Annotated in this window: 54 protein-coding genes, 1 tRNA gene, 1 pseudogene and 1 riboswitch; of the genes and pseudogenes, 27 read left to right on the forward strand and 29 right to left on the reverse strand. The window is 64.8% G+C overall.

From position 1 onward, the window contains the following. Positions 1-39: 39 nt before the first annotated feature. Positions 40-375, reverse strand: a complete 336-nt coding sequence (locus tag C8J46_RS18870; protein ID WP_132742240.1) for a hypothetical protein — start codon at positions 373-375, stop codon at positions 40-42. A 19-nt stretch (positions 376-394) separates the two neighbouring features. Next, positions 395-1,057, reverse strand: a complete 663-nt coding sequence (locus tag C8J46_RS18875) for a cation transporter (protein ID WP_132742241.1) — start codon at positions 1,055-1,057, stop codon at positions 395-397. A 36-nt stretch (positions 1,058-1,093) separates the two neighbouring features. On the opposite strand from C8J46_RS18875, the gene C8J46_RS18880 reads away from it, so the two are divergent. Next, entirely contained in the window at positions 1,094-1,531 is a 438-nt protein-coding gene (locus C8J46_RS18880; RefSeq protein ID WP_132742242.1) for a helix-turn-helix domain-containing protein, read from the forward strand. A gap of 83 nt (positions 1,532-1,614) precedes the next feature. On the opposite strand, the gene C8J46_RS18885 is transcribed toward C8J46_RS18880, so the two are convergent. The 5 genes from C8J46_RS18885 to C8J46_RS18905 all read right to left on the reverse strand — a co-directional run bounded on the left by C8J46_RS18885 (position 1,615) and on the right by C8J46_RS18905 (position 6,536). Further along, positions 1,615-1,986: a hypothetical protein gene (locus C8J46_RS18885; protein WP_132742243.1), complete on the reverse strand. Its 372-nt coding sequence runs from the start codon at positions 1,984-1,986 to the stop codon at positions 1,615-1,617. Between the two features lie 709 nt (positions 1,987-2,695). Further along, entirely contained in the window at positions 2,696-3,178 is a 483-nt protein-coding gene (locus C8J46_RS18890) for a cytochrome c (protein ID WP_055817270.1), read from the reverse strand. A 12-nt stretch (positions 3,179-3,190) separates the two neighbouring features. Continuing rightward, positions 3,191-4,426: a molybdopterin-dependent oxidoreductase gene (locus C8J46_RS18895; RefSeq protein ID WP_056637869.1), complete on the reverse strand. Its 1,236-nt coding sequence runs from the start codon at positions 4,424-4,426 to the stop codon at positions 3,191-3,193. An 89-nt stretch (positions 4,427-4,515) separates the two neighbouring features. After that, on the reverse strand, positions 4,516-5,667 hold the full coding sequence (locus tag C8J46_RS18900) for a TDT family transporter (protein ID WP_056626653.1): 1,152 nt from the start codon (positions 5,665-5,667) through the stop codon (positions 4,516-4,518). Beyond that, positions 5,664-6,536, reverse strand: coding sequence for a LysR family transcriptional regulator (locus C8J46_RS18905; protein ID WP_056626652.1), 873 nt, complete (start codon positions 6,534-6,536; stop codon positions 5,664-5,666). The genes C8J46_RS18900 and C8J46_RS18905 overlap by 4 nt, the downstream gene beginning before the upstream one ends. Before the next feature lie 146 nt (positions 6,537-6,682). Between C8J46_RS18905 and C8J46_RS18910 the strand changes: the two genes are divergently transcribed. Continuing rightward, on the forward strand, positions 6,683-7,750 hold the full coding sequence (locus tag C8J46_RS18910; protein ID WP_055817283.1) for a sulfite oxidase: 1,068 nt from the start codon (positions 6,683-6,685) through the stop codon (positions 7,748-7,750). Beyond that, positions 7,747-8,259: an MgtC/SapB family protein gene (locus C8J46_RS18915; protein ID WP_056626649.1), complete on the forward strand. Its 513-nt coding sequence runs from the start codon at positions 7,747-7,749 to the stop codon at positions 8,257-8,259. The genes C8J46_RS18910 and C8J46_RS18915 overlap by 4 nt, the downstream gene beginning before the upstream one ends. 51 nt (positions 8,260-8,310) lie before the next feature. Here C8J46_RS18915 and C8J46_RS18920 read toward each other — a convergent pair whose 3' ends face one another. The 4 genes from C8J46_RS18920 to C8J46_RS18935 are packed head-to-tail and all read right to left on the reverse strand — an operon-like array spanning position 8,311 to position 11,395. Beyond that, positions 8,311-9,081 carry an anti-sigma factor gene (locus C8J46_RS18920; RefSeq protein ID WP_055817290.1) on the reverse strand — a complete coding sequence of 257 codons (771 nt, stop codon included), beginning with the start codon at positions 9,079-9,081 and terminating at the stop codon, positions 8,311-8,313. Then, positions 9,078-9,587, reverse strand: coding sequence for an RNA polymerase sigma factor (locus C8J46_RS18925; RefSeq protein WP_055817293.1), 510 nt, complete (start codon positions 9,585-9,587; stop codon positions 9,078-9,080). The genes C8J46_RS18920 and C8J46_RS18925 overlap by 4 nt, the downstream gene beginning before the upstream one ends. Position 9,588: 1 nt before the next feature. Further along, entirely contained in the window at positions 9,589-11,028 is a 1,440-nt protein-coding gene (locus C8J46_RS18930) for a YncE family protein (protein WP_055817296.1), read from the reverse strand. Between the two features lies 1 nt (position 11,029). After that, on the reverse strand, positions 11,030-11,395 hold the full coding sequence (locus C8J46_RS18935; protein WP_235528336.1) for a DUF305 domain-containing protein: 366 nt from the start codon (positions 11,393-11,395) through the stop codon (positions 11,030-11,032). A gap of 163 nt (positions 11,396-11,558) precedes the next feature. Further along, a riboswitch (Fluoride riboswitch) is annotated at positions 11,559-11,635 on the forward strand. A gap of 23 nt (positions 11,636-11,658) precedes the next feature. On the opposite strand from C8J46_RS18935, the gene C8J46_RS18940 reads away from it, so the two are divergent. The 3 genes from C8J46_RS18940 (at position 11,659) to C8J46_RS18950 (ending at position 14,137) form a co-directional block, all read left to right on the forward strand. Further along, positions 11,659-13,014 (forward strand): voltage-gated chloride channel family protein, encoded by a 1,356-nt coding sequence (locus C8J46_RS18940; protein WP_055817299.1) that lies wholly within the window; start codon positions 11,659-11,661, stop codon positions 13,012-13,014. Between the two features lie 124 nt (positions 13,015-13,138). Beyond that, on the forward strand, positions 13,139-13,411 hold the full coding sequence (locus C8J46_RS18945; protein WP_235513449.1) for a DUF190 domain-containing protein: 273 nt from the start codon (positions 13,139-13,141) through the stop codon (positions 13,409-13,411). A 219-nt stretch (positions 13,412-13,630) separates the two neighbouring features. Further along, positions 13,631-14,137: a sulfite exporter TauE/SafE family protein gene (locus C8J46_RS18950; protein ID WP_207894234.1), complete on the forward strand. Its 507-nt coding sequence runs from the start codon at positions 13,631-13,633 to the stop codon at positions 14,135-14,137. Between the two features lie 384 nt (positions 14,138-14,521). On the opposite strand, the gene C8J46_RS18955 is transcribed toward C8J46_RS18950, so the two are convergent. The 3 genes from C8J46_RS18955 to C8J46_RS18965 form a co-directional block, all read right to left on the reverse strand. Further along, complete coding sequence (locus tag C8J46_RS18955) at positions 14,522-14,908, reverse strand: type II toxin-antitoxin system VapC family toxin (RefSeq protein ID WP_055817303.1); 387 nt, start codon at positions 14,906-14,908, stop codon at positions 14,522-14,524. Next, a complete protein-coding gene (locus C8J46_RS18960) occupies positions 14,905-15,150 on the reverse strand; it encodes an AbrB/MazE/SpoVT family DNA-binding domain-containing protein (protein ID WP_055818096.1) in 246 nt (81 codons plus the stop codon). Before C8J46_RS18960 ends, C8J46_RS18955 begins: the two co-directional genes overlap by 4 nt. Positions 15,151-15,515: 365 nt before the next feature. Beyond that, positions 15,516-17,330 carry a peptidase M61 gene (locus C8J46_RS18965; RefSeq protein WP_243643516.1) on the reverse strand — a complete coding sequence of 605 codons (1,815 nt, stop codon included), beginning with the start codon at positions 17,328-17,330 and terminating at the stop codon, positions 15,516-15,518. 217 nt (positions 17,331-17,547) lie between these two features. Here C8J46_RS18965 and C8J46_RS18970 point away from each other — a divergent pair, with 217 nt between their 5' ends. Further along, entirely contained in the window at positions 17,548-18,606 is a 1,059-nt protein-coding gene (locus tag C8J46_RS18970) for a glycoside hydrolase family 43 protein (RefSeq protein WP_243643517.1), read from the forward strand. A 50-nt stretch (positions 18,607-18,656) separates the two neighbouring features. Here the strand turns inward: C8J46_RS18970 and C8J46_RS18975 are convergent, their stop codons facing one another. Further along, positions 18,657-19,130: a PaaI family thioesterase gene (locus C8J46_RS18975; protein WP_132742245.1), complete on the reverse strand. Its 474-nt coding sequence runs from the start codon at positions 19,128-19,130 to the stop codon at positions 18,657-18,659. A gap of 9 nt (positions 19,131-19,139) precedes the next feature. Continuing rightward, on the reverse strand, positions 19,140-20,609 hold the full coding sequence (locus C8J46_RS18980) for a TolC family protein (protein ID WP_132742246.1): 1,470 nt from the start codon (positions 20,607-20,609) through the stop codon (positions 19,140-19,142). Positions 20,610-20,695: 86 nt separating this feature from the next. Between C8J46_RS18980 and C8J46_RS18985 the strand changes: the two genes are divergently transcribed. The 3 genes from C8J46_RS18985 (at position 20,696) to C8J46_RS18995 (ending at position 25,575) form a co-directional block, all read left to right on the forward strand. Continuing rightward, entirely contained in the window at positions 20,696-21,313 is a 618-nt protein-coding gene (locus C8J46_RS18985) for a TetR/AcrR family transcriptional regulator (protein WP_132742247.1), read from the forward strand. Between the two features lie 72 nt (positions 21,314-21,385). Next, positions 21,386-22,456 carry an efflux RND transporter periplasmic adaptor subunit gene (locus C8J46_RS18990; protein WP_132742248.1) on the forward strand — a complete coding sequence of 357 codons (1,071 nt, stop codon included), beginning with the start codon at positions 21,386-21,388 and terminating at the stop codon, positions 22,454-22,456. Further along, positions 22,453-25,575 carry an efflux RND transporter permease subunit gene (locus C8J46_RS18995; protein ID WP_132742249.1) on the forward strand — a complete coding sequence of 1,041 codons (3,123 nt, stop codon included), beginning with the start codon at positions 22,453-22,455 and terminating at the stop codon, positions 25,573-25,575. The genes C8J46_RS18990 and C8J46_RS18995 overlap by 4 nt, the downstream gene beginning before the upstream one ends. Positions 25,576-25,993: 418 nt before the next feature. Here the strand turns inward: C8J46_RS18995 and C8J46_RS19000 are convergent, their stop codons facing one another. From C8J46_RS19000 to C8J46_RS19015, 3 genes and pseudogenes are all read right to left on the reverse strand, one after another. Next, positions 25,994-26,755 carry a YkgJ family cysteine cluster protein gene (locus C8J46_RS19000; RefSeq protein WP_132742250.1) on the reverse strand — a complete coding sequence of 254 codons (762 nt, stop codon included), beginning with the start codon at positions 26,753-26,755 and terminating at the stop codon, positions 25,994-25,996. Between the two features lie 22 nt (positions 26,756-26,777). Next, a pseudogene (locus C8J46_RS21335) lies at positions 26,778-27,620 on the reverse strand (SDR family NAD(P)-dependent oxidoreductase). 245 nt (positions 27,621-27,865) lie between these two features. Beyond that, complete coding sequence (locus tag C8J46_RS19015; RefSeq protein ID WP_132742253.1) at positions 27,866-28,648, reverse strand: glucose 1-dehydrogenase; 783 nt, start codon at positions 28,646-28,648, stop codon at positions 27,866-27,868. A 178-nt stretch (positions 28,649-28,826) separates the two neighbouring features. Here C8J46_RS19015 and C8J46_RS19020 point away from each other — a divergent pair, with 178 nt between their 5' ends. From C8J46_RS19020 to C8J46_RS19060, 9 genes are all read left to right on the forward strand, one after another. After that, a complete protein-coding gene (locus C8J46_RS19020; protein ID WP_132742254.1) occupies positions 28,827-29,522 on the forward strand; it encodes a RibD family protein in 696 nt (231 codons plus the stop codon). A 211-nt stretch (positions 29,523-29,733) separates the two neighbouring features. Continuing rightward, a complete protein-coding gene (locus C8J46_RS19025; RefSeq protein WP_132742255.1) occupies positions 29,734-30,966 on the forward strand; it encodes an MFS transporter in 1,233 nt (410 codons plus the stop codon). After that, the gene (locus C8J46_RS19030; protein WP_132742256.1) at positions 30,963-32,081 is read left to right on the forward strand and encodes an XdhC family protein; all 1,119 of its coding nucleotides are present in this window, start codon (positions 30,963-30,965) and stop codon (positions 32,079-32,081) included. Before C8J46_RS19025 ends, C8J46_RS19030 begins: the two co-directional genes overlap by 4 nt. Continuing rightward, on the forward strand, positions 32,065-32,703 hold the full coding sequence (gene paoA / locus C8J46_RS19035) for an aldehyde dehydrogenase iron-sulfur subunit PaoA (RefSeq protein ID WP_132742257.1): 639 nt from the start codon (positions 32,065-32,067) through the stop codon (positions 32,701-32,703). Before C8J46_RS19030 ends, paoA begins: the two co-directional genes overlap by 17 nt. Continuing rightward, positions 32,700-33,650 carry a xanthine dehydrogenase family protein subunit M gene (locus C8J46_RS19040; protein WP_132742258.1) on the forward strand — a complete coding sequence of 317 codons (951 nt, stop codon included), beginning with the start codon at positions 32,700-32,702 and terminating at the stop codon, positions 33,648-33,650. Before paoA ends, C8J46_RS19040 begins: the two co-directional genes overlap by 4 nt. 4 nt (positions 33,651-33,654) lie before the next feature. Then, the gene (gene paoC, locus C8J46_RS19045; RefSeq protein WP_132742259.1) at positions 33,655-35,862 is read left to right on the forward strand and encodes an aldehyde oxidoreductase molybdenum-binding subunit PaoC; all 2,208 of its coding nucleotides are present in this window, start codon (positions 33,655-33,657) and stop codon (positions 35,860-35,862) included. A 48-nt stretch (positions 35,863-35,910) separates the two neighbouring features. Continuing rightward, positions 35,911-36,519, forward strand: a complete 609-nt coding sequence (locus tag C8J46_RS19050) for a cysteine hydrolase (RefSeq protein WP_132742260.1) — start codon at positions 35,911-35,913, stop codon at positions 36,517-36,519. Next, complete coding sequence (gene paoC / locus C8J46_RS19055) at positions 36,516-38,726, forward strand: aldehyde oxidoreductase molybdenum-binding subunit PaoC (RefSeq protein ID WP_132742261.1); 2,211 nt, start codon at positions 36,516-36,518, stop codon at positions 38,724-38,726. The genes C8J46_RS19050 and paoC (C8J46_RS19055) overlap by 4 nt, the downstream gene beginning before the upstream one ends. Then, positions 38,726-39,673 (forward strand): SMP-30/gluconolactonase/LRE family protein, encoded by a 948-nt coding sequence (locus C8J46_RS19060; RefSeq protein WP_165886662.1) that lies wholly within the window; start codon positions 38,726-38,728, stop codon positions 39,671-39,673. Before paoC (C8J46_RS19055) ends, C8J46_RS19060 begins: the two co-directional genes overlap by 1 nt. A 3-nt stretch (positions 39,674-39,676) precedes the next feature. Here the strand turns inward: C8J46_RS19060 and C8J46_RS19065 are convergent, their stop codons facing one another. Further along, entirely contained in the window at positions 39,677-40,876 is a 1,200-nt protein-coding gene (locus C8J46_RS19065; RefSeq protein ID WP_243643518.1) for an MFS transporter, read from the reverse strand. A 279-nt stretch (positions 40,877-41,155) separates the two neighbouring features. Between C8J46_RS19065 and C8J46_RS19070 the strand changes: the two genes are divergently transcribed. The 6 genes from C8J46_RS19070 (at position 41,156) to C8J46_RS19095 (ending at position 47,540) form a co-directional block, all read left to right on the forward strand. Next, a complete protein-coding gene (locus C8J46_RS19070) occupies positions 41,156-41,344 on the forward strand; it encodes a hypothetical protein (protein WP_132742264.1) in 189 nt (62 codons plus the stop codon). Positions 41,345-41,346: 2 nt separating this feature from the next. Next, positions 41,347-41,877 (forward strand): cyclophilin-like fold protein, encoded by a 531-nt coding sequence (locus C8J46_RS19075; protein WP_132742265.1) that lies wholly within the window; start codon positions 41,347-41,349, stop codon positions 41,875-41,877. Between the two features lie 102 nt (positions 41,878-41,979). Further along, positions 41,980-44,382 (forward strand): membrane-bound PQQ-dependent dehydrogenase, glucose/quinate/shikimate family, encoded by a 2,403-nt coding sequence (locus tag C8J46_RS19080; RefSeq protein WP_207894236.1) that lies wholly within the window; start codon positions 41,980-41,982, stop codon positions 44,380-44,382. 48 nt (positions 44,383-44,430) lie between these two features. Beyond that, positions 44,431-45,339 (forward strand): LysR family transcriptional regulator, encoded by a 909-nt coding sequence (locus C8J46_RS19085; RefSeq protein ID WP_132742267.1) that lies wholly within the window; start codon positions 44,431-44,433, stop codon positions 45,337-45,339. A gap of 86 nt (positions 45,340-45,425) precedes the next feature. Continuing rightward, positions 45,426-46,721 carry a multidrug effflux MFS transporter gene (locus tag C8J46_RS19090; protein WP_207894237.1) on the forward strand — a complete coding sequence of 432 codons (1,296 nt, stop codon included), beginning with the start codon at positions 45,426-45,428 and terminating at the stop codon, positions 46,719-46,721. A 51-nt stretch (positions 46,722-46,772) separates the two neighbouring features. Beyond that, positions 46,773-47,540 (forward strand): glucose 1-dehydrogenase, encoded by a 768-nt coding sequence (locus C8J46_RS19095; protein WP_132742269.1) that lies wholly within the window; start codon positions 46,773-46,775, stop codon positions 47,538-47,540. 67 nt (positions 47,541-47,607) lie between these two features. On the opposite strand, the gene C8J46_RS19100 is transcribed toward C8J46_RS19095, so the two are convergent. The 6 genes from C8J46_RS19100 to C8J46_RS19125 all read right to left on the reverse strand — a co-directional run bounded on the left by C8J46_RS19100 (position 47,608) and on the right by C8J46_RS19125 (position 50,912). Further along, positions 47,608-48,372, reverse strand: a complete 765-nt coding sequence (locus C8J46_RS19100) for a carboxymuconolactone decarboxylase family protein (RefSeq protein WP_132742270.1) — start codon at positions 48,370-48,372, stop codon at positions 47,608-47,610. Between the two features lie 12 nt (positions 48,373-48,384). Next, entirely contained in the window at positions 48,385-48,627 is a 243-nt protein-coding gene (locus C8J46_RS19105; RefSeq protein WP_132742271.1) for a tautomerase family protein, read from the reverse strand. Positions 48,628-48,630: 3 nt separating this feature from the next. Continuing rightward, positions 48,631-48,951, reverse strand: a complete 321-nt coding sequence (locus tag C8J46_RS19110; RefSeq protein WP_120301630.1) for a carboxymuconolactone decarboxylase family protein — start codon at positions 48,949-48,951, stop codon at positions 48,631-48,633. 149 nt (positions 48,952-49,100) lie between these two features. Next, complete coding sequence (locus C8J46_RS19115; protein WP_132742272.1) at positions 49,101-50,003, reverse strand: LysR family transcriptional regulator; 903 nt, start codon at positions 50,001-50,003, stop codon at positions 49,101-49,103. A gap of 35 nt (positions 50,004-50,038) precedes the next feature. Further along, positions 50,039-50,545 carry a cupin domain-containing protein gene (locus tag C8J46_RS21345; protein ID WP_347812389.1) on the reverse strand — a complete coding sequence of 169 codons (507 nt, stop codon included), beginning with the start codon at positions 50,543-50,545 and terminating at the stop codon, positions 50,039-50,041. Next, positions 50,514-50,912 carry a cupin domain-containing protein gene (locus C8J46_RS19125; RefSeq protein WP_132742273.1) on the reverse strand — a complete coding sequence of 133 codons (399 nt, stop codon included), beginning with the start codon at positions 50,910-50,912 and terminating at the stop codon, positions 50,514-50,516. The genes C8J46_RS21345 and C8J46_RS19125 overlap by 32 nt, the downstream gene beginning before the upstream one ends. A 982-nt stretch (positions 50,913-51,894) precedes the next feature. Between C8J46_RS19125 and C8J46_RS21350 the strand changes: the two genes are divergently transcribed. Continuing rightward, the gene (locus C8J46_RS21350) at positions 51,895-52,422 is read left to right on the forward strand and encodes a hypothetical protein (protein WP_243643520.1); all 528 of its coding nucleotides are present in this window, start codon (positions 51,895-51,897) and stop codon (positions 52,420-52,422) included. 3 nt (positions 52,423-52,425) lie between these two features. Beyond that, positions 52,426-53,040, forward strand: coding sequence for a recombinase family protein (locus tag C8J46_RS19140; RefSeq protein ID WP_132742275.1), 615 nt, complete (start codon positions 52,426-52,428; stop codon positions 53,038-53,040). Positions 53,041-53,258: 218 nt separating this feature from the next. On the opposite strand, the gene C8J46_RS19150 is transcribed toward C8J46_RS19140, so the two are convergent. The 3 genes from C8J46_RS19150 to C8J46_RS19155 form a co-directional block, all read right to left on the reverse strand. Beyond that, complete coding sequence (locus C8J46_RS19150; RefSeq protein WP_165886663.1) at positions 53,259-53,621, reverse strand: hypothetical protein; 363 nt, start codon at positions 53,619-53,621, stop codon at positions 53,259-53,261. 60 nt (positions 53,622-53,681) lie between these two features. Next, on the reverse strand, positions 53,682-53,810 hold the full coding sequence (locus C8J46_RS21450) for a hypothetical protein (protein ID WP_279388914.1): 129 nt from the start codon (positions 53,808-53,810) through the stop codon (positions 53,682-53,684). 238 nt (positions 53,811-54,048) lie between these two features. Then, positions 54,049-54,125, reverse strand: a tRNA-Met gene (locus tag C8J46_RS19155). Positions 54,126-54,143 lie beyond the last annotated feature (18 nt).

The raw sequence follows: 54,143 nt of genomic DNA on the forward strand, positions 1-54,143 counted from the left end.
GGCGTCCGCACGGGCTTTCCCGACGGAATTAGGCGTTGGTCAGGCTTGGGGAGGACGTAGGGCTGGGTCCGACGCTGCCGGGGCCTTGGGCGCATTGCGCCACACCGATGCAGTCATACGAACGCTGCTGGCTGGTCCGGTTGAATCGGACGCGATCGGCACGCCGACATGATGGCCGTGGCAACCGCCATGATGGTGAGGATATGCCTTGTCGGCGTCTGCCGGCACTTGGTCGGCATCGCCGTCGCAATGATCGAGGGAGCTGACCGCTGTGGTATCAACGCACGTCACGCCTTCGGTCGCATGCGCGACTGATCCAAGCCCGAGCATAAGCACGAGCATGAAACTGAGGAACATGGCGGAAAGGCGGTGCATCGGCCCGCGCCTTAGCAGCTTACCGACTGCCATGTAACGACTGCTGGTAAGTAGCGGGGGCGGGTGAGGGCTCGCTACGCATTTCGGCGCGCGCCTGCCGCATGATCTGAAAACCGCCCGATATTCCCAACACCGCCATCAAGGCGGCGACGGCAAGATCAGGCCACGCACTGTTGAGGCCGAACACGCCGCCTGCGGCCAGTACGACGGCGATGTTGCCGATCGCGTCATTGCGCGAGCAAATCCATACCGACCTCATGTTCGCATCACCGCTTCGGAAGCGGTACAGCATGACCGCGACCACAAGGTTCGCGATCAGCGCGGCGATGCCGACTACGCCCATAATTTCGGCATGGGGCGTTGCGTCGTGGAGCGCACCCCATCCCGCTGCGAACAGGACATAGACGCCTAGCAAAGCAAGCGTCGCCCCCTTCAACATCGCAGCGCGTGCGCGCCAGGCTATCGCCATCCCGGCAACGCCAAGACTGATTGCGTAGTTCGCAGTATCCCCGAAAAAGTCGAGCGCGTCGGCTTGCAGGGCCTTCGATCCACCCGTGATGCCGGCCGCAATTTCGATAACGAACATGCCGCCATTGATGGCGAGCGCGATCCATAGCGCGCGCCGCCACTTGGGGTCGTTGAGAGTACCCGCCTTGTCGGACGCGCAGCTTGTGCAGGCCATGTTCGCCACCTCGATAGAATCGATCTGACAGCCTATATGCACCCTCTAGTCGCTAGAGGGTCAAGCGTTGTGTCTGAGAAACTTACGATCGGAAAACTGGCCGGTGCGACGGGCACGAAGGTCGAGACGATCCGCTACTATGAGCAGATTGGCTTACTGCCCGCACCTGCGCGATCGGCGAGTAACTATCGGACCTATGAGGGCGCGCATCTGCGCCGCCTGTCCTTCATTCGGCGTGCGCGGGATCTTGGCTTTTCAATCGATCAGGTACGCGAGCTTATGGGGCTGGCCGATCGGCGCGATCAGTCCTGCATCGCCGTCGATGTCGTTGCCAACCAACACCGCGACGCGATCAGGCGCAAAATCGTAGACCTCACCGCGCTTGCTGGTGAACTCGACGCGCTGATAGATTCCTGTAGCCGCAACACCGTCGCCGACTGCCGGATCATCGAGGCACTTGCTCCTTCTGCATAGTATCTCGCTGCTAACCCGATTTCCTGCAAAGGATCGTAGATCGTAGATCGGAGATACAGTGGGGATAATGCCAAGCCTTCTGTTCACTTAGTCCTAGTAAAATCCCCTCCGCCGTCCGGTGCGACAAGATGCCCGGATGCTTTGTCAATGACGTAAGCCGCGAGCCCTCCAGCGACTTGTAGCTGACCGTCTTTGTAGATCGCTGGCTGCTTATTGTTAGGATAGATGAATGGCTTTCCACCGCCTTGCGTGAGAACCCGAGTATTATTCAAAAGGAAGCTATCGCCGTTACGTTCGATCGTCATGGTATCCTTGACGACATTAACTTGAGCGCCGGAGAAGCCATTCTCGTGGCTTGTTTTGCCTCGTTCCCATTTGCCGACATATTCGCTGCCTGACTGTCCGCAGGCGGTCATTACCAACAGCACAGGTGAGATCATCCAACGCCGCTTCATTTTTCGTCTCCTCGGGAAGGATTCAACGCCGCAAGATAACGTCGTCTCCTGATATCGGCTATCGGCAATCGACATTACACCGTTGAGCGGCGCTGGCAGGCCATACAATCCCTGCCAAAAAGCCTCTCGGCAATCTGGGCTATCGAGACAATCTCATCAGTCACGAATGGCGGACTATTGAGGTTTGCGGCTAACACGGCGTTCTCGAAAAGGAAGGGCCAGTGAGAAAGCGGGCGTCGTTCAGTCGGCCCCGCCCTCATCTACGGCGCATTTCTCGAAATCTGTTCCCGAAATCATTTTCACGAAATGGTCTCGCGGAGATGGAGTTTCGGGAAAGCCAAGGTGGCTGCGATAGGTCCGCCGGGACACCCACGCTCGACAGCCCCCCTGCCCGCTCCGCGACAGACCGAGACATTGATCGATTTAGGGTCGGTGTTTTTCAGGTATACCCTCTGCGTTCCTACTCTGGCCGGTCCGATTTCCGCCAAAAAGGGACATTAAGAATTTAGCTCGGATTGGCCCTTTGGTCCGCCTGGAGTCCTAACCAAGGAGGACCAAACGGCACCCTACCAAACGGCACCGATGAAGCTTCATTGAGGGTTGAAGCTCTTCCTTCTGTCCGCTCGCAAGGCAGTGTCGGCGCGTTGCAGTTCACTGCTGGCGACCGTCCCACAAACGATGGTATTTCGGGATTATGGAAGGAGATCGGTTAGCCTGTTCCACCTGAGGCATCGGGAGCCGCCTTGGGGTCGGGATCCTGTGCCTTGCCTGTCGCGGGTGCCGCCTTGTGGCTCGGCATAGCGATGAGATAGGCGACGATCGCGTTGACGTCCTTCTCGGCCACCGGAGCCTTGTACACTTCGCGCATCTTGGTGACGGTCGCCTTCCACTGATCCGCCGATAGCGCAGGCTGGGTCAGCGCCATGCTGGCCGAGTGGCACGAAGTGCAGTTGGCGTTGATGACGTCGGCGTGCGGACCATCGGGGTAGGTAACGTCATCGACCGGCAGGTCGACGCTGGTCGAGGCGAGCGAAAAGCCGCGGGCTGAGACGCTGGTGGGCGGTGCCGGCTCGGATGTCTCGGAGATCGGGGCAGGCGCCTTGCGGCTGCTCGGCGCCCCGATCGAGACGAGGATAATACCGGTCAGGCCGATCAGGCCAGCGGCCATGATGCCGGTAGACGGGGTCTTCATGCTACTCGCTCCTCAGGCCGCGATGATGGTGGTGGTTTCGATGTTGCCGCGCATGAACCCGCCCGGGTTCCAGATCGGCTTCATCGGCTGGGCGACCCCATTGGTGTTCCAGCAGCGCACCATGATCGGGTTGGGACCGCGTCTCAGCGGCACGCGACCATCCCACCGACGGAAGCTGTACCTGCCCTCGTCCACTCCGAGCGTCGTCTTGTACCAAGTGCGCCCACCATCCGACGAGACATCGACCTTGGCGACGCCGCAATCGCCGCCCATCGCGATGCCGCCGACCGGGATCGACGCCTCATAGGCGATCGCCTGGCCATCGGGCAGGCTGGTCATCCAGCTGCGCGGGATCATGCGATTGATCGGCACGGTCGGGAAGTCCTTGGCACCGGGCGCGACATTCGCGCCGGGTGTCGCCGGTATCTTGTAGGCCTTGGCCATCCAATACTGGTCGTCAAGGCCGGGCAGTACCTCGATCGCGTTCAGCATCTTGACCCAGTAGGTCGAATACCAGCCCGGGACGATCAGCCGGCAGGGAAAGCCGTTGAGGAGCGGCAGCTGCTCGCCGTTCATGCCGAAGGCGATCATCACTTCGCCGTCGCGGGCATGGTCGATGTCGAGCGCCTTCTCGAAGTCAGGGGCGTCCGCCACAACCGGCTGATCGAGCGCGCCAAAGCGCACCTGTACCGCGCCTGCCTTGACCCCCGCGAGGTCCAGCACGTCGCGCAGGCGCACGCCGAGCCATTTGGCATTGCCCATCGCGCCGTTGCCCCATTGCGCGCCGGCGACCCGGGGCTGGAACAGCCCACGGCTGTTGCCCGAACACTGGTTGACCGCCGCCATCTCGACCCGCGGCAGGCGCAGCAGTTGGGCGAGGCTAATCGACAGCGGTCGGTTGACGTGGCCGAAGACGTTGAGGCGGAAGCTCTCGACGTCGATCGAGGTTGGAATGTCGGCCCAGTGCCAGCGAACGAAGAACTGGTCGTTGGGCGTGAACACCGACTTGTCGAACACGTCCATCGGCGTCTCCAACAGCGGAGGATGGATGCGTTGGAGGATCATGCTGCCCTTGCCAGGAAAGGCGCTGGTCATCGGCCGCTCGGCATTGCCGCCAGGCAGCTTCAGGTCGACGAGCTGCTGCGCCAGCGCAGGTGCTGCGGCAAGGCCGGCGGTGCCGAGCGCCGTACGCCTGAGAAAGCGGCGACGGCTGGTTTCACTCGCCAGCGCGGCGTCAAAATTGTCCATGACAAGGCTCTCCTGTGGCCAGCCACGCTGGCGGTTCGAAGCGGCGTTCTGCAAGTGATCGGACCGATTGATCCGATCATCAGGGTGGATCAGTTCGGGGTAGCGATGCAGGGCGAGACGAACAGGTTGCCGCGCCATGCTCCGGCGAGTGTCTTGGCACCGACCAGCAGCCACATCGCCGCGAGCGCGACCGTCAGCACTGTGCCGACAATACCGAAGAAGCCTAGGTTCAGCGTCGTACCGAGGCGGAAGGTGGCGACGGTGTAGACGCCGAGCGGGAAGGTATAGCCCCACCAGCCAAGGTTGAATGGGACGCCGGCGCGCCAGTAGCGGATGGTGATGAGCGTCGCGAGCGCCAGCCACCACAGGCCGAAACCCCACAGACAGAGCCCGGCGACGACGCCGATCCCTTGCGCGACGGTACCGACACCGACCAGCCCATGCGCCGCGAGGATCGCCGGCGCATCCGCCCCAAGCACCAGCATACCCAGCGCCCCGGTGCCGATCGGCCCCAGCGCAAGCCAAGAGGATGCCGCCATGCTCTCGTGCGGGAGCTTGTGGAGCGCCATGCGCAGGATCAGGATAGCGAGGATGCCAAACGCGACCGGCACCGAATAGGCCCACAGCACGTAGGAAGTGGCGAGCGTCACGATCTGCGCGTGAGGATCGGTCAGATGCGGCGCGAGCAGCCCGCCGCTGGCACCCGCCACTTCCGCTGCGACGACCGGCAGCAGCCATACCGCAGTCATGCCGTCCAGGCTGTGCTCGTGGCGGGTAAACATCAGGTAGGGGATCAACACGCCGCAGGCGAGCGACATGGCGACGTCGATCCACCACAGGACGTGTGCGACCGGCACGATGCCGTTACCGAACCGCGCGATCCCGAAGGCGAGGCATCCGTTGATGATCGTCGCCAAGCCCATCGGAATGGTCCCGATGAACATTGACACGGTGTTGTGGCCGAAGATGCGCCGTGCCTCATGCCCGAACATCGCCCAGCGCGCGCCATAGAGACCGGCGAACAGGATGAAGAGCGCGATGTTGAAGAACCACAACACCTCGCCAATCGGTTTGAGCGCGGGGCCGATATTGGGCACCTGCGGCAGCGCGAGAGCGAGGATGCCGGTGCCCATCGTCGCGGCGAACCAGTTGGGTGTGAACTGGCGGATCATCTCGCGCGGGTGATCGAGCCTGCTTAGCGGCTTGAGGCCGGTCAGGGCCGAAGGTGCGTCGGCAGTCATGCGACCTGCTCCTTGATGAGGTCCGTCAGCGCGTCGGCCGCGCGGGTGCGATAGCGTTCCTTGTGGCGCAGCGCGTGGAAGGCGCGATCGGGTAACCCAAGCGGCAACTCGACCAGATCGCCGGCCTTGAGCGCGCGTGCGACGACCAATCGCGACAACACAGCGACGCCGGCACCGGCCTCGACCGCGGTACGCACCGCCTCGTTGGACGGCAGCGTCATCGCTACTGTCAGCTGGGCCGGATCAAACCCGCGCGTTCGCAGCACGTCCTCGAAGGTCGAGCGCGTGCCCGAACCCTGCTCGCGGACGATCCAGCGTGCAGCGCGAAGCCAGTCCTCGTCGACGCGCCCGGCGTCCTCATGGCCGACCAGCACCATCGGGTCACGCCCGACATTCCAGAGGGCGAGCGCCGGTTCGTCCACCTCGCCCTCGACGAAACCGAGCTCCGCCGCGCCGCTCAGGATCTGCGCTGCTGCACCTTCGGTGTTGTCGATCGCCAGTTCGACCGCGATCTGCGGGTGGCGTTCGTAGAAGGAGGCGAGCTTTGCCGGCAACCAGTAGCTCGCGATCGTCTGGCTTGCGACGATCCGCAACGAACCACGGGCAAGCCCGGCATAGTCCGCCAGCATCGTCTCGGCATGCGCTGCCCGCCCCAGCACTGCGCGCGCTTCCTCCAGAAAGCCGCGGCCTGCTTCGGTCAGCTGGATGCCACGCCCGACACGGTGAAACAGAGGAACCCCGTAGCGCGCTTCGAGGGCCGCGACCGCGCCGGAGGCAGCGGACTGCGTGACGTTCAGCACCTCCGCTGCCTTGGTGACGTGTTCGCGCTCGGCGACACCGACGAATATTCTGAGTTGCTCCAGGGTCATGCAGCTTATATCGCGCAATCTTATCGATACGACCAACCGTTTGATCCGTTTATTTCAATCTGGATATCGGAACGATCGGTAATCCTTCGTCTGCGATAGTCTTGAAGATTTGAAGCGATCCGCGCGCTTGCGGCGTTGGTTCGTCCATGACTGATATGATCGAGCGCAAATCCGAGCCCTACAACGCCGAGCCGACGCCCGGCGCGCTGATCGAGCGGTTCCTGACGCCGCAGGCGCTGTTCTACGTGCGCAGCCATGGTGCGGTGCCTGATCTGCCTGCCGATCACCGGATCGAGGTCAGCGGGATGAGCATGGAAAGACGCTCCTTCTCGGTGGAGGAGTTGAAGAGCGCGTTGGCCACGCGGACGGTGACGGCAGTTCTCCAGTGCGCCGGCAACCGGCGCACGGATCTTCAGCAGTTCGCAAAAACGTCCGGCGACCCGTGGGACGTGGGCGCGATCGGCAATGCGGAGTGGACCGGCGTACGACTGTCCGACGTACTGGATGCCGTCGGTGCGCCGGATGCGTCCGACCTGTTCGTGGCGTTCACCGGAGCGGACGAGGTGGACGTCGAAGGCGAGGAAGCATTGTTCGGGGTCTCGATCGCCATGGACAAGGCGCGGCAACCCGACGTCCTCATTGCCTGGGCGATGAACGGCGAGCCGCTGACGCCCGAACACGGCGCACCGATCCGCATGGTGGTGCCGGGCTATGCCGGGGTGCGGAGCGCCAAATGGCTGACACGGATCGAGGTGCGCGAGACGCCATCCGACGCACCGATCCAGGCGCACGACTACAAGCTCTTTCCTGCCGATGTGACGAGCGACACCGTCGACTGGAGCCAGGGTCTGACCATCAATGCCATGCCGCTCAACGCCGCGATCTGCGTGCCCGGCTCTGGCGAAAGCTTGCCGGCCGGGGAGGTGCGGATCGAGGGCTATGCCATCGCCTATGATCGCCGCGTCTCTCGGGTCGAAGTGTCGGTAAACGGTGGTCGCGACTGGCAACAGGCGACGTTCACCGATGATCCGGAGGCGCACTGGGGTTGGCGGCGCTGGACCCTCGACGCCACGCTCGACAAGGGGCGCCAGCACCTTGTCGTGCGCGCCTTCGACGACACTGGACAGGGTCAGCCCGAGCGGCCGGATACGATGTGGAACTTCGCTGGCTATCTGTGCACCGCCTGGCATCATGTGCACGTGCTGGTCGAATGATCGAAGCGTCAGCGGCACCGGATCTCGGCTTTTGGATCGATGCGATCGGGCGGCTGGTGGTGGCGACCGCGGCTGGGATGGTGCTCGGCTGGGAACGCTCGCGCGAGAACCGGCAGATCATGGGCTTGCGGACGCTGGGCCTCGTCGGTCTGGCGAGCTGCATCGCCGTGCAGGCGATCGTACACAGTGGCTTGCCGAATGTGAACGCCGATGCCGCAGGACGGGCGATGCAGGGCATTCTGTCCGGCGTCGGCTTCATCGGTGCCGGCGCTGTGCTGCGGGTCGGCCAGGGTCAGGAAGTGCATGGATTGGCGACTGCCGCATGCATCTGGGTAACAGCCACGATCGGCGCGGCAGCAGGGTTGGCGGTGTGGCCGCTCATCATCGGCGGGTTGAGCCTTGCGATGCTCGTACTGTTCGTCGGCGCTCCACTCGAACGTCGCATTCGCGAACGGGCCAGGCTGACTCCGGCAGAGGCCGACCGGAACGATGCCGCGCGCAAGCCGTGATCCCGCTGGTCCGCCCAGTGCCTGTCGGCGCTGAGAACTGGCCAGGTGCTATCAGGACACAAGCGCCGCATCGGCCTGGCGCTGGACCTCGTTGGCGATCGGATGCAGCTCGGCAGCGGGGCGCTCCCCCACCACACTATAGCCGATCCCGTCGACCGCCCATGTGACCCGGCCCATGGTCCCGCTGGACGTGCTGGTCATGCTTGCGCTCTTGTCGATTTGCATGGGCCTCGTCAGCACCGCAAGCTTCGACGCTTGCGGTCCATCATAGAGGAGCAGCGCTGCAGGGCCGTGGGGCGTCGCGACCAATCGCCCCCCGCCATAGCGGTAACCCGCTGTGCTGAGGTCCGGGATGGTCACGCGCTCACCCAATCGGCTGGAGGTCCATCGGATCAGCATGGCGCGCTGGTCGGGGCCGATTTCCGCCGGTCGAATCCGGTCGGCGGCATAGACACGGAAATTGTCGCTCGCCTCATTGGCCAGCGCCGCGATGCCCGCGTGGGGTTCGCCGCTCCACCGCGCGCTCGACCAACCACCGCCAAATCCGACCGCCAGCAGAAGCGACGCGGCGATGGCGAGTTGCCAAGGCGGTTGGCGTTGCCGTCCCCTGATGGCTGCGACGCGCATCGTCGCCGGGATCGGTTCCTCCGCGATGGGAGCGAACAGGGACGCAAGAGCTCGCGCCTGCTCCGCCTGCTCCCGCAAACGGGCATGCACGTCCGGCTGGCCTTCAAGGTAAGCGTCGACCAGACGCTGCCGCTCGGGCGACAGCCTTCCATCGATCCACGCGGCCAGATCGTCCTCTCCGATCGGGCTGGTCATCGAATACTCCTTAATCGTGGCCGTTCACCCTCGCGGAGGAGCGTCGCCAGACGGTCGCGCGCCCGCGATATGCGCGACATCACCGTTCCCAGCGGCACGCCGACGACGGCAGCGACTTCCCCATATGACAGACCTTCGACGGAAATGAGGAGCAGCACCGTCCGCTGCTCCTCGGGCAACGCATCAAGTGCGCGCAACAGGTCTCGGTGGTGCAGGCCTACGTCCTGATCGGCCGGGCGGCCGAGCGCAGCGTCGTCGACGAGGTGGAGCGGAACCGCCGTACCTCGCCGACTGTGCTGCCGCTGATGGTCGACCAACAGATTGTGCAGGATCGCGTAGACCCATGGGCGAACCTCCGCACCCCGTCGCTGGCGCCAGCGCCCGACCGCGCGCTCAAGGCAATCCTGCACCACGTCATCCGCCATCGCCGGATCGCGCAACCACGACCGGGCATAGCGGCGCAGACCGGGGATCAGTGGCTCGATCGCGGCGGCAAGCGGGTCCATCTCAGTCGCGCTGCACCTGCACGATGCGGCCCGGAGCGCCGTTCACCACCTCGGCGACCGCCAGAAAACGCCGGGGTGCCGCGGTGCTGCCTTGAACGATCTGCCGGATCGGACCCGACGCGTTGACGATCGCCGCACCTGCCGGATTGCTCATGAAGTTCGCAAGCGGCTCTACCGCACCGCTGCCGTCCGCGTTGGCGGTGAGCACGAGCATGTAAGGCTTCTTGGGCTGCAAACCGGTAACGGCACTCTGCACGACCTGAATGATGCCCTGGTCGAAGAGGGTAATGCTGCTTGCAGCACCATTGCCGCGAACCGGCCCCATGTTCAGATGCACCGCCTTGCCTGCCGTACCGAGCGGTTGAAGATTGTCGGTGCCGAGGCCTGTCGGAATAGCGTTCGGCACATAGGCGATCGCCTGCGGTGCCTGTCCGACCGGCACGGTGGCAACGACCTTGTTGCCGGCGGTGTCGATCGCGGCAAGTTCATCAGCATTCTCCAGCCCGACATAGATGCGCCGGCCGTCGCCCGATGGCCAGACACCGTGCGGCATCTTGCCGACCGGGATGGTGGCGACAAGCGCGAAGTCGGACGTGCGGAACACCTTCACCGCGTTTTCCCCGCCTACCGTGACATAGGCGAACTGTCCCCTGACCGTGCGGGCGAAGTTGACGTGATTGGTGATCGGTCCGGTATCCAGCACCTTGAGGATCGCGAAAGGCGGCTTGGCATCGAATGCGACCGTCTTGCCGATGTCCTTCAGCGTGAACCACACCTGCTTGCCGTCCGGCGTCGCGGCGATGTTGGGACAGAACGGACTCGGCTGCGCCACCTGTCCGACCTGCGCGTGGGTCGAGACATCGAACACGGCCAGCACCGGATTGAACGAGGAACAGACATAGCCGTATCGGCCATCGGGAGAGAAGATCGTCATGCCCGGACCACCGGGCGTCTTGATGCGACCGGTCTCCTTGTACGTCTTGGGGTCGAGCACGGCGATGTAATCCTCGCCGCGTACCGTAACCCACACCTCCTTGCCGTCCGGCGTGAAGAACGCCTCATGCGGGCTGCGCCCGACATAGGTCGTGTGCTTGACGGTGTTGGTGGCGGTGTCGATCCACGACACGGCGTTGGATCCGATCGACACGACCGCCAGTGTTTTCCCGTCCGGCGAGAAGCCGAGGCCGTGAACCAGCACCTGCCCCTTGTAGAGCGGGGAAAAATTCATCGGCTGCGGATCGCCGAGCTTGATGACGCCGAGCAACCTGTTGTCGGCCGGGTCCGTCACCGACACCGTGTTGGAGAATTGTTCGGATGCATAGACGCGGTCGCGGTGGCTGACAGGCACGTCCTTGGCGTTCCACGGCGCCTGCTGGGCCATGGCAATGCCCGGTGCGGCGCTCATCAGCAAGGCGGCCGAGCGCAGGAAGGTCCGGATCATGTCAGTGCTCCATATGGCTGTGGTAGTCGCCGCCCTGCGTCGGGGCTGGCGTCGAAGGGGGTAGCGGCTGACCAATCGCCAACTTCATGGCGGCGATCTCCTGCTGCTGATCGATGATGATCTCCTGCGCAATGCGCTTGAGCTGCTCGTTATGACCGTAGCGCAGCTCTGCCACCGCCATATCAATGGCGCCCTGGTGATGCGGAAGCATCATTGCGACGAAGTCGCGGTCGACGTCGCCGGACGGCTTGACCATCATGCCCGCCATCATCCGGTCCATCGCGGCAGATACCATGCTGGCGTAGCCATCGGCGGGGGCGGCCGCGACTGCGCCGGTGAGCATGGCCGAAGCAGTCAGACCCAGCATCCAATTTCGTCTACGCATAAGCCTCCGGCGCATCAGTCTCGAAAGCGTAGACGACGCCCGTCGAGATTTATTCCATGGTTGAGCCAATTATTGATCCTCAGCAAAACAATGGTCTCATCGTGACCCTGCCGATGGTTGACCAGGTCGCCGTCGGACAGCATATGCTCGGCACGGCGATGGATTTCCGCCGGGCCATTCGGCCGAACCGCCCTCGCAAGGGTCGATGATTCCTACCAGGCGCCGGAAGGCAGCAAGGAGGAATCGTGCGCGCGACATTTCGCAATCTCTACGACCAGTTCAACATGGCAGCGTTCATTCGCGATCGCCGCACCCATGCCATGTCGGTGCTGCGATGGGCCTTGATCCTGGTCCCGATGGCCGCAATGGTGGGAACGCTCTGCGCGGCTTTCTTGTGGAGCCTCGATGCCGTGACCCGGCTTCGCTTTGCCTTTCCCTGGCTGCTCTACCTGCTGCCGATCGGCGGGTTCGTGGTCGGACTGCTTTACCATCTGACCGGCCGCTCGGTGGAGGGCGGCAACAACCTTATTGTCGAGCAGATCCACGAACCGGGCGGGGGGGTGCCACTGCGGATGGCACCGCTGATCTTCTTCGGCACGGTGGTGACCCATCTGTTTGGCGGTTCGGCCGGGCGCGAAGGCACCGCCGTCCAGTTGGGCGGCAGTCTCGCCAGCGGTTTCGGTCGCGCGCTCAAGCTCGATGCTGACGGCACCCGCATCCTGCTGATGGGGGGCATTGCGGCCGGGTTCGGCGCGGTGTTCGGCACGCCCATCGCAGGGGCGGTGTTCGCACTGGAGGTGTTGGCGATCGGGCGTGTCGAATATCGCGCGCTGGTGCCGTGCCTGGTCGCGGCACTGGTCGGCGACTGGACGTGCCTTGCCTGGGGCATCCATCACGGCGTCTACCGGATCGATGCGCTGGTGCCGGTCGATGCGCTGCTCGTCACCAAGGCGGGCGTCGCCGGGGTTGCGTTCGGGCTGGTCGGTCTCGCCTTCGCCGAAGCCAATCACACGCTCGGCGGGTGGCTCAAGCGCATCGTCTCCTATGGCCCGTTACGCCCCGCCATTGGCGGCATCGCGGTCATCGCGCTCGTCTACCTGTTCGGAACGCGCGACTATCTCGGACTCGGCACGTTGGCAGCGACGCCCGACAGCCTCACCATCGCCAGCTTCTTCGGACCGGACACGCATCCGTGGAGCTGGGCGATCAAGCTGCTGTTCACCGTCGTCACGCTCAGCGCCGGCTTCAAGGGTGGCGAGGTGACACCGCTGTTCTTCATCGGCGCGGCGCTCGGCAACGCACTCGCCCCCATGTTCGGCGTGCCCACCAGCGTATTCGCCGCGCTCGGCTTCGTCGCGCTGTTCGCGGGCGCGGCCAACACCCCGCTCGCCTGCACCTTCATGGGCATCGAACTGTTCGGCGCTGCCTATGCGGTGCCGATCGCGGTGGCCTGCTTCGTCGCCTACCTCTGCTCCGGTCATAACGGCATCTACCTGTCGCAGCGCGTCGCGGTGCCGAAGGTGCCGGCGACCGGCCTCACCCCGAACGCGACGCTTCGCGAGGCGCGGGCACACCGCGCCTCGCGAAGCCCACGCTCCTGATCCCCCCACCAATCGAGGGTTTGTCCATGCCCAATCGTTTCACCGTCCAGCATCGCGAAATCGGCATGCTGCGTATCTACATGAAACCGTCCGACCGAATTGGTGAGCGCAGCCTGCGTACGCTGTGGGCTGCCAAGCCGCTCTATCGCGAGCTAATCCAGACGGCATCATCAATGCCGTCGCGCAACACACGCACTATGGGTTCAGCAACCACGGCCAGATCCGCGAGAACGGATCGGAGGCGGCCGATCCCCATCTGACGATCTGCGTCGAACTCGTCGGCGAACGCGACCAGCTCGACCGGTTCTGCCGGCGACATGGCGACCTGCTCGGCGACAAGGTGATCGTCTACAAGCAGCTGGAACACTGGTCGGTCATGCCGCGGTTCGACCGATGACACCAATGATCGAATATGGGCTGCTGATCGTCGGTGCATTTGCGGCTGCTGCAATCTCGGGTTCGGCCGGGTTTGGCGGGGCACTGCTGTTGCTGCCGCTGCTGATTTAAGTCGTCGGCGTGACCGAAGCGGTGACGCTGCTGACGATCGTCCAGATCATCGGCAACGGTGCGCCGGCCGGGATGGGCTGGGCTGGCGCCAATCCGTTGGCGGCCCGTGTTGCTGTTCCTCTCCGCTGCCATACCGTTCTCGATGCTGGGCGCATTGTCGTTCGCGTCGCTACCGACGGCGCTCGTTGCGCGGATCGTGGGCGTGGCGATCCTGCTGTTCGTCATCCTGAAGGCCACGGGCATGATCGCGTTTAAACCCTCGCGCCGCGTGCTGGTGATCGGGGGCGGTGTGACCGGCCTGTTGTCCGGGCTAGTCGGGAGCGCCGGGCCGCTCGGCGCAGCGGTGTTCCTGAGCCTCGGTTTGCCACCGCTTGCCTATGTCGCGAGTGACGCGGTCGCCTCGATCGTGATGCACAGTGCCAAGACAATTGTTTACGGCGCGACGATCGACCTTGGACCAACCTTCTGGCCGCTGGCGATCGCGATGGGGCTGGCGATGATCGTTGGCACCTGGGCGGGGTGCTTGCTCATCAAGCGTCTGCCCGTTGAGCGCTTCCGCCAGCTCGTCATGGTCCTGCTCGCGCTGATCGCGACCGAGATGATCGTCATGGGTTAGTGGGAGGATTGTCGCGAATATCCTGAGTTTCGCTACACCAGCTCAAGCGTGGTCGGCTGACGGCGTAGCTGTCGCGAATGTCAGTCGCGGAATTACGCGACTTTCAACGCACATCTGCGACACGCTAACCTGTGCGTTAACGGTGTCGCTACGCAGGAGCCGGTGCCCGGCTCGTTCAGCTGAGCCGCAGCCAACCGCGCGGCCGGACGGCGGCTTTCAGGGAGCAGAAAAGTTGTCCTGAATGACTTACTATGGGTCGGAAGTCGCCCGGCAGCTTTCGCCGAAACGCCGCCCAACAGCGGACAGGCGGTTTTCCACCAGGATGCAGACCTTCCGCTTCCAGAGGATCGACAGGTGGTTGCCCCCTGCCCTTCCCGCCAAGTTCTAGCGGATCGTCACGACCTTGACCTCGACTGCATCCGCGATCTTCTTCCAGTTCTGGTCGCTGGTCCAAGCGGGCAATCCATCCCGTCGGGCTAGAGCCAGACAAAAGCGATCTCCAAGGCTAAGGCCCGCCTCGGCCGTCGCGGCGCGCAGCCGCCCGGCGATTTTCGCCAAGGCCTTGTCGGCCGGCACTACCGTCAGTGGCAGCGGATCAAGCATGGCATCAACTTCTCGCTCGGGCATTCCGGTATGAATGAAGTGGGTCACCACCTCAGCGTAGTTCACGCTGCTCACTCGCGCACCGGCGATACCGGCTGCAACCTTGGTAGATCCCTTTTCACCCTTGATCATTGCGATGAGAGCCGAGGCGTCGAGAACCACGCTCATTCGCCGCTATCTTCGCGACGCCGATTGAGGAATGCGTCAACAGAGGCGTCGGGATTACCGCCGGTATATTGCTCGGCCAGCGCCTGCGCCCTTGCCACCGCTTGGCTGGCGGTTCGCAGAACAACGCCATCTTCGGTTTCGTCGAGATATACCGCACCGCCACCCGTCAGGCCCAACCGCTTGCGAACGTCAGCGGGCAGGCTCATGCGCCCGTTTGGCGTTATGTTGATCTGTAGCGTCATGACGGCCTCTGTACCTCTGATCAGCATCGTCATCATCTTCTAGGGATATCCCGGCTTAGCAGCAACCCTCCCCACGGTATGCCAGCGAGCCTCGTTTGTACCACACCGTTTGGATTATGGCTCATCGACGTGAAGCTGCCCCACGTGCATAATCTCCGGTGCTTTTAACGTATACCTCTCAGAGACCAGTGTGCTGCCAGTGCTTTATGTATGCTTCGACAACGTAAAAAGGACTGAACCAATAAGCACCACGTATATCAGACTGCGCAGCAGTAGCGGAATCATCGCAAATCAAAAATCAAACAAAACGCATTCGCCGAATATTTCGCAATTACTGCATCACTTATCCAATCACCCTAATTAGACTACAAGGCGCATTTCTTGTCTGGCAGTCCGGCCACCCGGTCCCACTGCCATGCGCTCACTGTCTCGCCGCGTGGAAGATAGTTGATCGCAAAGATCTTCCCGTCCCTGCGAACTTTCAACATCAGACGTTCGGTTTGGTCGCCCTGAATTCGATCCTGGGGCACGGGATCAACAATGTCATCGCCGTTCCGTAGTCCTGCCGCAGCTGCGGCTGAACCGCCAACCAAACCCCGAACCGTGCGCTTCGGCTCCGCCAGTACGGCGGTATCGAACCCAAGCTCATAGCGTCGAAGTGGCTTGCTGATCCGGCGGAAACACGGACCAAACGCGCCGGAAGATGGTAGCGGCATGCGTCCGGCGAGAAACGCCCGGAAGTCGGCGACGGCCCCGGCTCCTATTTCGCGCGCCAGGATTGCTTCCCAGTCTGCGTAGCGCACGGCTTTACCAGCGGCCTGAAGAGCCAGCATCGCGAACATAGCATCGTCCATCGACCGCTTGCCACCCGACCGCAACCGGATCGCTTCGTCGACGGTCGCGAAATAAAACATCCCGCGGTCATAAGGAAGCGTCCGGATCCGCGTGTCTGCCCAGAACCGTGTCGGTATGACGGAGTTCGGCACTGTCGCCATGACATTCGTGTAGTAGCGGCCTGCGTAATAGTTGAGGTCGTCCAGAAACGCGGAAGGCGTGATCATGCCGTATCGGAGCGGCAAACGTCGTTGATAAAACGTCGCCAGGCCTTCGGTGAACCATGCCGATGCGAGGCCATCAGGATCGGTGATGCGCGGCTGGAATGTGTGGAACATCTCGTGCGCCAGCGTCATCCGCAGCTTCGCAACATCGCTTCCTGCCCCACTTCCGAACGTGACGACAAAAGACTGGTGCATGGCGACACCGCCGCCCGCATTGATAGGGTTGTACCGAAGAAAAACGCCGTACGGGGGCGGCGTTGCCTGCCTGAAAAGCCGGGAATAGTCTTTGTATAACGTGCCGGCCCACGCCATCAGCGGCTCCGCGTCGAAGGCGGGCTTTCCCTGCCATGCCGAGAAGAAACCAGTGCTAGGCGTCGGCTGAGGCCAGGTTGCAACGCGGCCCGCCATGAAGAAACTGGATGTCAGCTCTGCGGCGGTCATCGGCCCAGCGTCGACATGTCCGTTGCCCAACGAACTGATACCGCTGCTGCCAGATGGCAGCCGCGACAAATCCCAATCAACGGTCGTGCGATAGTGGTCGTCACCTGGCGGCATCAGCAAAAACACGCTGCCTGCTCCGGAGGCGCCGTAACCGTCATTCGAGAGGGCTACGGGCGGTGCGGGACCTCGGGGCGGAAGAGTCGCGTTGGCGGGCACTATGTATCGGACGACGACAGGCCCGGAAGTTTCGCGGTTTACCGCCCAGATCCGTGTTGGTCCGCCGCTATCTGCATCTCCCGTGCCCGGTGCAGTCCTTGTTTGTGCAGTGAGATCCAGGGCGCCGAGCGCATCTGCGGCAACCAGCCCGGTCAAGGTGGTCGCTACGCTGTCGACATTGCTCTCAACCAACGGCAACTGAACGAGCGTCTCTCCAACTCCTTTGGACAAGCCTCCGAAATTGAGTGTGATTGCAAAGGTTTCTATCTGCCCCTCGCTGTTGGCCGTGGGGGCAAGCGTGAGAGCGATAGACCGATCCTCCGCTGGGTTCGCATCCAGAGCCGTACCCTGAACCAACATCCCTAGGACCAGCGTTCGCCATTTCAAACGATTGGCGCGCAGCCACATCTCGCTGACTAGCAACCGGACATACCGTGATCGGATCGGAATGATGTCGAATTTCATCAGCAATCCATCGCACGCGTCTCAGGCAGCGGCAACAATCGTGCCTTCAGTGCAGCCGTCTAGGAAGGACCAGGCCGCAGGATCCACCGCGTCGCGAAAGCCTTGTCAGCTAAGACGTCAGGCGGCGCTTATTGAAGACAAACTGACGACCGGCGTAGAGCATATGTCGCTGCAGCTGCACCGGAGCCGTATTGTGTCGTTGATCGATCGAAGAACAGTGTTGGGGTCCCTTGGGCTCAGCCTCATTCCCCGCGGCGTCGCCTACGCTGCTAATCCCGCCCTGCCCGGCTGGTACGCCGATCCCGAAATTCGCATTTTCGGCGATCGATACTGGATCTATCCGACCTATTCGGCCGACGGGCCCGTCCCCGCCGGACCCAGCCGCTTCACGCCCTGGCAGGCCCATGAGCGCGCCTCGCCGAAGATCTGGAGCCCGTTTCTGAAACAGACGTTTCTAGACGCCTTCTCGTCGCCGGATCTGGTTTCCTGGACCCGTCATCCGCGCGTGCTCGACGTCAGGGACGTGAGTTGGGCCGCCTATGCGATGTGGGCGCCGTCAGCGATCGAGCAGGATGGTCGATACTTCCTGTTCTTCGGCGCGAACGACATCAAGACCGACCGGCAGCGCGGCGGGATCGGCGTGGCGGTTAGCGATCGCCCCGAAGGCCCGTTCCGCGACGCCATCGGCAAGCCGCTGATCGGCAACATCGTCAACGGTGCGCAGCCGATCGACCAGATGGCGTTCCGCGACGACGACGGCACCTGCTATCTGTATTATGGCGGCTGGAAACACTGCAACATCGTCCGCCTGTCGCGCGACCTGACCAGCCTTGCGCCGTTCGCGGATGGGAAGACCTACAAGGCGATCACGCCCTCGCCCGACTATGTCGAAGGGCCGTTCATGCTGAAGCGGCGCGGCATCTATTACCTGATGTGGTCGGAAGGGGAATGGACCGGACCGCTCTACAGCGTGGCCTATGCCACGGGCCCCAGCCCGCTCGGGCCGTTCACGCCGCGCGGCAGGATCCTCGAACAGGATGCCCGTGTCGCCCGCGGCGCCGGCCACCATTCCGCGATCTGCATCCCGGGGACGGACGACTGGTATATCGTCTATCACCGTCGCCCCCTCAGCGAAACGGACGGTAATCATCGCCAGGTCGCGATCGAGCAGATGCACTTCCGGAAGGACGGCAGTATCGCCCCGGTCGTGCTGACCGACGTCGGCGTTGCTCCGCGACGGCTACCGATAGGAGCCAGACCTTTGTCGGGCGCTTAGCGGGCGTTCGCCTGCATACCGGTAGGGCGTTCGCGTCGCCATCCTTGCCCTCAAACGGGATCGCTGTCAGTGTTCCGCGGGCGGAGTTCGAAGACGAGCAGCGTCGATGTCGCCGTGGCGCACAGTTGGCCCTTCTCGTTGATGAGCGTGGCCTCCGAAAACGCCGCGCGACCACCCATCGACACCAGGCGTCCGACCGCCCTGATCTTCCCGCTGGATTCGGTCAGCGCGCGCAGGAACGACACCTTCAACTCCAGCGTCGTATAGCCGAACCCCGGTTTCAGCCCGGTATGCGCGGCGATGCCGCACGCGCTGTCGAGGATCGCCGAGATATAGCCGCCGTGCACCGTGCCCATCGGATTGTACGACGTGCCGTCCGGTATGGCCTCGAAGACCGCGTGCCCGTATTCGACCTCGATCAGCGATATGCCCAGCTTCTCGCCGAGCGGGGGCTGCCGTCCGGTAGCCAGCATCGCCTGCACCTGCGCAAGCCCGTCGGGTTTGATCGGGACATCAGTCGTCATGGGTCGCTCTCACAGTTTGGCCATCGATACGGTAGCGGGACTAGCGGGATCCCATCCGCCGCCAAGCGCCCGGAACGACGCGACGGCACCACGACTGGCGGCTGCGCGTGCCTGGATCACCCCGTCCCGCGTTTCGAGCAGGCGCCGGTCCGCATCCAGAACCTCGATCAGGCTAGCGACTCCGCCCCTATAGGCCGCGAACGAGGCATCCCGGGCGCGGCTCAACGACGTCTCGCCCTGGCTCAGCATGGTGGACCGCGCTTCCTGTTGAACCAACGTCGAGAAGGCATCCTCGACATCCTGCGATGCGCGCAGGACGGCCAGACGATAGGCGCCAAGCGCTTCCGCGTTTCGTCCTCTGGCGCTCTTCACCTCGGCATCGACGCGGCCGAAGTCGAACAGGCGCCAGCGTAGGCCCAGCACGCCGTTCGCCTGTGTCGCATTGCCACCAAACAGGCCGCCAGCTGCCGTCGTCGCGGTGCCGAGCAGACCGCTCAGCGAGAATTTTGGGTAATATTCCGACATCGCGACGCCGATCCGTGCGTTCGACGCCGCCAGCGTTCGCTCGGCTGCGATGATGTCGGGACGACGGCGCAACAGGCTGGCGGGGCCACCCGCGGTCGCAATCGCCGGAGGAGACGGGATCGCGGTCACGACCAGGAATTCGGAGCGGGTAGCGCCCGGCTGGACCCCGATGAGAATGTCGAGCGCGGTCAGCGCCATGTCGAGCTGGTTCTGGATCGCCGGGACCGAGGCGCGAACCTGCGCCAGCGCACCTTCCGCCTGTCGAAGTTGCAGTTCGGCCGCCACGCCCTTGCGGTATTGCAGCGCGATCAGGTCGACGAGACGCGCCTGCGTATCGGCCTGCGCTCGGGCAACGCCGAGCCGCGCCTGAAAGGCCCGGATCGCGATGTACGTGTCCGCCGTCTGCGCCGCGACCGCAAGACGCACGGCCACTGCAGCGGCAGCGGACGCCTGCCAATCGGCCCGCGCCGCATCGCGCGCGGCATCACGCCCGCCGAAGACGTCAAGTTCCCAGCTAGCGCCCACGTTAACCTCGTAGGTTTCGGTCGCACGCTCGAACTGGGGAAACGCGCTGCCGATCCGTCCGATCGGTGTCTCCAGCGACTGATAGATCTCGCCCCCCTGCCCGCTGACCTGACCGGACGGAAGCAGGGCTGCGTTGGCGGTCTTCAGCGCGGCACGCGCCTGCGCCACGCGCGCACCGGCCTGTTGCAGGTCGAGATTCTGGGCCAGCGCGCGCTCGACGAAACTGGTGAGCAACGGATCGTGAAACCCGCGCCACCAGTCGACGAGATCGGCTTGTCCTGCATCCGCCGACCTCGTGTCGACCGCGCTGGCGCCGACAAAGGCGGCCGGTGCGAACGACGCCGGCACCGCGTAGCGCGGCGCGGTCGTGCAGCCACTCACCAACAGCAGCGTCGTGGCCAGGGTAGCAGCGGAGCGGAAATGGCGCATGATCGACCTTCGATGACTCAGGCTGTGACCAATGATGTATATAGTCATCGTTTGTCAACGGGGTGATGTCCGCCTATGACGCGGCAATGACTGACCCCGCTCCCCAATCCTCCCCGACGCGTGGCCCTGCCGAACATGCGGTCCGCGATCAGATCGTCGAAGCCGCAAACGACTGTTTCGCCCATTACGGATACAGCAAGACGACCGTCGCCGACCTTGCGCGCGAGATCGGGTTCTCCAAGGCTTATATCTACCGGTTCTTCGAATCGAAGCAGGCGATCGGCGAGGCGATCTGCGGCGCGCGCCTCGAACAGATCTTGACCGAAGCGCGCAACGCCGTCGACGCGGGCGGCAGCGCAACCGACCGGTTTCGCCGCATGTTCAGGAGCGTAAACACGCTGAGCGTCGCGCTGTTTTTCGAGGATCGCAAGATTTACGAGATCGCAGCCCTAGCCGCGTCGGAGCGCTGGGGATCAGCGCAGGCCTACACCCGATCGCTTCAGGACATGATCCAAGAGATCGTCAGACAGGGCCGGGAAAACGGCGAGTTCGAGCGCAAGACACCGCTCGATGAGACGGTCCGCTCGATCTATTACGCAATGACGCCGTTCATCGATCCGCTGCATTTGGAGCGTAATCTCGATCTGCTTCCCGATGCGCAGAACGAGGTCACCGGGCTCATCCTGCGAAGCCTCGCGCCGTAGATTTCGAACCATGACCAGTTGACAATATAGTCATAAGGAAACATTCGGGTCCCGCTTCTGTGGAGGATCCGTGTGTCGAACCGACTGTATATCGCCTTGGCCGTGCCGGTGCTGGCGTCCGCGACCTTGACGGCATGCCATCGCGCGGAGCCCGATCCGCGCACACGACCGCCGCTGGTCCGAATCACCACGCCGGTCGCCGCCAACGCGGCAACGCGCGAGTTTACCGGGGTCGTCGCGGCGCGCATCCAGAGCGACCTGGGCTTTCGCGTGGGCGGCAAGGTCACGCAGCGATTGGTCGACACCGGCCAGATCGTGCGTCGTGGCCAGCCACTGATGCGGATCGACGGAACCGACCTGTCGCTGGCGACCCGCGCTTCGCAGGGAACGGTCGATGCAGCACGCGCCCACGCGGAGCAGACCGGCGCGGACGAGAAACGATATCGTGACCTGGTCGGCGCGGGCGCCGTCTCCGCGTCGGCCTATGATCAGGCGAAGGCCGCGGCAGATGCGGCGCGCGCGCAACTGAGCGCTGCGCAAGCGCAGGCTCGCGTCGCGCGCAACGAAACCAATTACACCGTCCTGCTCGCGGATGCCGACGGGACCGTGGTCGAGACGCTGGCCGAGCCGGGGCAGGTCGTTGCCGCGGGACAGATCGTCGTCCGTGTCGCGCGGTCGGGACCGCGCGAGGCGCTGGTGCAATTGCCGGAAACGCTGCGACCGCGCCTGGGCTCGACCGCACGTGCCCGTACTTTCGACGGTGCCACCGGGAGCGCAACGCTGCGGCAGCTGGCCGATTCCGCCAACGCGGCGTCGCGGACGTTCGAGGCCCGGTATGTCCTCGCCGAGGCGACCGCGCGTGCGCCGCTCGGCTCGACCGTGACCGTCACGCTGTCAGATCCCGGCGACGCGGTCGCGACCGAAGTACCGCTCGGCGCACTCCGCGATACCGGCCACGGGGCCGGTGTATGGATCGTCGGCGCCGGCGCGCAGCCAAGGATCATCTGGCGCCCGGTAAAGGTGGCTGCGATCGGGGAGGAAACCGCCACCGTGACCTCGGGGCTGAAGTCGGGTGACCGCTTCGTCGCGATGGGTGCGCATATGCTGCACCAGGGCCAGATCGTCCGGGTTGCCGCACGATGAGTGGTGACGAGCAAAAGGCACCCGACCGCTTTAACCTGTCGGCGCTCGCGGTTCGCGAACGATCGGTCACGCTGTTCTTCCTGATCGCGATCATCATCGCCGGGGTTGTCGCCTTCACCAGACTGGGGCGCGCGGAAGATCCGAGCTTCACGATCAAGGTGATGACGGTCGTCACCGCCTGGCCCGGCGCAACGGCGCAGGAGATGCAGGACCAGGTCGCCGAGCCGCTCGAGAAGCGCCTGCAGGAACTACGCTGGTACGATCGCAGCGAGACGTTCACGCGGCCCGGCCTCGCCTTCACCACGTTGACGCTGCGCGATACGACTCCTCCCAAGCACGTGCCGGACCAGTTCTATCAGGCGCGCAAGAAGATGGGCGACGAGGCGCCGAGCCTTCCGCGCGGCGTGGTCGGGCCGTTCGTCAACGACGAATATGGCGACGTCACCTTCGCGCTCTACGCTTTGAAGGCGAAGGGCGAGCCGCAACGCTCGCTCGCTCGCGAGGCGGAGACGCTGCGTCAGCGGCTGCTGCATGTGCCCGGCGTCAACAAGATCAACATCGTCGGCGAGCGACCTGAACGCATCTACGTCGCATTCGCCGAGGAGCGACTGGCGACGCTGGGCGTCTCACCCCGCGACATCTTCGCCGCGCTTTCGAGGCAGAACCTCATCACGCCCGCGGGCTCGATCGAGACCAAGGGGCAGCAGGTCGTGGTCCGCCTCGACGGCGCGTTCGACGACCTGTCGAAGATCCGCGACCTGCCTATCGTAGCGAACGGCAACACGCTGCGGCTGTCCGAGATCGCCAAGGTCGAGCGCGGCTACGAGGATCCCGCGACCTTCCTCATACGCAGCCAGGGCGAACCCGCTCTGCTGCTCGGCGTCATCATGCGCGAGGGATGGAACGGGCTCGACCTCGGCAAGGCATTGAACGCCGAGGTCGCGAAGATCGGCGACGAACTGCCGCTCGGCATGAGCCTCACCCGCGTCACCGACCAGTCGGTCAACATCACCGACGCGGTCGACCAGTTCATGCACACCTTCCTCGAGGCACTCGCGATCGTGATGATCGTCAGCCTCGTCAGCCTCGGCTGGCGCGTGGGCATCGTCGTCGCCGCCGCCGTACCGCTGACGCTGGCGGTCGTGCTCGTCATCATGTGGGCGACCGGCCGCGTGCTAGACCGGATCACGCTCGGCGCGCTCATCCTCGCGCTCGGCCTGCTGGTCGACGACGCGATCATCGCGATCGAGATGATGGTGGTGAAGATGGAGGAGGGATACGACCGCATCCGCGCGTCGGCCTATGCCTGGAGCCATACCGCGGCGCCGATGCTGGCCGGCACGCTAGTGACCGTAATCGGGCTGATGCCGGTCGGCTTCGCGCAGTCGACCGCGGGCGAATATGCCGGCAACATCTTCTGGGTGGTCGGCTTTGCGCTGATCGCATCGTGGTTCGTCGCGGTGATCTTCACGCCGTACATGGGTGTGAAGATGCTGCCCGAGATCAAGCCGATCGAAGGCGGTCACGCGGCGATCTACCGGACGCCGCGCTACGAAAGGGTTCGCAGCGTCATCGCCTGGGCGGTGCGGCGCAAGTTGCTCGTCGCACTGGCAACGCTGGGTGCGTTCCTGATTGCAGGCGCGGGCATGGCGCTGGTCAACAAGCAGTTCTTTCCCGCCTCGGACCGGCCAGAGGTGCTGGTCGAGGTGCAGATGCCCAAGGGCACAGCGATCGCGCAGACCGGCCAGGCCGCAAAACTGGTCGAGACGTGGTTGCGCAAACAGCCCGAGGCCAAGGTCGTCACGACCTATGTCGGTCAGGGTGCACCGCGGTTCTTCATGTCGCTGTCGCCCGAGCTGCCCGACCCGTCCTTTGCCAAGATCATCGTCCTGACTGCCGACGAGGACGCGCGCGACGCCTTGAAGGTTCGGCTGCGTGAGGCCGCGGCGGAGGGGCTCGCCCCGCAGGCACGGGTTCGCGCGACGCAACTCGTGTTCGGCCCCTACTCCCCCTTCCCCGTCGCGTTCCGTGTCAGCGGTCCCGATCTCGCAACCGTCCGCGTAATCGCCGACAAGGTGCAGGGCGTGATGCAACGGGATCCGACGATGCGTACAGTCAACGCCGACTGGGGCGACCGTGCGCCCGCGTTGCACTTCGTGCTCGAGCAGGACCGGTTGCGCGCGCTCAGCCTGACATCGAGCGACGTGGCCGAGCAGCTTCAGTTCCTGTTGACCGGTACGACGGTCAGCCAGGCGCGCGAGGATATCCGGACGGTCGACGTTGTGGCGCGGTCCAGTGGCAGCGATCGGCTCGATCCGGCGCGCATCGGCGATTACATGCTGACCGGTGCCAATGGCCAGCGCGTGCCCGTCGGCCAGATCGGCAAGCTCGAAGTCCGCATGGAGGACCCGATCCTGCAACGCCGCGACCGGCTGACGACGATCACGGTTCGCGGCGACATCGCCGATGGATTGCAGCCGCCCGATGTATCGACCGCGATGCTCGAGAAGCTACAACCGATCATCAGGACGCTGCCGTCCGGCTACCAGATCGACATGGCCGGCTCGATCGAGGAGGCGGGCAAGGCGAATGCCGCGCTCGCGCCGATCTTCCCGATCATGATCGTGCTGATGATGATCGTGATCATCCTCCAGGTGCGCAGCTTGTCGGCGATGGCGATCGTTTTGCTGACCGCGCCGCTGGGGCTCATCGGCGTGGTGCCGACGCTGCTCGTCACCGGCCAGCCGTTCGGCTTCAACGCGATCCTCGGCCTGATCGCGCTGGCGGGGATCCTGATGCGCAACACGCTGATCCTGATCGGGCAGATTCACGATCACGAGCGGGAGGGGATGGATCCCTATGACGCGGTCGTCGAGGCGACCGTGCAGCGATCGCGGCCGGTGATCCTGACGGCAATGGCGGCCGTGCTCGCTTTCGTCCCGCTGATCAGTTCGGTGTTCTGGGGATCGATGGCGGTCACGCTGATCGGCGGGACGCTCGGCGGGACGGTCCTGACGCTCGTGTTCCTGCCTGCGCTCTACGCCCTGTGGTTCCGGATACGGCCGCCTGCGGACGATCGCCGGGAGCCGTCGCCTTCGTCACAACCCGTTTCGGCGTGATCGGCCGAGCGTGTTGTACTGTCCTATCCGCCACGATGACGCTTCAGTCCGGGTGCCGGACATATCCGTGGAGCATCGGCTTTCCGTGACCGAGCAGCAGGTGGTCCTGCTATCCTTGAAGGACTCGCTTGCGTCGGCATGCCGCCCGCGGCGCCTGTCACGTGCAATCAGCTATGTTTTCGGTATTCGGGACAACAACGCCCTGGCGGATCCAAGGCTCGAGGCACTCCGGGTCTTTTGCGTTCGCTACCGTTACGACGGCGCTACCGCTGGATCGGTCCGGCACGTCGACGTGGATCTCGACATCAAGACGCTGTCCAGTGCCGTTGAACTATTGGAGCGGCATATCGGCGCCGCAACGTGCCGTGATGCTCGCTATAGCGGGTGCTCGGTCGTGCTGACGCGTCGGTCACTGGACTCAGTATAGCGGCAGATATGCGACCTGATCGTGGTTCGGAGAGGACACCGCCTTCGCCCCCGCTGCGGTGATCAACGCCAGCGTTTCGGAACGCGGGGATACAAACAGCCAATCCGGGGACGGCGTATCCTTGCTCGGATCACCCGCCCCCTGCATGGCGTCGCGAAGAATAGGGAGCAACGCGTCGGATGCGATGCTCCAGACGGCGAACCCCTCGTTTTCCAACGCGGCGATCTTCATGCCGAGGGCGGTCGCCAACGACCGACGCATGCCGACCTCGCGCAGTCCCGCCGCACGGGCAGCAGCGATCGCCGTGTCGGTCACGACGTCCAGGATGCGCCCGTCTGCCGAGAGATACTCGGGTTGGCGATCATCCCATGCTTCGGGCGGGCATAATTTGCGGTCGCTCTTCAAGGCCAAGCCGGGAATGATCTCCGCAGGATAGATTCGGCAGGTGTTGGGCCGTTCGTCATATATCCCGCACCGCATGTCCGGCAGGAGGTTGGGACACGCGCCGTCGAACTGTGCGGCCAGGATGACCTGTACGCGGATCGCCAACCCGCCGCTTCGGGCCGGAAAACTTCGTGCACTCCTGTAAGCGACGACCGGGCTGAGGTCGTCCAGATCCGCCGCCGCATGGCAGAGTACCTGGACCTTGCCGCCGCGATGCAACCACTGGATCGCCTCCGCGACGCTGAGGGTCAGCCGCAAATCGTGGCAGCAACGACCGCAGGACGTGCAGGAGAAGCTGATCCCGGTCATCGTTCGGCTGGCCAACAGGCGATCAGTGCGCAGCGTCGAAGTCGGTCGAGCCCGACAGCTGCGCGAACTTCGCCGCCTGCTCCCGGCGCTCGGCGGTCATCGTCTCGATAATGCCGAGCACATCCTTGCCCACCGCTAGGATCCGCGGGGGTTCCGCCATGCCCGCGACCTGCACCATGACATCCCCGAACTTGGCCGGATCACCCGCCTGCGTTCCACTGACCGGCGCCCAGGCGTCGCGAGCAGGCGTCAGATGCGAATAATCGTCGATACTGGGGGCAGCATAGCGCACGGACGCGTCGCTCAGCAACTCGGTCCGAAACATGCCCGGTTCGACGAGCACGGTCCTGATGCCGAATTGCTCGACCTCCTGCGCCAGCGCTAGGGTCAGTCCCTCGACGGCGAATTTGGTCGCGCCGTACGCGGTGCTTTGCGCGAAACCCTGGATACCGCCGCCCGAGCTGATGTTCAGGATCGTCCCGGACCGCTGGCGCCGCATGACCGGCAAGACCGCGCGCAGCACGTGCATCACGCCGAAAACGTTGACGCGGTACTGCCACTCGATGTCGGCCTAGGCGAGTTCCTCGAAATTCCCGAACACGCCGCCGCCGGCATTGTTGAGCAGCACGTCGATCGTACCGAATTCAGCGATGCCGCGGTCGACGGCGGCTTGAACCTCATCGGGGTTCGTCACGTCGAGCGCGGTGACGACGAGGTCGTCGCCGGCATACTCCCGAAGGGTGTCGTTGATCTTCGCGACGTTTCGACCTGCTGCGATAACCCGGTCGCCACTCTGGAGTGCCGCGCGAGCGGTGCCGGCGCCCAAACCGCTACCGGCGCCCGTGATAAACCAGACCTTGCTCATGATGACCCCGCATTTGGATAGGCCGACGGTATCGGCGACGCTTCACCCAGCGGGACGAAGCGCGTCGATCGTCGCGACGCCTGCTTTTCCAGTAAAGGGCCAGCCTAGACAATCGGCCGGCCCTTCATCGACGGGATGAAATTCGCTCAGGTACCAATCACGGACCAGCCCGAGCGAGGATGGCGACCGCATCCTCGCTCGTGACCGACAATCCGCCGCCGACGACACCGGGTCGCGGGTAGAGCTCAGCCGCCCAGACCGACGGTCTGGCCGCCATCGACGACCATCGCATGGCCGACCATGAACGCGGCGGCGTCCGAGCACATGTAGAGAACGGCGGCGGCGATTTCCTCGGGCTTGCCCATGCGGCCGATCGGCTCCTGCGCGATCATCTTCTTCTGGCCTTCCTCGGTGCCGCCCGAAACGCGGTCGGTGATCATCGGCGTTTCGATGATGCCGGGGCAGATGACGTTCACGCGGATGTTGTCGCCGATATATTCGAGCGCGGCCGACTTGCTGAGCCCGATCACGCCGTGCTTGACCGCGACGTAGCCGGCCTGCCCGGCGATCCCGACGACGCCGGCGCCCGACGAGGTGTTGACGATCGCGCCGCCGCCGCGCTTCTGCATCAGCGGGATCTGGTACTTCATGCACAGAAAAACGCCGCGCAGATCGATCGCGGTCATGCGGTCGAAATCCTCCTCGCTGAGGTCCGCCAGCGGAATCTGCTGCTGCTCGATACCTGCATTGTTGAAGGCGATGTCGATGCCGCCAAATGCTTCGGCGGTCTTGTCGAGCGCGGTGCGGACGTCCTCGCTCTTCGAGACGTCGCAGGTGATGCCGAGCGCGCTGCCCCCCGCTGCCTCGATCGCCGCGACGACCTCCGCCACGCCGTCACCGTTCAGATCGGCGACGGCGACATGGGCACCGGCCTTGGCGAAGGCGATCGCGGTGGTGCGGCCGATGCCGTTGGCGGCGCCGGTGATGAAGGCGATCTTGCCTGCGTAGCTCTGGTTCTGGTCGGCCATCTTTATTTCCTTCACGCTGAGCAGCTTGTTCGCTGCGGACCCGGTCCAGAACGAAGCGGGTCGATGCCGCTTCCATGAAATCCCCTCACCGATCCGATGCAGCACCCTCATTGGACCGACAGGCCGACGCGGTCGTTCCTTACGGATAGCCTTGAAGCCAGTTTCAGGATTTCCGTACATGAAGCCGCATATCATCTGTCACATGGCCAGCAGCATCGACGGCAGGATCTTGCCCGAACGCTGGACGCCGAGCGGCGCGCATTCGCACGAGATGTACGAGGAACTACATGGTCGGCTTGGCGGCGGATCGTGGCTCGTCGGGCGTGTCACGGGCCAGGAATTCGCCAAGCGCGAGGCATACCCTGATAGCCCCGAAGCGAGTTTTCCCCGGACGGCGTGGCTGCCCAGGACCGATGCCGATGCGTATGGCGTCGTGCTCGATGCACGGGGCAAGATCGCCTGGGGACGCAACGACGTTGGTGGCGATCCGATCGTCGTCGTCCTGACCAAGGCCGTATCCGACGCGCATCTCGCGGGATTACGCGAGGACGGCGTCGGGTATGTGTTCGCCGGTAAGACCGACCTCGACCTGCACGAGGTTGTAGCGGTCCTCGCTGTCGAACTCGGGATCGACCACCTGCTGCTCGAAGGGGGTGGTCACCTCAATGGCGGCTTTCTGCGTGCCGGCCTCATCGACGAGATCAGCCTGATGCTCGTTCCCGCTATCGATGGCGCATCGGGTGCTCCGGCCGTTTTCGATGGCTCTGGCGTGCCGACTTCGGAGCGGTTGCCGATCGATACCCTGGCTTTGATCAGTCACGAAGTCATGGACGGCGGGATCGTCTGGCTTCGGTATCGGATCGCTCCAGCCTGACGACTTAGGGTTTTGCGAGCGCGTGCATGAGCAACGCTCACCAAGGCATCAACGTCTGGCCGAATTGTCGGTCGGTTCGTCTTCCGATAAATTACGATTCGTCGCAGCCAACCGTTCGTTCCCGAACCGGCAAGGCGCGAGCGCCCGGATCCGTCGTGATCCCTCCTCACCGACGGGTCCGGGCGCATTTGACACACTCAGGAGAGCCATCATGGCAAGTCCCATCGCCGCGGTTGCGGAAACCGATGCCGCGCGCATCGACGATCGGCCCGCCCGCTGGGGTGCGGTATACGCAATGGCGCTGTGCAGCTTCGTGCTTATCGCGTCCGAGTTCATGCCGGTCAGCCTGCTCAGCCCGATCGCGCAGACGCTGAACCTCAGCGAGGGCAAGGCCGGACAGGCGATTGCCGTATCCGGCCTGTTCGCAGTCATCACCAGCCTTTCGTTGTCCGCCGTTCTGGGCAGGATGGACCGCCGGATCGTGCTGCTCGTGCTGACCAGCATGCTCGTCCTGTCCGGCGCCATCGTCGCATTCGCGCCGACCTATCTGGTGTTCATGGCCGGGCGCGCTCTTCTCGGCGTTGCGATCGGCGGGTTCTGGTCCATGTCCGCCGCGGTCGCGATGCGGCTGGTGCCGAGCCAGTCGGTACCGAAGGCGCTTGCGGTCATCAGTGGCGGTAATGCGCTCGCCACCGTGCTCGCGGCACCACTTGGCAGCTTCGTCGGCAGCCTGATTGGGTGGCGCGGCGCATTCTTCTGCGTAGTCCCCGTCGCGGTCGCAGCGGTGATCTGGCAGGCCGTCACGCTGCCGAGCCTCCCCGTGTCGGAACGGCAGAGCGCCCGTGGCATGTTTGCGCTGCTCCGCCGGCCGCCCGTGGTGTTCGGCCTGCTGACCGTCGCCATGCTGTTCGTCGGGCAGTTCTCGCTGTTCACCTATCTCCGCCCGTTCCTCGAGCAGGTGACGCACGTCTCGCCGGCGTTGCTGTCCATCATGCTGCTAATTCTTGGTGTATCCGGGTTCATCGGCACGGTCCTGATCGGTCGTGTGCTGAACGCGGGACTGTTTCTCACACTCGCCGTGTTGCCGACGTTGATGGCGGCCACGGCGGTGGCGCTGACGGTCGTCGGGACGTCGGTCGTCGCGGTCGGGATCCTGCTCGCGGTCTGGGGCTTTGCGGGCACGTCCGCGCCGGTAGCATGGTGGACGTGGTTGGCGCGCACCGTGCCCGACGAGGCGGAGGCCGGCGGCGGGCTGATGGTCGCGATCGTGCAGCTTGCGATCACGCTCGGCGCGACGATGGGCGGCATCGTCTTCGATACGGCCGGACCGCGCGCCGAGTTCCTGGCTAGCGCCGGCCTCCTGGCAGTAGCCGCGGTCGCCGCCCTGGCGATCGGTCGCGCGCATCGTGGCGCAGCCGGGCATGCGCAGGCCGCGACTGCATGAAGCAGGCGCTGGCGATCCTTCACTTCCTGCGTGACTGTGCCGAGCGCGGGGAGCGGGCCGCGCTGGTGACGCTGACCGACGTCACCGGTAGCGCGGCGCGCGCGCCCGGCGAGCATATGGCGGTCGCCGAAAGCGGACGGTCGCTCGGATCGTTTTCCGGCAGGTGCGTCGAAGCCGCGGTGATCGCCGAAGCGCAGGAGGTGCTAGCCGAAGGGTGTGCGCGACACGTGCGCTATGGAGACGGCTCGCGCTATATCGACATTCGACTGCCCTGCGGCGGGGGCATCGACTTGCTGTTCACGCCGACGCCGGATCGCCGGCAGATCGATTGCGCGATTGCCGTTCTGGAGCGACGAGAGCCGCTCACGCTCCAGCTCACCCAGGACGGCGATCTAGTTGCCGCCCGCTCAGACGTAGACCATTGCACGCAATGGCGCGATACGGCGTTCATCGTGCGGCACGATCCGGTCCTGCGATTGGTCGTGACGGGACACGGCGCGGAACCCGCCGCGATGCTCGACATCGCCCGTGCCTACGGCGCCGAGGTTATGCTCTTGAGCCCGCAGAATTCGCTGGTGGAGGATGCACGGGAGAAGGGCATGTCCGCTGCGCTTCTCCGCTTCGTCGGACGCGTCGACGGGTTGGTGATCGATCCCTGGACGGCCGTCATCACGCTGTTCCACGATCACGACTGGGAGACACCGCTGCTGCTCCAGGTCATGGAACAGCTCCCGTTCTTCGTCGGCGCGATGGGAAGCCTGCGTACACATCTCGAACGCCAGCGACGCCTGCTCGAAGCGGGCGCGATACCGGATGATATCGCGCGGGTCGTCGGACCGGTCGGTCTGATCAAGGCGACACGCGACCCGCAGACGCTGGCGCTCTCGATCATGGCACAGGTGGTACAAGCGTACGAAGCCGCGACGGCCTTCAACATACCGCGCCCCGCCCCTTCGACCATGAGCCATCCTCATGGTTTCATTGAACAACATGCACGCTCCGAACGCGGTGGCGGTGCGTTACAGTCCTCGACAATCGTTGATGTAAATCAGACCCTTACCGCGGACGCGCGGTTCGACAGGAAGGAAGACCAAGCCCATGCCCAGCGTATCTGAAGTGGAGTTTTCGCGGCGCGGGCTGCTCGCGGGAAGCGCAGCGACTGCCGTGATCGTCGCATCGCCGGTCGGTGCCGCTGTCACGACGCCGCCCAAGGCAGACGCCGCGCCGACCATGCCGGTGCGCTTCAAGGTCAATGGCGAGAAGCGCGAACTCAGCCTCGATCCGCGGACCACCCTGCTCGACGCGTTGCGCGAGCATCTCCACCTGACGGGGACCAAGAAGGGCTGTGATCACGGCCAGTGCGGCGCGTGTACCGTGATGGTCGACGGGGTCCGGATCAATTCCTGCCTCAGCCTCGCGGTGATGCATGAGGGCGACGAGATCACGACGATTGAGGGCCTCGGCACGCCCGACAAGCTGCACCCGATGCAGGCGGCCTTCATCAAGCATGACGGCTATCAGTGCGGTTATTGCACGCCGGGGCAGATCTGCTCGGCGGTCGCTGTCCTCGACGAGATCAAGCGTGGCATCCCGAGCCATGCGCAGGGCGACCTGATGACCAAGCCGACCGCGACGAACGTCGAGATGCGCGAGCGGATGAGCGGCAACATCTGCCGCTGCGGTGCCTATTCCAACATCGCCGAAGCCATGGCTGAAGTCGCGGGAGCAAAAGCATGAGAGCTTTCACTTATGAGCGCGCCAAGGACGCGAGCAGCGCAGCGCGTGCCGTTGCGGCAAACCCGGCCGCCAAGTTCATCGCGGGCGGCACCAACCTGCTCGACCTGATGAAGATCGAGGTCGAGACGCCGACGCATCTGGTCGACGTGCAGGATCTCGGCTTCGACAAGATCGAGGCGACGCGCGACGGCGGCCTGCGGATCGGCGCGCTGGTGACCAATACGAACCTCGCCGCCGACGAGCGCGTCCGCCGCGATTACGGCGTGCTGACCCGCGCGATCGTCGCCGGGGCTTCGGGCCAGTTGCGCAACAAGGCGTCGACCGCGGGCAATCTGCTCCAGCGGACGCGGTGCCCGTATTTCTACGACACCAATATGGCGTGCAACAAACGCAAGCCGGGTTCGGGTTGCGCCGCGATCGGTGGCTATTCGCGCCAGTTGGGCGTCATCGGCGTCAGCGATAGCTGCATCGCGACGTTCCCGGGCGACATGGCGGTCGCGATGCGCGTGCTCGACGCGGTGGTCGAGACCGTCGATGCGACCGGTCAGCGCCGCTCGATCCCGATCGCCGACTTCCACCGGTTGTGGGGTGATACGCCCCAGCAGGATACCGTGCTGAAGCAAGGCGAGCTGATCACCGCCGTCACTTTGCCGAAGCCGCTTGGCGGCAAGCATTTCTACGAGAAGGTGCGCGATCGTGCATCCTACGCCTATGCGCTGGTGTCGATCGCCGCGGTGATCCAGCCCGATGGCACCGGGCGCGTCGCGTTCGGTGGCGTGGCCCCCCGCCCCTGGCGTGTCGAGGCGGCGGATGCCTTGCTGCCACGCGGTGCCGCCGCAGTGACGGCGCGTGCGTTCCAGGGTGCGACGCCGACCAAGGACAACGCGTTCAAGCTGCCACTTGCCACCCGCGCGCTGGCCTCGGTCCTCGCCGAAGCGAAGGCATAAGCCCATGAAGTTCGAGACACCCGCCACTACCAACCCGATCGACCGCATGAAGGTCGTCGGGCGTGCGCAGACCCGCATCGACGGCCCGCTCAAGACCACCGGGCTGGCGCCCTACGCCTATGAACGTCACCGCGAGATCGAGAACGCCGCGTATGGCTATGTCGTCGGCGCGGCCGTTGCCAAGGGACGCATCAACGCGGTCGACACGGCCGCAGCCAAGGCCGCGCCCGGCGTCATCGCGATCGTCACCGCTGCCGACGTGGGCAAGCTCGGCAAGGGCAAGTTCAACACCGTCAAGCTGCTCGCCGGACCCGACGTCGATCATTACCACCAGGCCGTCGCTGTCGTCGTCGCCGAAACGTTCGAGCAGGCGCGCGCAGCCGCGGGTCTGGTTCGTGTCGATTACGCGCGGGGCAAGGGCCGGTTCGATCTCGACGCTGCGTTGAAGACGGCCCCACTGACCGATGCGGAAAAGCCCGGTAAGGGCGAGGACCGGGTCGGCAAGTTCGAGACGGCCTTCGCATCCGCGCCGGTCAAGCTGGACGCCGAATACACGACGCCCGATCACAGCCACGCGATGATGGAGCCGTTCGCCTCGATCGCCGCCTGGAACGGCGATGCACTGACGGTGTGGACGTCGAACCAGATGATCGACTGGGGACGTACCGATCTCGCCACCACGCTAAACATGCCGAAGGAGAAGGTTACCTTTCTGTCGCCTTATGTCGGTGGCGGCTTTGGCGGGAAGCTGTTTCTCCGCAGCGATGCGGTCCTGGCGGCGCTCGGCGCGAAGGCGGCGGGGCGCCCGGTCAAGCTCGCGATGAGTCGCCCGTTTATGGCCAACAACACGACGCACCGTCCCGCCACGCGCCAGCGCATCCGCATCGGTGCGACCAAGGACGGCACGATCACCGCGATTGCGCACGAGAGCGGCTCGGGCGACCAGCCTAACGGCAGCCCGGAGGCCGCCGTCCTGCAGACTAACCTGTTGTACGCCGGCGCGAACCGCCTGACGTCGATGCGGCTGGCCGTGCTCGATCTGCCCGAGGGCAACGCGATGCGCGCGCCGGGTGAAGCCCCGGGCCTGATGGCGCTCGAGGTCGCGATGGACGAGATGGCGGAAAAGCTCCGCATGGATCCGATCGCCTTCCGCGTGAAGAACGACACGCAGGTCGATCCGAAGGACCCCAAGCGCCGCTTCTCGCAGCGCCAGCTGGTGCGCTGCCTGACCGAAGGTGCGCAGCAGTTCGGCTGGTCGCGCCGCAACGCGCAGCCCGGCCAGGTCCGCGACGGTCGCTGGCTGGTTGGGATGGGCGTGGCGTCCGCGTTTCGCAACCACATGAACATGACGTCGGGCGCGCGCGTCCGGCTCGGCAAGGACGGCATCGTCACGGTCGAGACCGACATGACCGACATCGGCACCGGTAGCTACACCATCATCGCGCAGACCGCGGCGGAGATGATGGGCGTGCCGCTCGACACGGTCGTCGTGAGACTCGGCAGTTCCGCGTTCCCGGTCTCGGCCGGGTCGGGCGGCCAGTTCGGCGCCGCCAACTCTACCGCGGGCGTCTATGCCGCGTGCGTGAAGTTGCGCGAGGCGGTGGCGCAGCGTCTCGGTTATAATTCGGCTGACGTCGTGTTCGACAGTGGCAAGGTCACGAGCGGCAACCGTTCGGCGGACCTTCGCCAGGCGGCGTCGGCCGGCGAACTCGTAGCCGAGGACAAGATCGAATACGGCACTCTCGACAAGAGCTGGCAGATCTCGACCTTCGGTGCGCACTTCGTCGAGGTCGGCGTCGACACCTACACCGGTGCCACCCGCTTGCGCCGGATGCTCGCGGTTTGCGCGGCCGGACGGATCATCAATCCGACATCGGCACGCAGCCAGGTGATCGGTGCGATGACGATGGGCGTCGGCAGCGCACTCATGGAGGAACTGGCGGTCGACAAGCGCTTCGGCTTCTTCGTCAACCACGACCTCGCCAGCTACGAGGTGCCGGTCCATGCCGACATCCCGCACCAGGAGGTGATCTTCCTCGATGAGGCCGACGACAAGGCCAATCCGATGAAGGCCAAGGGCATCGGCGAGCTCGGCCTGTGCGGCGTCGGCGCGGCGGTCGCCAACGCGATGTACAACGCGACCGGCGTCCGCCTGCGCGACTATCCACTGACCCTCGACAAGCATCTCGACCGGTTGCCGACGGTGGCGTGAGCCACGCCGGTCGATCCGCGGCGGTTGCAACGAATGGGAGACAAGACGATGATACCCGAGAAGACCGCCCTGCTGCTGATCGAGTACCAGAACGACTTCGTGAGCGAAGGCGGTGCGCAGCATGATGCGGTGAAGGCGGTAATGGCCGACACCGACATGCTCGCGCACAGCCGGTCGGTCGTGGAACAGGCGCGTGCGCAGGGCGTGACCGTAATGCACGCGCCGATCGGCTTTGCGGACGGCTATCCCGAGATGCCGTCCGATCCCTACGGCATTCTGGCCGGCATCAAGAAGGCGCAGGCCTTTCGCAAGGGCAGCTGGGGCGCGGCGATCGCCGATGCGATGGCGCCGGTCGACGGCGACATCGTGATCGAGGGCAAACGCGGCCTCGACTGCTTCGCGAGCACCAATATCGATTTCATCCTGCGCCAGCGCGGCATCACCGATCTGGCGATCGCCGGCTTCCTCACCAATTGCTGCATCGAGTCGACCATGCGCTCGGCATACGAACGCGGCTTCCGCGTCGTCACGCTGACCGACTGCACGGCAACCTTGAGCCCCGAGGAACAGGAGGCGGCGGTCACGAAGAACTTTCCCATGTTCTCCAAGCCGATGACGCACGACCAGTTCCTGGCCGATCTGGAGACACCCGCATGAAGTTCGACACGCCTGCGAACACGACGCCGATCGACCGCCTGACCGTGGTCGGTCGCGCGCACACGCGCGTCGAGGGTCCCCTGAAGACGACCGGCACGGCGCGTTACGCGGCCGAGCATCACGACTTCGCGCCGGATGCGGCGCATGGCTACATCCTCGGCGCAGCGATCGGCAAGGGACGTATCGAACGCATTGATACCGCGGCGGCACGCGCCGCGCCTGGGGTCCATGCGATCGTCACGTATGAAAACTCCGGTCCGATCGGCAAGGGCGAGTTCTACACGCAGCGTATTCTGGCCGGGCCATTGGTCGATCATTATCATCAGGCGGTGGCAGTCGTCGTCGCCGATACGTTCGAACAGGCGCGCGCCGCGGCGGCACTGATCCGCGTGACCTATGCTCGCGGTAAGGGTCGCTTTGACCTGGCCGCGCAGAAGCCATCGTCCCCGATCGCACCGAAGGAAGCGTTCGGAGGCCCAAGCGAGCAGTCGGTCGGCGCCTTTGCGACCGCGTTCGCCGGTGCCCCGGTCAAGGTCGACGAGACCTACACCGTTCCCGATCAGGCGCATGCGATGATGGAGCCCCACGCATCCATCGCGCGCTGGGATGGCGACAAGCTGACGTGCTGGACGTCGATCCAGGCGATGAACTGGGGCTGTCGAGACTTGGGCCTCATCATCGGCACGCCGAAGGAAAACATCCGCCTGCACTCGCCCTTCATCGGCGGCGGTTTTGGCGGCAAGGGCACGACGCAGAGCGATCTTGCACTCGCGGCCATCGCCTCGCGCGTATCTGGTCGTCCGGTCAAGGTCGTGTTGCAGCGCCCGTTGATGTTCAACAATACCATTCACCGGCCCAAGACGATCCAGCGCATTCGATTGGGCGCCGGCAAGGACGGCCGTCTCGTTGCCATCGGTCACGATAGCTGGTCGGGCAACCTGGCCGGTGGCCGCACCGAGCCTACCACCCTTCCGACGCAGCTGATGTACGCGGGAAAGAACCGCCTGTTGCGACGCTATCTCGCCCCTCTCGATCTCGCCGAGGGCAACGCCATGCGCGCGCCGGGCGAGGCGCCGGGGATGATGGCGCTGGAAGTCGCGATGGACGAGCTTGCCGAAAAGCTCGGCATGGATCCGGTCGCACTGCGTATCGCAAACGACACGCAAATTGACCCCGCAAAACCCGAACGCCGTTTTTCCACCCGGCCGTTCGTACAGTGCTTGCGAGAGGGCGCGGACCGGTTCGGCTGGAACGCGCGGGTCGCAAAACCCGGCAGCCGGCGTGAAGGCAAGTGGCTGATCGGCATGGGTGTCGCCAGCGCGATCCGCGGCGCACCGATCATGAAGGCCGGCGCTCGCGTACGGCTGGGCAAGGACGGGCACGTCACGGTCGAGACCGACATGACCGACATCGGCCAGGGCAGCTACACGATCGTCGCGCAGACCGCCGCCGAGATGATGGGCGTTCCCTTAGACCGCGTGACCGCGAAGCTCGGGGACTCGACCTTTCCCGAGACACCCGGCTCGGGCGGTCAGGCCGGAGCAGCGTCGGCCACCGCCGGCGTCTACGCCGCATGCGCGAAGCTGCGCGACCTCGTTGCGCAGCGGATGGGATTCAACACGACCGATGTGACGTTCGCGGACGGACGCGTCAGTTCGGCGGGCCGTTCGGTCCCGCTTTCCGATGCAGCCAAGGACGGCGAGATCGTCGCCGAGGATTTCATGGAATATGGCAACCTCAGCAAGGAGTATGCGCAACAGACCGTCGGCGCGCATTTTGCAGAGGTCGCGGTGGACGCCTATACCGGCGCGGTCCGCGTGCGCCGTATGCTGGCGATCTGCGCCGCGGGACGCATCCTCAATCCGATCACCGCGCGCAGCCAGGTGATCGGTGGGATGACGATGGGCATCGGCGCCGCACTGATGGAGGAGATGGCGGTCGACACCCGGTTCGGCTTCTTCGTCAATCACGATCTCGCCGGTTACGAAGTGCCGGTTCACGCCGACGTGCCGCATCTCGAAGCGCATTTCATTAACGAGGTCGATGCGACCATGTCGCCACTGAAGGCAAAGGGGGTAGGCGAACTGGGCTTGGTCGGCGTCGCACCGGCAATCGCCAACGCGGTCTACAACGCGACCGGCGTGCGGGTGCGCGAGTATCCGTTGACGCTCGAGAAGCACCTTGCGGGCCTGCCTGAACTCGCATGATGCCTGTGCTCCAGCACTGCGTTGCGGCAGTGGCGGCTGCGGTGACCAGCGCGCCCGCCAGCGTGGTACCCCTCCCGCCAGGCGAGCGCGACCTTCCGGCAATCGTCGCGGATCGCCCGGTTCTGGTTCCCGGCGCGACGAAAGACCTCGAGGGCCCGGTCTTCCCGCCGGGCGGCGACCTCCTGTTCTCGGACGTGCAGGGAAGCCGCGTCCTGCGGCTGGACGCTCATGGTCGTATCGCGGAGGCATTCCGGCTTAAGGGGCTCAACCCCGGCGGGATGGCCCTCGGACCTGATGGCCGGCTCTACATCGCCGCCGCCAATGCGAAGGGCGGCGGCGCCGTGATCTCGGTACAGCTCGATGGTACGCAACAGCGCACGATCGTGCCGGAAAGCGCCGGGTTCGCGCCAAATGACGTCACCTTCGATGCGAAGGGCGGCTTCTATTTCAGCGACGCCCGCGGATCGATCGGCGAGGCGACCGGCGGCGTCTGGTATGTCGGCCCGGGCGGCGCGCCGCCGAAACCGGTAGTCCGCAACCTGGCCGTCGCCAACGGCATCGCGCTCAGCCCCGACGGGAAGCAGTTGTGGGTCGGCGAATTTGCGCTGGGTCGCCTGTACCGTATCACGCTAAAAGATGCGACGACGCCGGCCCCCTTCGGCGCGACGACCGCCTATCATTTCACCGGACCGGCGCCGGATTCGATGCGCGTCGATGCGTCCGGTCAGCTTTACGTGGCGATGTACGGTCAGGGTCGCATCCTGGTATTCTCTCCCTCGGGGCTTCCGATTGGCCAGATCCTGCTGCCCGGCCGCGATGCCGGGCGGAACCTGAACCTGACGAGCATGGCGATCCGGCCCGGCACGCGTGAGATGACGATCGTGACGAGCGACGGCACACGAGGCGGCAACGCAACCGTCTTCCACGCCCGCACGATCGAGCGCTAAACCTTATCGACGTTCGGTGCGAGCACCCGCCTTGAACCCGTTGCCCGACGAGGCGTAGGCGACCACGAAGGCGATGCCCAGCAGGACCAGCATCGCCGGGAAGAACGCCTGAATGCCGGCGCTGCGATAGATCAGCGCACCGATCGCGCCGCCGCACGCGATGCTCACGTTCCAGATCGTGGTCAGCATTGCGCCGACGATATCGACCCCGTCGCCCGCGGCGTCGGACGCTGCCGTCTGAATCGAGGTGGCAGCACCCCCAAAGGTCAGGCCCCAGAGCACGACACCGACCAGGATCACCCCATTGCTGTGTGGCAGAAAGCCGAGCACCATTGTCGCACCCGCGAATACCGCCAGGCTGGCCAGGACGTGAAGGCGCAGATGGCGGTCCACTGCGGCACCGGCGATCCAGATCCCCGCCAGCGCCGCACAGCCGAACACCAGCAGCAACAGGCTGACCCGGTCACCGTCGCCTGCCCATTCCGCGTAGGGCGCGAGATAGGTGTAAAGGATGTAATGCGCCGTCACCCACCCAAACGCGGTGGCGAGGATCATCGCGACGCCCGGCATCCGCAGCACGGCAAGGTTCGACAGCTTGCGCTCGGGCGGCTGTCCGGCGCTGTCCGGCATCTTCCACGCGACCGCGCCAGCGAGGCACAATGCCAGCGCAGCCAGCACGAGGAACGCGGTTCGCCAGCCGATCGCCCCACCCGCGAACGTGCCCAGCGGCACGCCGACCGACAGCGCGAGCGGCGTGCCGATCATCGCCAGCGCGAGCGCCTGGCCCTTCAACCGATCGACGACGAGCCGACGGGCATAGCCCCCGAGAATGCCCCAGCCGAGCCCGGCGGCAACGCCCGCCGCAAACCGCGCGACGAGGGTCACCGCAAAGCTGTGTGACAAGGCTGTCACGACATCGAACACCAGCAGGCCGAGGATCGCCGCAAGCAACAGCGGTTTGCGCGCATAGCTCTGCGTGAAACTGACCAGCGGGATGGCTGCCACCACCGACCCCACGGCGTATACCGTCACCATCTGACCTGCGAGTGCACGCGAAATGGACAGGTCATCAGCAACCTGCGGCAGGAGGCCAGCCGGCAGCGTTTCGGTCACGATCGCGGTAAACCCGGTCAGGGCCAGTAGGATGAGCGCGCCGACGGGGAGCGTATCGCGCTCGGACTGCGCAGGGGGTTCGCTATGCAAGGAAATACCTTCGTTGCGACCGCCGGGCGATCGACGTGCGGGAATGGGGGACAACAATAGTACGAACCGGTCGCACGATCGTGTCATGGCGGTTGCTCAACGCCTAGATGAGCGGAGCACAAGGTGAACGCCGCTCATCGCATCATCAACGCGCAGCCGCGTTGTCCACGGTCGGATCGGCGATTATCTCAACGATCGGCAGAGGCCGGGGGAGGAAACGATCATGACGCATCATGCGACACAGTCGGCAACTGGCTGACTATGGCCCGAACGAACACGATGGAATCTACGCGGATCGGCCATGACGATGTCCACGATCTCAAGGCAGCGCTGCGTGACGGGGGTATGCCCGTGCTCGATGCGGCCATCGCCGATGCGCTGTCGAACAAGTCGCGCCACCATGGCTTCCGGATCAGCGCAGGCGATGCTCCAGCAACACCGTGCCACATGAGCGTAACAGGAGGATGACGATGCGCACTATCGTGGCCGGACGGCCTTTCCTTTGTCTGTTGGCAATGCTGGCGGCATGCGGCCAACCTGCCGCGACAGCGACTACGACCGCGACGGCGACCAACACGGTGGACTCCAGCAAGACCAGCGCGAGCGAGGTACGAACAATGACGACGATCGAGATTGAGGCCGGGACCCGCAAGTGGACCGCGCAGATCGCGGACAACCCCTCCGCCCGCGATTTCCTCGCGCAGCTCCCGCTCGACCTGACGCTGACCGATTATGCGGCGACGGAAAAAATCGCCACCCTGCCCCGCCCGCTGACCCGTGACGGCGCGCCGGCCGCGGTCACGCCGCGTGCCGGAGAAATCGGCTATTACGCACCCTGGGGCAACATCGCGTTGTATCACAAGGATGGCCCGCACTCGCCGGGCCTGGTGATCCTCGGTCGGATCGACGAGCATTATGCCGACCTCGCCACTCCGGGCGCCGTGAAGGTCACGATCCGACGGCGCAACGCCGCGCCACCGACAAGCCGCCCGCCCGAGTGATGAACGTTCCTCACCTCTTCGTTGCACCCAGGTAATGCATATCGCGCTTAATCAAGACGTTGAGGTCTTACGTCTGCGATGGGCGGGGGGAGTTTCAGCACGATGGCGACGACGGAGCGCAAGCAGGGCCTGATCGCCCGATCGATACGATACGGGGTAACGGCGGCCTTTGGCATTGCCGGACTGGCTTTGCTCGTCGGTGGCATCATCCTCGTCGCCGATCATGGCTCGCTCTATTACCCGATCGCCGGATTGGCATTGCTGGCAACCGGGTGGCTGGCGTTCCGATGCGATCGTCGCGCGCGCATCGTATACGGCGTGCTCATCGCCGGGACGTTGGCCTGGAGCCTGTGGGAAGTCGGCATCGATGGCTGGCAGCTCGTGCCCCGATTGCTCGCGCCGCTGGCTCTCGGACTGCTCCTGTTCCTACCGCCCGTTCGCGGATCGCGGACAGGTCACCGCAGCGCACGTCGTACCCTGTCGATCGCCGGAGCGGGCATTGCACTCGCGATCGTCGCGGGTCTCGCACTGCATGCGATGGGACCGGACGATCCCCAGCCGGGATGGCTGCGTCGTGGCGTCCAGCCGTCTGCGCCCGGACTGCTCGCCAGCCCGCTCGCGAGCATCGGTCGCGGTGACTGGACCGCGTTCGGCAACGATCAGGGCGGTACCCGTTTCAGCCCGCTGGCACAGATCAACGCGGCCAACGTGCGTGATCTGAAGGTCGCCTGGACCGTCGATGCGGGGCCGGTCGGTCCGGGACCGAAGAACGGTCTGGAAACCGTACCGATCATGATCGGCGACACTCTGTACGCGTGCAGCGGCAACAACCGGATCCTCGCCTATGACGCGGAGGACGGCCGCACGCGTTGGGTCCACGACATGGCGCCCGGCATCCCGTCCGCCGGCAAGCCCTGCCGCGGCGTATCCTATTACCGCGTGCCCGGCGCGACCGGACTGTGCGCGGAACGGATCTACGGCGCGAGCCAGGTGCCGACGCTCGTCGCGGTCGATGCGCGCACCGGCCGCATCTGCCCCGGGTTCGGCACGGCCGGCGCGATCGACCTGAACGCCAACATCAGCCGCTATCCCAAGGGGCAATATTACGTCAGCTCCGCGCCGCAGATCATCCGTGGCAAAGTGGTCGTCGGGGGCGGCATTCCGGACAACCAGTTCTGGCATGGCCCGTCGGGCGTGATCCGCGCCTACGACGCGGTCACCGGCCAACTCGCCTGGGCGTTCGATCCCGGGCACCCGAACCGCATCGGCGCTCCGCCCGCCGGCCAGACCTACACGCCGTCGTCGCCCAACAGCTGGGCACCGATCAGCGCGGACGAGGCGCTAGGCCTGGTCTACGTGCCGATGGGCGGATCGACTCCCGACAATTACGGCGGCCAGCGTCGGCCGTTCGACGATGCGCTGGGCGATGCGGTCGTGGCGCTGGACGCGGAAACCGGGCGACTGCGCTGGCGTTTCCAGACGACGCATCACGACATCTGGGACTATGACGTTCCTGCCCAGCCGACGCTGGTGAACCTGCCGGTGGCAGGCGGCACCCGGCCGGCGCTGATCCAGGCGACCAAGCGCGGCGAGGTGTTCGTGCTCGACCGTCGAACCGGGCGTCCGATCCTGCCGGTCGTGGAACGGCCGGTGCCACAGGACAGCGTCACGCCGGGCGACCGTCTGTCCGCGACGCAGCCCTTCTCGCCCGGCCTTCCCGCCTTCCGAGGCGGTGCGTTCCGCGAAAAGGACATGTGGGGCACGACGCCGATCGACCAGATGCTGTGCCGGATCCAGTTCCGCCGCTCGCGCTATGCCGGTCACATGACGCCGTCCGCGCTCGACAAGCCGACGCTGTTCGATCCCGGATCGGCCGGCGGCGTCAACTGGGGCGGCGTATCGATCGACGTCGATCACGGGATCATGGTGGTGACATGGATGCGGACCGCCGACCGGGTCGAGGTCGTGACCCGCGCCGAGGCCGAACGCCGCAAGTTAAAGCTCAACGACGGCAAGACCCCCGGCGGCGATGCGCAGCGGCCGATGCTGAACACGCCCTATGGGGCCTATGGCACGCCATTCCTGTCGCCGCTGGGCGTCCCGTGCACGACGCCGCCCTGGGGATTCATCGGTGCGGTAGACCTGACGAGTGGCAAGCTTATCTGGTCGAAGCCGCTCGGCTCTGCGCGTGATACCGGACCGCTCGGCATCCCGTCGATGCTGCCGATCACGATCGGCACGCCGCTCACCGGCGGATCGGTCACGACCCGCGGCGGGCTGGTGTTCGTCGGCGCGGCCGCGGAGAACACACTGCGCGCACTCGATGTGCGGACCGGCCGCGAGCTGTGGCAGGCGCGCCTGCCTGGCGGGGCCAATGCGTCGCCGATGACGTACACGAGCCCCAGGAGCGGGCGTCAGTTCGTGGTGATCGCCGCCGGTGGCAACAAGTCGCTCAAGACGAAGCTTGCGAACAAGATCGTCGCCTTTGCGCTCCCGCCGCGTTGATCTCCCCAGTTTGCTTGCGAGGCGACGCTACAGAGCGCAAGATACCCCATGCCGACCAGTCGATCCGATCTTGCCGACCTCACCTATTTCCTCGCAATCTCCCGGCATCGAAGCTTCAGGCTTGCCGGGCTCGAACTGGGGGTCAGCGCGTCCGCACTCAGTCACGCGCTGAAGGGGCTTGAGGCCCGGCTCGGCGTCCGCCTGCTGCACCGCACCAACCGCAGCGTCACGCTGACTGCGGCCGGCGAGGAGTTGCGCGACAAGGTAGCCGAACCGTTCGGCACGATCGATCAGGCGGTCGAGGGCCTCAATCGCTATCGCGATGCGCCGACCGGGCGGGTTCGTCTCAACGTCGCCGCCGAAGCCGCACCGCTACTGCTGGCGCCGATCATGCCGGTTTTCATCGAGCGGTATCCCGATATCGAGATCGACATCGCCGCGCTGGATCAGATGACCGACGTGATCGACGACGGTTTCGACGCCGGAATCCGATACGGCGGAACGGTACCCGAGGACATGGTGGCGCAGCGGCTGTCGGGCGAGCTTCGCTGGGTAGTCGTCGCGTCTCCCGCCTATCTCGATAAATTCGGCGTTCCGCAGCATCCGTCCGATCTGGAACAGCATCACTGCCTCGGGATTCGTCTCGGCAACGCGCATATCTATCGGTGGGAGTTCGAAGGTCCCGAGGGCGAGTTCTCCGTCCCCGTACCGAGCAAGATCCTCGTCAACGGCGGGCGGGCCATGCTCGCCATGGCACTTGCAGGGACCGGCCTCATGTACGGGATGGAGGCTTCCTTCGCCCCCCATCTCGCGCGGGGAGAGTTGCGGCTGGTGCTCGAGGACTGGGCGACGATGGGCCCCGGCTACCACGTCTATTATTCGAGCCGTCGCCAGGTGCCGACCGGTCTCAGGCTGTTGATCGAACTCATCCGGGAGATGCGTCCGCTGGGGCTTTAGCACCTTCCCCCGACGGTGAGGGCTGTTTCACGCAGCAATGAGCATGACGCCCGTCGCATGAGGTGAGCCCGCCCCTAAATAAGATGATGGCCTCAACATCACCGTCCAGCGACGGAGCAACGCCAGAACGGGCAACGCCAGACCGCGCGACGCCGCCCTCGTTTGCAAAAACCGTCGCTATCCTCAGTGCGCTGATGGCATTCGCATCGATCTCCACGGATCTGTATCTGCCTGCCATGCCCACGTTGGGCCAGTCGCTTGGCGGCAGCCAGGGGAGCGTCGAACTGACGTTGTCGAGCTTTCTGATCGGCTTCAGCCTGGGACAGCTCTTCTGGGGACCTATCGGCGATCGCTACGGACGCCGCGCGCCCATCCTGTTCGGGCTCGTCCTGTTCATGATCGGCTCGGCCGGGTGCGCGCTCGCGGGCAGCGTCGGGCAACTGATCGTGTGGCGGATCGTGCAGGCGGCCGGCGCCTGTGCCGGTCCCGTCCTCGCCCGCGCGATGGCACGCGACCTGTATGGGCGCGACCGGGCCGCGCAATTGCTGTCCACCTTGATGCTGGTCATGGGCGTCGCCCCGTTGCTCGGCCCGCTGATCGGCGGTCAAGTGCTGCTGATCGGATCGTGGCGGCTGATCTTCTGGCTGTTGGTTGTGCTCGGCATCGCGATCTTCGCGGCCGTGCTGCGGCTGCCGGAAAGCCTGCCGCGCGAACGACGCTCGACGATCGGCCTAAGCGCGGTGCTCGGCAATTACTGGCTGATGGCGAAAAGCCGCACGATCATGGGCTATGCGATCGCCAGCGGTTGCTATTACGGCGGCATCTACGCCTATCTCGCCGGCACGCCGACCGCGTATATCAGCTATTATCACGTGGCACCGCAGGCCTATGGTCTGCTGTTCGGCCTCGGCATCATCGGCCAGATGCTGCTCAACCTCCTCAACACGCGCTTTGTCGTCCGGATGGGGAGCGATTACATGCTGCGCTGGGGTGCGACGCTGGTCGGTGTGTCAGGAGTCTGGGCGGGCGTTGCGACGACGACCGGGATCGGCGGTCTGTGGGGCCTGGTCCTGCCGCTGTTCTTCTTCCTGTCCGCAAACGGCCTATTCGTCGCCAACGCGATGGCCGGCGCGCTCGCCGTCAATCCGGACCGCTCGGGGGCGATATCGGCGTTCGTCGGCGCGATCCAGTTCGGCAGCGGCATCTTCGGTTCGGCGCTGGTCGGCTGGTTCGCCGACGGCACGCCTCGGCCGATGGGTCTCGTGATCGCGGTGCTGGGCACCGCGAGCTTCATCGTCACGCTGCGCACGATCCGGCAACCGCGCGGTTCAGGCGACATCATTGAGGTGGCTTCACTGCCGCATCAAGCGACACCGGTCTAATCGGGGACGGGGTCGCTGCCCATCTCGTGCCTGGACATCAGGAGAGACAGCATGAACCCCCGTTATGATTTTACCGAACAGGTCGCGTTCGTCACCGGTGCAGGCCAGGGCATGGGCCGCGCCACCGCCGAGGCTTTCGCCGCGGCCGGCGCGGCGGTCGTATTGATCGACGTCCGCGCCGACACCGCCGAGGCTGCGGCCGCCGGCATCGTCGCGGCAGGCGGTCGTGCGATCGGTTTTGCCTGCGACGTGACGGACGAGGATCAGGTCGCGGCGGCGATCGCGCGCACGGTCGAAACCTATGGCAGGCTCGACATGGCCTTCAACAACGCAGGCATCCAGGCGCCCGCGGTCGACCTCGCCGATCAGTCGGCGGACGATTTCGATCAGGTTGCGGCGATCAATCTGCGCGGCACCTGGGCGTGCATGAAGCACGAGCTGCGACAGATGCGGACGCAAGGGCACGGTGCGATCGTCAACAACGCGTCGGCCGGCGGTCTCGTCGCGCAGGCCGATCTGGCGGCATACAACGCCACCAAGTTCGGCATCGTCGGCCTGACCAAGAGCGCCGCGCTGCGCTATGCCGCTCGCGACGTGCGGATCAACTGCGTCTGCCCCAGTGCAATCGACACGCCGATGGTGGCGAACATGAAGACCACCCAGCCGGAAGCAATGGAAGAAATCTTCCGTCTCCAGGTGATCGGTCGCCTCGGCCGTGCCGAGGAAGTCGCCGCCGCCGTGCTCTGGCTGGCGAGCCCCGGTGCCAGCTTCGTTCACGGCGTCGCACTGCCGGTGGATGGCGGCTTCACGGCCAACTGACACGGACGGTCCATCCGGCGTCCCGAAACGGCGGGATGGACGTTCCGGTACGCGCGCCTGCTGCGATCTAGCTGCCGGGCGCGTCCAGCTTGCGCAGCGCGGCGACGCCCGAGAACGCCCTCGGCCAACCGGCATAGAATGCGAGATGCGCCATTGCTTCGCCGAGTTGGGCGCGGGTCAGCCCATTCTCGATCCCGTGCGTGAGATGAAAGCCAAGCTGGTCGGCATCGCCGTTCGCGGTCAATGCCACGATCGTCACGAAACTCCGGTCGCGCGGACGCAGGTCGGTCCGTCGCCAGAGATCCTGAAACAGCGGCCCGTTGGTCAGCTGCGCCAGCGATGGCGATATCGGCGTCACGGTACCGGTCACGGTTGCCGCCCGCGCCGCATCGCTATCCGGGACCGGCAGCAACGCAGTGAGCGCCGGCTGACGCGCGGTTGCCGCAATGCCGCGCTTGGCGAACACCCGATCGGCGACCTCGCACGCCGACACCGCGTTCGGCCAGCCCGTGTAGAAGGCCAGATGGGTAATCAGCCCGCCGATCTCGACCGGCGTCAGCCCGTTGTCGAGCCCCAGCTCCAGGTGGCTCGCCAGCTGTTCGGTCTTGCCGGTCGCGATCAGCGCGCTGATCGTCACAAGACTGCGATCGCGCGGCGATAGCGCGGGCCGTTTCCAGACGTCGCCGAACAACAGCCGGTCGGTATACTGAGCCAGCGCCGGCGCAACCCGCCGCATCGTTTCCGGCGCCTTCGGCTGTGCCGCACGCGCTGTCTGCGCAGTTGCGGGCGTCTGCGCCATCGTGGCAACCAGGGCGAGTACGGCGATCCACATGCGTTTATCCTTCTACGATTGTGGCGCGAGCGGGCCGTAGCCTGGCCGCTTGAACAGCAGATCTTCGTGGGCCACGATCTCCGGCTCGTAGACCGCGGCCATCCAGTCGTTCGCCGGAACTTCCCGGATCGCCACCGATACCTCATCCACCTCGCTATCGAGCGTGTCGGTAACGGCAGCGACGATCCGTGCCGTGAGCGCCTGTCGGGCGGCGAGGGGATGCCCCGCCACCACGCTTACCAGGACATGCGGCATGGCTCAGTTGTCCTTGAAGACGTCGCGCGCTGCCTGGATCGCGGTCATCGCGGTCGGCCAGCCCGCATAGAAGGCGGTGTGCGTGATCGCGGCAATGATCTCGTCCTGCGTCAGGCCGTTCTCGATCCCCTTCTTGAGATGGAAGCCAAGCTCGTTGTGCCGGTACAGCGCCGCCAGATTGACGATCGTGACGAGGCTGCGGTCGCGCGGCGACAGCGTGTCGTCCGCCCAGACGTCGCCAAACAGGACCTTGTCGGTAATTTCTGCGAGCTTCGGTGCGATATCGCCGAAGGTGTCACGTGCGTTGGTCGGTTCGTCTGCCATGTGGTCTTCTCCTCTTCACAGATATTGAAGTCAGCGAGCGGTCGAAACACGGCGCGCTGTCGATAGTCAGATAATGCCGCCGCATCCCCCTGATTACCGGCCCTCGCGTACATGCCCCGATGAAGCTGGCTCATTGAACGACGGGATCGTCAGCCGAGGGGCCGTAGTTCCCGGATCAGGTCGAGCAACAGCCGGAGCGGGACCGGCACCTGCCGCCGGCTGGAATAATAGAGATGGAAACCGGGGCCGGTCGTCGACCAATCCTCCAGCACGAGCCGCAGGCTGCCTTGGACGATGTGGGGGGCGAAGGCGGGTTCGATCCCGTACATCATGCCGGCGCCGTTGATCGCCATCGCCTGCATCGTCGGCGTTTCGTTCACCGTGACGCGGCTGGGCAGCGCGACTGCGAACTCTCCTTCGGGGCCTTCGAACTCCCACTGATAGATGCGGTCGTCCCCCAGCCGGACGCCGAGGCAGCGGTGATCGAGCAGGTCCTCCGGGCGCGCTGGTACGCCGAACCGATCGAGATAGCCGGGTGACGCGGCGACGACCCAGCGCAGGTCCGGCGACAGTCGCTGCACGATCATGTCCTCGGGTACCGTGCCGCCATAGCGGATCCCGGCATCGAACCCCTCGCCGACCACGTCGACCAGACGGTTGCTGGCAACGATGTCGACCGCGATATCGGGATAGCGATCGAGAAACACCGGCATCACGGGGCCGAGCAGCAGCGTGGCCGCATCCGCCACAACGTTCAGGCGGATGTGCCCGGCCGGCTTGTCCCGGAACCGGGCGAGGTTCTCGACAGCCTCGCCGATCGCGGCGAACGGGGCGTCGATCGCTGCGAGCAGCTCTTCACCAGCGGCGGTCAAGGTGACTGAGCGGTTCGTACGGTTAAACAACCGTACGCCTAGACGACCTTCCAGCGCTTTGAGCGAGTGGCTCAGAGCCGATGCGCTGACGCCCATATCGAGCCCGGCAAGTCGGAAGTTCCGGTGTCGGGCGATCGCCAGCACATACGCGAAGTCGGCAAGATCGGCTCTGCTGGCCATTGTGGTCCCAGCTTCTCCGTGACGTTCGATTTTGCTCAGCGTCGAGGCCCCTTGAACTGGGTATCAGTGACGGGCTCGAGCCAGTTTACGTTCTTGCCATCGAGCGTCTCGCTGATCGCCAGATGGCTCATTCCGGTCGTCGTCGTCGATCCATGCCAATGGCGGACTCCCGGCTTCACGTAAACTGTGTCGCCCCGACAGATGAGAGCGACGGGTCCGCCCCACTCCTGCGTCCACCCGCAACCACGCATGACGTGAAGCGTCTGCCCCGCAGGATGCGTATGCCAGTTGCTCCGCGCTCCAGGTGCGAAGGTTACTAACGCCGTTCCGGCCTGCCCAGGAGGCGTGGCGCTGGTCAATCTTCGTACGGTTACTCGACCAGTGAAGGTGGCAGCCGGACCTGGCTTAGCCACGATGGCATTATATTTAACAATCGTCTGAGCTTGCCCAACCGCCGGCACGGCCAGCAGCGTCATCGCCACGAGCGTCGATTGCAGCATACCATATTGATTAGGTCGCATACTGGTCCTCCGTGACCGCATCGAGCCAATCGACGTTCTTGCCGTCGACCGTCTCTGTGATCGCAATATGGCTCATTCCCGTCGTTGCGGTAGCGCCGTGCCAATGCCGTTCGCCCGCATCGAAGAACACGGTATCGCCCGGACCGACGTCTTCACGCGCTTCACCCTCGCGCTGAACCCAGCCTCTTCCGGCGGTGATGATGATCGTTTGGCCTGCTGGGTGAGTGTGCCATACCGTGCGGGCTCCCGGTGAAAAGGTCACGACCGCGGTGGACGCACGCCCGGGCGGGCTGGGCTGAGCCATGTTGTCGATGCGGACAGTACCCGAGAAATTGCTAGGTACATTCCCCTTCCTCGACGGTGCCGAACCATTTCGAGTGATTTTCATGATAATCTCCATGATGGAGGAATGAGGCACCGCTATAACGCTCCAGCAGACCAAGAGGTCATTGAGCTTAGCTCATTGCAACGTTGAATCGTTCGGACGACAGCATCGGCTTATCAGCTAACAATTAGCCCGTTATGTTTGGCGCCGGCTCCCCGTCGGCAGCTGCCCGAGCTTTCACAAATACTTTGGCGAAGCGGGCCGTCGGGAGGACTAAGCAACTAGAAACTCGCCTTGCTCAGTAGTGAAGCGCCATCGAGAAACCGCGTCGATTATTCGCGCGGTCATCGCAATCCGATATCGTTTGCGAAGACCCAACGATCACAGGCCAGCTCCAGAGCTGCCGGTCTTGACGAAAAACAAGAATGACAGATTTTTCACGTACGCGGTGGCACGAGGCCGCGCCCACGCGTTGTCGCCGTTCCTCAACGAATGGGATACCATGCCGAAAACATTGACTATTATTGGCATGGGCGCCTGCGGCGTCGCTGCATTCGCCGAAGCGGTTACTCGGCTATGCTATGATCCAGGCGACGGGTGGAACGTCCACCAGGAAACGGCCGATTAGCCCCCCTGCCCCATCAAATGAACGAACGTCTGTTTACCCCAATCGCCGCCCGAAAACAGCCGGTCCGCTTTCCACCAGAAATGCAGACGTTCCGCATCGCCGGATGATGTAAGCCGCGCGCCGTTAGAAACCTACGCCTTCACTCGCCTCAGCTTTCTTCGTCAGGCCCACAATCGAATCTGCCAGCGGCGAGATCGGCAAGTATGGGATTGCCGAAGACGACACGGCGGTCTTCGGGTGCTTCGCCGAGATCATCCGGATGCCATATGAGGACGCCCGACCTGCCACCCTGCGCACGCTCGATTCGTGAAAGCTGAGCTGCGGACGCACCAGAGTGCCGCGAGAGCTCGGCTAACGACCAGCCGAGAGCCTCGCGCCCGAGGCGCAGGCGCTGACAAGCTGATAAATCTTCGTGCCTTGAAGGCTACCGTCGAACAAGAGCGCTGGACGACCACTGTCACCAGCGATCGCCACCTGCGGCCAATCGATTTCCAGTTCCTCCATGATCCGGTCAAGCGTGGAGCCTTGCGGCCAGGTGTGTCCGTTTTCGATCCGCGACAAGGCTACCCGGCTTATCCCGACCCTGCAGGCTCGTTTATGCTGGCTTATCGGGTCTACAACACCGCGCACCCCGGTACGATGATCCTTGAGGATCTGCCCCAGGTCGGCGCGCAGGTGGCTGAAGCCTTTTGGCAGTCGCATTCGGGCGGGGGGACGTTCCGTCTTCATGAAAGACCAATGATGGCGACTGTATGTAGATTTCGTGCACGCCCGGTGACGGCCGTCCCAAAACGTCGCTATGGCCGTCGCCGGATCATATTGGCACAACCTGTCGATGCGCAAGACGCATTAGCCGAGCTCGTACGCCTGCTGGCACGACAGGCAGCGGCCGAACATCATGCGCGCATGCAGGATTCCCGTGCGGCAAAAGCTGTGAAACAATAAGCCATGCTCACGACCACGCACCGCCGCATCGCACTCTATGGCAGGCACCCAACCGCCATGCAGTCGGCGTCGTCGAGCGCCGATCAGGTCGCGTCCTGCGCGCCGCTGGTCGGCTATCTTGGCGGCACCGTGACAGCGACGTGGCTCGACCCGGAATTGTCGGGGTACCGTCGCGACCGTCCCGGGCTCCGGCAGTTGCTGCGCGCAGTGGAAACGGGCGAGATCGACATCATCGTGTGCGAGGCCCTCGATCGGCTGGCGCGCGATGCCGAGGACGTGGCCTGGCTGGGCAAGAAGCTCGCCTACCACAGGGTCCAGCTACATACAGTGAGCGAAGGCCATGTCGACGAGATCAAATTTGCGGTCGCCGGCCTGCTCGGCTCGATCTTCCTCAAGCATCTGGTCGACAAGACGTTGCGCGGCATGGAGGCTGCCGTACTCGCGGGGCGGTTCGCCGGAGGGCGAGCCTATGGCTACAAGCGCATGGTCCGGCTAGATGCTAAGGGCGAAGTACAGCGCGGACTGCTCGAAATCGATGAAGCGCAGGCTAAAGTGGTCCGCCGTATCTTCGCGTGGTTTGCCGCGGGGCTTCCTCCATTCAGATCGCCACACGCCTGAACGAGGAAGGCGTGCCCGGCCCGCGTGGCGGGCAGTGGAACGCCTCGACGATCCGCGGCGACCCGACCAAGCTGGTCGGCATCCTCAATAACCCGCTCTACGCGGGTCGGCTGGTTTGGGGCCGCCGGCAATGGCGCAAGAACCCGGACAGCGAGAAGCGCGAACGCCGCTACCGGCTCCGCGATCGTACGGAATGGGTCGAGGTGGCGGTGCCAGAGCTAAGCGTCGTTGACGACGCGCTGTTCGACGCGGCGCACGCCGAGATCGAGCGCCGCAAGCGTGCGCCACAGGCAGCCTCGCCAGCCGGCCAAACCCGCGCGCGGCATCTGCTGTCGGGCCTTATCCGCTGCAGCTGCTGCGGTGCCAATTACACGATCAGCGGCAAGGACTATTACCGTTGCGCGGGGCAGAAGGAGCGCGGCACGTGCGGAAACCGCGTGTCGGTACGCAAACGTCCACTGGAGACCGCGACGCTGGCGATCCTCCAAGAGCATCTCCTGACCGACGAGCCTGTGCGCGTGTTCATAGAGGAGTTCGAGCGCGAACTGCAGCAACTGACACGCCAAGACACGGGCCAGCATGACGCTGCGCAAAGGCGCTTGAATCAGGTCCCCACCGAGATCGAGAATCTGTACCAGAACCTACTGGCTGGCCTCGCCAGCCCGGCGCTGCGCGCGATGATCGCCGAACGCGAGGCCGAGAAGGTGCGACTGGAGGCGCGCGGAGGCGCCGTACACGATCGCAAGCCGACCGCGACCCTCTTGCCGCATCCGGTACTCGTCGAGCAGTTTCGGAGCAAGGTCGCCTCGCTCCGTCAGTCGCTGGACGACGCCTTGATCCGAACCGAAGCAGCCGCAGTGCTTTCGGCACTCATCGAGAGCGTGACGATATTTCCCGACGAGCCGGGCGGCCCGGAGGCGGAGGTGGTGGCGAGGGTATCCGACTTGATGGCCTTCGCTACAAACGACATCGCCGCCCCGAGGGGCGGCGATCGTAGTTCTATAGCGGTGGTTGCGGGGACAGGATTTGAACCTGTGACCTTCAGGTTATGAGCCTGACGAGCTACCGGGCTGCTCCACCCCGCGACATTCGCGTTAGCGAAG

The organism is Sphingomonas sp. PP-F2F-A104-K0414 (assembly GCF_004340945.1).
Classification (GTDB): Bacteria; Pseudomonadota; Alphaproteobacteria; order Sphingomonadales; family Sphingomonadaceae; genus Sphingomonas.

What these genes read in the sequence shown, in the direction of transcription:
- C8J46_RS18870 (WP_132742240.1), bottom strand. Translation starts at nt 375, where the DNA reads ATGCACCGCCTTTCCGCCATGTTCCTCAGTTTCATGCTCGTGCTTATG.
- C8J46_RS18875 (WP_132742241.1), bottom strand. Translation starts at nt 1,057, where the DNA reads ATGGCCTGCACAAGCTGCGCGTCCGACAAGGCGGGTACTCTCAACGAC.
- C8J46_RS18880 (WP_132742242.1), top strand. Translation starts at nt 1,094, where the DNA reads ATGCACCCTCTAGTCGCTAGAGGGTCAAGCGTTGTGTCTGAGAAACTT.
- C8J46_RS18885 (WP_132742243.1), bottom strand. Translation starts at nt 1,986, where the DNA reads ATGAAGCGGCGTTGGATGATCTCACCTGTGCTGTTGGTAATGACCGCC.
- C8J46_RS18890 (WP_055817270.1), bottom strand. Translation starts at nt 3,178, where the DNA reads ATGAAGACCCCGTCTACCGGCATCATGGCCGCTGGCCTGATCGGCCTG.
- C8J46_RS18895 (WP_056637869.1), bottom strand. Translation starts at nt 4,426, where the DNA reads ATGGACAATTTTGACGCCGCGCTGGCGAGTGAAACCAGCCGTCGCCGC.
- C8J46_RS18900 (WP_056626653.1), bottom strand. Translation starts at nt 5,667, where the DNA reads ATGACTGCCGACGCACCTTCGGCCCTGACCGGCCTCAAGCCGCTAAGC.
- C8J46_RS18905 (WP_056626652.1), bottom strand. Translation starts at nt 6,536, where the DNA reads ATGACCCTGGAGCAACTCAGAATATTCGTCGGTGTCGCCGAGCGCGAA.
- C8J46_RS18910 (WP_055817283.1), top strand. Translation starts at nt 6,683, where the DNA reads ATGACTGATATGATCGAGCGCAAATCCGAGCCCTACAACGCCGAGCCG.
- C8J46_RS18915 (WP_056626649.1), top strand. Translation starts at nt 7,747, where the DNA reads ATGATCGAAGCGTCAGCGGCACCGGATCTCGGCTTTTGGATCGATGCG.
- C8J46_RS18920 (WP_055817290.1), bottom strand. Translation starts at nt 9,081, where the DNA reads ATGACCAGCCCGATCGGAGAGGACGATCTGGCCGCGTGGATCGATGGA.
- C8J46_RS18925 (WP_055817293.1), bottom strand. Translation starts at nt 9,587, where the DNA reads ATGGACCCGCTTGCCGCCGCGATCGAGCCACTGATCCCCGGTCTGCGC.
- C8J46_RS18930 (WP_055817296.1), bottom strand. Translation starts at nt 11,028, where the DNA reads ATGATCCGGACCTTCCTGCGCTCGGCCGCCTTGCTGATGAGCGCCGCA.
- C8J46_RS18935 (WP_235528336.1), bottom strand. Translation starts at nt 11,395, where the DNA reads ATGCTGGGTCTGACTGCTTCGGCCATGCTCACCGGCGCAGTCGCGGCC.
- C8J46_RS18955 (WP_055817303.1), bottom strand. Translation starts at nt 14,908, where the DNA reads ATGAGCGTGGTTCTCGACGCCTCGGCTCTCATCGCAATGATCAAGGGT.
- C8J46_RS18960 (WP_055818096.1), bottom strand. Translation starts at nt 15,150, where the DNA reads ATGACGCTACAGATCAACATAACGCCAAACGGGCGCATGAGCCTGCCC.
- C8J46_RS18965 (WP_243643516.1), bottom strand. Translation starts at nt 17,330, where the DNA reads ATGAAATTCGACATCATTCCGATCCGATCACGGTATGTCCGGTTGCTA.
- C8J46_RS18975 (WP_132742245.1), bottom strand. Translation starts at nt 19,130, where the DNA reads ATGACGACTGATGTCCCGATCAAACCCGACGGGCTTGCGCAGGTGCAG.
- C8J46_RS18980 (WP_132742246.1), bottom strand. Translation starts at nt 20,609, where the DNA reads ATGCGCCATTTCCGCTCCGCTGCTACCCTGGCCACGACGCTGCTGTTG.
- C8J46_RS18985 (WP_132742247.1), top strand. Translation starts at nt 20,696, where the DNA reads ATGACTGACCCCGCTCCCCAATCCTCCCCGACGCGTGGCCCTGCCGAA.
- C8J46_RS18995 (WP_132742249.1), top strand. Translation starts at nt 22,453, where the DNA reads ATGAGTGGTGACGAGCAAAAGGCACCCGACCGCTTTAACCTGTCGGCG.
- C8J46_RS19000 (WP_132742250.1), bottom strand. Translation starts at nt 26,755, where the DNA reads ATGACCGGGATCAGCTTCTCCTGCACGTCCTGCGGTCGTTGCTGCCAC.
- C8J46_RS19015 (WP_132742253.1), bottom strand. Translation starts at nt 28,648, where the DNA reads ATGGCCGACCAGAACCAGAGCTACGCAGGCAAGATCGCCTTCATCACC.
- C8J46_RS19020 (WP_132742254.1), top strand. Translation starts at nt 28,827, where the DNA reads ATGAAGCCGCATATCATCTGTCACATGGCCAGCAGCATCGACGGCAGG.
- C8J46_RS19025 (WP_132742255.1), top strand. Translation starts at nt 29,734, where the DNA reads ATGGCAAGTCCCATCGCCGCGGTTGCGGAAACCGATGCCGCGCGCATC.
- C8J46_RS19030 (WP_132742256.1), top strand. Translation starts at nt 30,963, where the DNA reads ATGAAGCAGGCGCTGGCGATCCTTCACTTCCTGCGTGACTGTGCCGAG.
- paoA (WP_132742257.1), top strand. Translation starts at nt 32,065, where the DNA reads ATGCCCAGCGTATCTGAAGTGGAGTTTTCGCGGCGCGGGCTGCTCGCG.
- C8J46_RS19040 (WP_132742258.1), top strand. Translation starts at nt 32,700, where the DNA reads ATGAGAGCTTTCACTTATGAGCGCGCCAAGGACGCGAGCAGCGCAGCG.
- paoC (WP_132742259.1), top strand. Translation starts at nt 33,655, where the DNA reads ATGAAGTTCGAGACACCCGCCACTACCAACCCGATCGACCGCATGAAG.
- C8J46_RS19050 (WP_132742260.1), top strand. Translation starts at nt 35,911, where the DNA reads ATGATACCCGAGAAGACCGCCCTGCTGCTGATCGAGTACCAGAACGAC.
- paoC (WP_132742261.1), top strand. Translation starts at nt 36,516, where the DNA reads ATGAAGTTCGACACGCCTGCGAACACGACGCCGATCGACCGCCTGACC.
- C8J46_RS19060 (WP_165886662.1), top strand. Translation starts at nt 38,726, where the DNA reads ATGCCTGTGCTCCAGCACTGCGTTGCGGCAGTGGCGGCTGCGGTGACC.
- C8J46_RS19070 (WP_132742264.1), top strand. Translation starts at nt 41,156, where the DNA reads ATGGAATCTACGCGGATCGGCCATGACGATGTCCACGATCTCAAGGCA.
- C8J46_RS19075 (WP_132742265.1), top strand. Translation starts at nt 41,347, where the DNA reads ATGCGCACTATCGTGGCCGGACGGCCTTTCCTTTGTCTGTTGGCAATG.
- C8J46_RS19080 (WP_207894236.1), top strand. Translation starts at nt 41,980, where the DNA reads ATGGCGACGACGGAGCGCAAGCAGGGCCTGATCGCCCGATCGATACGA.
- C8J46_RS19085 (WP_132742267.1), top strand. Translation starts at nt 44,431, where the DNA reads ATGCCGACCAGTCGATCCGATCTTGCCGACCTCACCTATTTCCTCGCA.
- C8J46_RS19090 (WP_207894237.1), top strand. Translation starts at nt 45,426, where the DNA reads ATGGCCTCAACATCACCGTCCAGCGACGGAGCAACGCCAGAACGGGCA.
- C8J46_RS19095 (WP_132742269.1), top strand. Translation starts at nt 46,773, where the DNA reads ATGAACCCCCGTTATGATTTTACCGAACAGGTCGCGTTCGTCACCGGT.
- C8J46_RS19100 (WP_132742270.1), bottom strand. Translation starts at nt 48,372, where the DNA reads ATGTGGATCGCCGTACTCGCCCTGGTTGCCACGATGGCGCAGACGCCC.
- C8J46_RS19105 (WP_132742271.1), bottom strand. Translation starts at nt 48,627, where the DNA reads ATGCCGCATGTCCTGGTAAGCGTGGTGGCGGGGCATCCCCTCGCCGCC.
- C8J46_RS19110 (WP_120301630.1), bottom strand. Translation starts at nt 48,951, where the DNA reads ATGGCAGACGAACCGACCAACGCACGTGACACCTTCGGCGATATCGCA.
- C8J46_RS19115 (WP_132742272.1), bottom strand. Translation starts at nt 50,003, where the DNA reads ATGGCCAGCAGAGCCGATCTTGCCGACTTCGCGTATGTGCTGGCGATC.
- C8J46_RS21345 (WP_347812389.1), bottom strand. Translation starts at nt 50,545, where the DNA reads ATGCGGTCACGGAGGACCAGTATGCGACCTAATCAATATGGTATGCTG.
- C8J46_RS19125 (WP_132742273.1), bottom strand. Translation starts at nt 50,912, where the DNA reads ATGAAAATCACTCGAAATGGTTCGGCACCGTCGAGGAAGGGGAATGTA.
- C8J46_RS19140 (WP_132742275.1), top strand. Translation starts at nt 52,426, where the DNA reads ATGCTCACGACCACGCACCGCCGCATCGCACTCTATGGCAGGCACCCA.
- C8J46_RS19150 (WP_165886663.1), bottom strand. Translation starts at nt 53,621, where the DNA reads ATGCTGGCCCGTGTCTTGGCGTGTCAGTTGCTGCAGTTCGCGCTCGAA.
- C8J46_RS21450 (WP_279388914.1), bottom strand. Translation starts at nt 53,810, where the DNA reads ATGCGGCAAGAGGGTCGCGGTCGGCTTGCGATCGTGTACGGCGCCTCC.